At 60.4% G+C, this 56477-nt stretch carries 52 protein-coding genes and 1 tRNA gene (2 of these 53 cut by a window edge); 18 read left to right on the top strand and 35 right to left on the bottom strand.

The genetic code is table 11. The features are described from left to right. The 4 genes from ASD95_RS06740 to ASD95_RS06725 all read left to right on the top strand — a co-directional run. A protein-coding gene (locus ASD95_RS06740) for a methionine ABC transporter ATP-binding protein (protein ID WP_056726940.1) crosses the window boundary here: on the top strand, positions 1-868 show its 3' portion. Its footprint begins 254 nt before the window's first position; only the last 868 of its 1122 coding nucleotides appear in the window; the start codon falls outside the window, past its left edge; it ends in the stop codon at positions 866-868. Then, positions 858-1502: a methionine ABC transporter permease gene (locus tag ASD95_RS06735; protein WP_056726941.1), complete on the top strand. Its 645-nt coding sequence runs from the start codon at positions 858-860 to the stop codon at positions 1500-1502. The genes ASD95_RS06740 and ASD95_RS06735 overlap by 11 nt, the downstream gene beginning before the upstream one ends. 360 nt (positions 1503-1862) lie before the next feature. After that, entirely contained in the window at positions 1863-2219 is a 357-nt protein-coding gene (locus ASD95_RS06730; RefSeq protein ID WP_056726942.1) for a DUF6124 family protein, read from the top strand. 139 nt (positions 2220-2358) lie between these two features. Continuing rightward, positions 2359-2988 (top strand): class I SAM-dependent methyltransferase, encoded by a 630-nt coding sequence (locus ASD95_RS06725; protein ID WP_056726943.1) that lies wholly within the window; start codon positions 2359-2361, stop codon positions 2986-2988. A 98-nt stretch (positions 2989-3086) separates the two neighbouring features. On the opposite strand, the gene ASD95_RS06720 is transcribed toward ASD95_RS06725, so the two are convergent. Genes ASD95_RS06720 through ASD95_RS06710 form a run of 3 tightly spaced genes read right to left on the bottom strand, consistent with a single transcriptional unit; the run spans position 3087 to position 8298 of the window. Continuing rightward, positions 3087-6137 (bottom strand): efflux RND transporter permease subunit, encoded by a 3051-nt coding sequence (locus ASD95_RS06720; protein WP_056726944.1) that lies wholly within the window; start codon positions 6135-6137, stop codon positions 3087-3089. Further along, positions 6134-7198: an efflux RND transporter periplasmic adaptor subunit gene (locus ASD95_RS06715; RefSeq protein ID WP_056726945.1), complete on the bottom strand. Its 1065-nt coding sequence runs from the start codon at positions 7196-7198 to the stop codon at positions 6134-6136. The genes ASD95_RS06720 and ASD95_RS06715 overlap by 4 nt, the downstream gene beginning before the upstream one ends. After that, positions 7195-8298, bottom strand: coding sequence for an efflux RND transporter periplasmic adaptor subunit (locus ASD95_RS06710; RefSeq protein ID WP_056726946.1), 1104 nt, complete (start codon positions 8296-8298; stop codon positions 7195-7197). Before ASD95_RS06710 ends, ASD95_RS06715 begins: the two co-directional genes overlap by 4 nt. A gap of 177 nt (positions 8299-8475) precedes the next feature. Between ASD95_RS06710 and ASD95_RS06705 the strand changes: the two genes are divergently transcribed. After that, positions 8476-9672 carry an AAA family ATPase gene (locus tag ASD95_RS06705; protein WP_056726947.1) on the top strand — a complete coding sequence of 399 codons (1197 nt, stop codon included), beginning with the start codon at positions 8476-8478 and terminating at the stop codon, positions 9670-9672. Positions 9673-9707: 35 nt separating this feature from the next. Here the strand turns inward: ASD95_RS06705 and ASD95_RS06700 are convergent, their stop codons facing one another. The 9 genes from ASD95_RS06700 to ASD95_RS06660 form a co-directional block, all read right to left on the bottom strand. Then, on the bottom strand, positions 9708-10868 hold the full coding sequence (locus tag ASD95_RS06700; protein WP_056726948.1) for an RHS repeat-associated core domain-containing protein: 1161 nt from the start codon (positions 10866-10868) through the stop codon (positions 9708-9710). Positions 10869-11334: 466 nt separating this feature from the next. Further along, entirely contained in the window at positions 11335-12117 is a 783-nt protein-coding gene (locus ASD95_RS06695) for a MetQ/NlpA family ABC transporter substrate-binding protein (protein WP_056726949.1), read from the bottom strand. A gap of 239 nt (positions 12118-12356) precedes the next feature. After that, complete coding sequence (locus tag ASD95_RS06690) at positions 12357-13286, bottom strand: sigma 54-interacting transcriptional regulator (RefSeq protein WP_056726950.1); 930 nt, start codon at positions 13284-13286, stop codon at positions 12357-12359. Between the two features lie 55 nt (positions 13287-13341). After that, positions 13342-13923: an alpha/beta hydrolase gene (locus ASD95_RS06685; RefSeq protein ID WP_056726951.1), complete on the bottom strand. Its 582-nt coding sequence runs from the start codon at positions 13921-13923 to the stop codon at positions 13342-13344. Between the two features lie 288 nt (positions 13924-14211). Continuing rightward, positions 14212-14613 carry an ExbD/TolR family protein gene (locus ASD95_RS06680; RefSeq protein ID WP_007972930.1) on the bottom strand — a complete coding sequence of 134 codons (402 nt, stop codon included), beginning with the start codon at positions 14611-14613 and terminating at the stop codon, positions 14212-14214. 1 nt (position 14614) lies between these two features. Then, positions 14615-15340: a MotA/TolQ/ExbB proton channel family protein gene (locus ASD95_RS06675; protein ID WP_056726952.1), complete on the bottom strand. Its 726-nt coding sequence runs from the start codon at positions 15338-15340 to the stop codon at positions 14615-14617. A gap of 44 nt (positions 15341-15384) precedes the next feature. Beyond that, positions 15385-16194, bottom strand: a complete 810-nt coding sequence (locus ASD95_RS06670) for an energy transducer TonB (RefSeq protein WP_056726953.1) — start codon at positions 16192-16194, stop codon at positions 15385-15387. A 258-nt stretch (positions 16195-16452) separates the two neighbouring features. Then, on the bottom strand, positions 16453-18813 hold the full coding sequence (locus ASD95_RS06665; RefSeq protein ID WP_056726954.1) for a TonB-dependent receptor: 2361 nt from the start codon (positions 18811-18813) through the stop codon (positions 16453-16455). 134 nt (positions 18814-18947) lie between these two features. After that, positions 18948-19868 (bottom strand): TauD/TfdA dioxygenase family protein, encoded by a 921-nt coding sequence (locus ASD95_RS06660; RefSeq protein WP_056726955.1) that lies wholly within the window; start codon positions 19866-19868, stop codon positions 18948-18950. A gap of 183 nt (positions 19869-20051) precedes the next feature. Here ASD95_RS06660 and ASD95_RS06655 point away from each other — a divergent pair, with 183 nt between their 5' ends. After that, on the top strand, positions 20052-20972 hold the full coding sequence (locus ASD95_RS06655) for a LysR family transcriptional regulator (protein WP_056726956.1): 921 nt from the start codon (positions 20052-20054) through the stop codon (positions 20970-20972). A gap of 78 nt (positions 20973-21050) precedes the next feature. On the opposite strand, the gene ASD95_RS06650 is transcribed toward ASD95_RS06655, so the two are convergent. Then, entirely contained in the window at positions 21051-22064 is a 1014-nt protein-coding gene (locus tag ASD95_RS06650; RefSeq protein WP_056726957.1) for an ABC transporter substrate-binding protein, read from the bottom strand. A 279-nt stretch (positions 22065-22343) separates the two neighbouring features. Between ASD95_RS06650 and ASD95_RS06645 the strand changes: the two genes are divergently transcribed. Genes ASD95_RS06645 through ASD95_RS06635 form a run of 3 tightly spaced genes read left to right on the top strand, consistent with a single transcriptional unit; the run spans position 22344 to position 26380 of the window. Then, positions 22344-23942 carry an ABC transporter permease gene (locus ASD95_RS06645; RefSeq protein ID WP_056726958.1) on the top strand — a complete coding sequence of 533 codons (1599 nt, stop codon included), beginning with the start codon at positions 22344-22346 and terminating at the stop codon, positions 23940-23942. After that, complete coding sequence (locus ASD95_RS06640; protein ID WP_056726959.1) at positions 23939-24754, top strand: ABC transporter ATP-binding protein; 816 nt, start codon at positions 23939-23941, stop codon at positions 24752-24754. The genes ASD95_RS06645 and ASD95_RS06640 overlap by 4 nt, the downstream gene beginning before the upstream one ends. 15 nt (positions 24755-24769) lie before the next feature. Further along, on the top strand, positions 24770-26380 hold the full coding sequence (locus tag ASD95_RS06635; protein ID WP_056726960.1) for an arylsulfatase: 1611 nt from the start codon (positions 24770-24772) through the stop codon (positions 26378-26380). A 131-nt stretch (positions 26381-26511) separates the two neighbouring features. Here the strand turns inward: ASD95_RS06635 and ASD95_RS06630 are convergent, their stop codons facing one another. After that, the gene (locus tag ASD95_RS06630; protein ID WP_056726961.1) at positions 26512-27585 is read right to left on the bottom strand and encodes a fatty acid desaturase; all 1074 of its coding nucleotides are present in this window, start codon (positions 27583-27585) and stop codon (positions 26512-26514) included. 100 nt (positions 27586-27685) lie between these two features. Here ASD95_RS06630 and ASD95_RS06625 point away from each other — a divergent pair, with 100 nt between their 5' ends. Continuing rightward, on the top strand, positions 27686-28690 hold the full coding sequence (locus tag ASD95_RS06625; RefSeq protein ID WP_056726962.1) for an AraC family transcriptional regulator: 1005 nt from the start codon (positions 27686-27688) through the stop codon (positions 28688-28690). Positions 28691-28898: 208 nt separating this feature from the next. Here the strand turns inward: ASD95_RS06625 and ASD95_RS06620 are convergent, their stop codons facing one another. Then, positions 28899-29585 (bottom strand): Crp/Fnr family transcriptional regulator, encoded by a 687-nt coding sequence (locus ASD95_RS06620; protein ID WP_056726963.1) that lies wholly within the window; start codon positions 29583-29585, stop codon positions 28899-28901. 83 nt (positions 29586-29668) lie between these two features. On the opposite strand from ASD95_RS06620, the gene ASD95_RS06615 reads away from it, so the two are divergent. Then, positions 29669-30193, top strand: a complete 525-nt coding sequence (locus tag ASD95_RS06615) for an Mpo1 family 2-hydroxy fatty acid dioxygenase (protein WP_056726964.1) — start codon at positions 29669-29671, stop codon at positions 30191-30193. Positions 30194-30282: 89 nt separating this feature from the next. Here ASD95_RS06615 and ASD95_RS06610 read toward each other — a convergent pair whose 3' ends face one another. The 6 genes from ASD95_RS06610 to dibA form a co-directional block, all read right to left on the bottom strand. After that, positions 30283-31272 carry a sulfate/molybdate ABC transporter ATP-binding protein gene (locus tag ASD95_RS06610; RefSeq protein WP_056726965.1) on the bottom strand — a complete coding sequence of 330 codons (990 nt, stop codon included), beginning with the start codon at positions 31270-31272 and terminating at the stop codon, positions 30283-30285. A 3-nt stretch (positions 31273-31275) separates the two neighbouring features. Next, entirely contained in the window at positions 31276-32145 is an 870-nt protein-coding gene (gene cysW / locus ASD95_RS06605) for a sulfate ABC transporter permease subunit CysW (RefSeq protein ID WP_007972954.1), read from the bottom strand. A gap of 12 nt (positions 32146-32157) precedes the next feature. Continuing rightward, positions 32158-32976: a sulfate ABC transporter permease subunit CysT gene (cysT, locus tag ASD95_RS06600; protein ID WP_007972956.1), complete on the bottom strand. Its 819-nt coding sequence runs from the start codon at positions 32974-32976 to the stop codon at positions 32158-32160. 69 nt (positions 32977-33045) lie between these two features. Further along, entirely contained in the window at positions 33046-34059 is a 1014-nt protein-coding gene (locus ASD95_RS06595; protein ID WP_056726966.1) for a sulfate ABC transporter substrate-binding protein, read from the bottom strand. Between the two features lie 143 nt (positions 34060-34202). Further along, positions 34203-34385: a sulfur starvation response protein OscA gene (gene oscA, locus ASD95_RS06590; RefSeq protein ID WP_056726967.1), complete on the bottom strand. Its 183-nt coding sequence runs from the start codon at positions 34383-34385 to the stop codon at positions 34203-34205. 203 nt (positions 34386-34588) lie between these two features. Continuing rightward, complete coding sequence (dibA, locus tag ASD95_RS06585; RefSeq protein WP_056726968.1) at positions 34589-36508, bottom strand: phosphodiesterase DibA; 1920 nt, start codon at positions 36506-36508, stop codon at positions 34589-34591. 146 nt (positions 36509-36654) lie between these two features. On the opposite strand from dibA, the gene desA reads away from it, so the two are divergent. Together desA and ASD95_RS06575 are read left to right on the top strand one after the other, a co-directional pair. Continuing rightward, positions 36655-37839 carry a delta-9 fatty acid desaturase DesA gene (gene desA / locus ASD95_RS06580; protein ID WP_056726969.1) on the top strand — a complete coding sequence of 395 codons (1185 nt, stop codon included), beginning with the start codon at positions 36655-36657 and terminating at the stop codon, positions 37837-37839. Between the two features lie 216 nt (positions 37840-38055). Further along, positions 38056-39045 (top strand): GGDEF domain-containing protein, encoded by a 990-nt coding sequence (locus ASD95_RS06575; protein WP_056726970.1) that lies wholly within the window; start codon positions 38056-38058, stop codon positions 39043-39045. Positions 39046-39186: 141 nt separating this feature from the next. On the opposite strand, the gene ASD95_RS06570 is transcribed toward ASD95_RS06575, so the two are convergent. The 3 genes from ASD95_RS06570 to gabD form a co-directional block, all read right to left on the bottom strand. Continuing rightward, complete coding sequence (locus tag ASD95_RS06570) at positions 39187-40401, bottom strand: response regulator (protein WP_056726971.1); 1215 nt, start codon at positions 40399-40401, stop codon at positions 39187-39189. 135 nt (positions 40402-40536) lie between these two features. After that, positions 40537-41814, bottom strand: a complete 1278-nt coding sequence (gene gabT / locus ASD95_RS06565; RefSeq protein WP_007994487.1) for a 4-aminobutyrate--2-oxoglutarate transaminase — start codon at positions 41812-41814, stop codon at positions 40537-40539. Positions 41815-42010: 196 nt separating this feature from the next. Beyond that, the gene (gene gabD / locus ASD95_RS06560) at positions 42011-43453 is read right to left on the bottom strand and encodes an NADP-dependent succinate-semialdehyde dehydrogenase (RefSeq protein ID WP_056726972.1); all 1443 of its coding nucleotides are present in this window, start codon (positions 43451-43453) and stop codon (positions 42011-42013) included. A 349-nt stretch (positions 43454-43802) separates the two neighbouring features. Here gabD and ASD95_RS06555 point away from each other — a divergent pair. From ASD95_RS06555 to ASD95_RS06540, 4 genes are all read left to right on the top strand, one after another. Then, positions 43803-43879: transfer RNA gene (locus ASD95_RS06555), tRNA-Arg, on the top strand. Between the two features lie 317 nt (positions 43880-44196). Next, positions 44197-44706, top strand: coding sequence for a hypothetical protein (locus ASD95_RS06550; RefSeq protein ID WP_056726973.1), 510 nt, complete (start codon positions 44197-44199; stop codon positions 44704-44706). A gap of 12 nt (positions 44707-44718) precedes the next feature. Next, positions 44719-45249: a DUF5384 family protein gene (locus tag ASD95_RS06545; RefSeq protein WP_056726974.1), complete on the top strand. Its 531-nt coding sequence runs from the start codon at positions 44719-44721 to the stop codon at positions 45247-45249. Between the two features lie 61 nt (positions 45250-45310). Continuing rightward, on the top strand, positions 45311-45640 hold the full coding sequence (locus tag ASD95_RS06540; RefSeq protein WP_056726975.1) for a hypothetical protein: 330 nt from the start codon (positions 45311-45313) through the stop codon (positions 45638-45640). A 76-nt stretch (positions 45641-45716) separates the two neighbouring features. Here the strand turns inward: ASD95_RS06540 and ASD95_RS29330 are convergent, their stop codons facing one another. Beyond that, positions 45717-45986: a hypothetical protein gene (locus tag ASD95_RS29330; RefSeq protein WP_223541561.1), complete on the bottom strand. Its 270-nt coding sequence runs from the start codon at positions 45984-45986 to the stop codon at positions 45717-45719. 56 nt (positions 45987-46042) lie between these two features. Beyond that, entirely contained in the window at positions 46043-46603 is a 561-nt protein-coding gene (locus tag ASD95_RS06530) for a YbhB/YbcL family Raf kinase inhibitor-like protein (protein WP_056726977.1), read from the bottom strand. Between the two features lie 139 nt (positions 46604-46742). On the opposite strand from ASD95_RS06530, the gene ASD95_RS06525 reads away from it, so the two are divergent. Continuing rightward, complete coding sequence (locus ASD95_RS06525) at positions 46743-48272, top strand: FAD-dependent oxidoreductase (protein WP_056726978.1); 1530 nt, start codon at positions 46743-46745, stop codon at positions 48270-48272. Positions 48273-48339: 67 nt separating this feature from the next. Here the strand turns inward: ASD95_RS06525 and ASD95_RS06520 are convergent, their stop codons facing one another. From ASD95_RS06520 to ASD95_RS28410, 9 genes are all read right to left on the bottom strand, one after another. Further along, complete coding sequence (locus tag ASD95_RS06520) at positions 48340-49845, bottom strand: YdgA family protein (protein WP_056726979.1); 1506 nt, start codon at positions 49843-49845, stop codon at positions 48340-48342. Positions 49846-50125: 280 nt separating this feature from the next. Next, positions 50126-50761, bottom strand: a complete 636-nt coding sequence (locus ASD95_RS06515; protein WP_056726980.1) for a hypothetical protein — start codon at positions 50759-50761, stop codon at positions 50126-50128. A gap of 93 nt (positions 50762-50854) precedes the next feature. Further along, positions 50855-52303 (bottom strand): efflux transporter outer membrane subunit, encoded by a 1449-nt coding sequence (locus tag ASD95_RS06510; protein ID WP_056726981.1) that lies wholly within the window; start codon positions 52301-52303, stop codon positions 50855-50857. Then, the gene (locus tag ASD95_RS06505; RefSeq protein ID WP_056726982.1) at positions 52300-53145 is read right to left on the bottom strand and encodes an efflux RND transporter periplasmic adaptor subunit; all 846 of its coding nucleotides are present in this window, start codon (positions 53143-53145) and stop codon (positions 52300-52302) included. The genes ASD95_RS06510 and ASD95_RS06505 overlap by 4 nt, the downstream gene beginning before the upstream one ends. Next, positions 53142-53351: a DUF1656 domain-containing protein gene (locus ASD95_RS06500; RefSeq protein WP_056726983.1), complete on the bottom strand. Its 210-nt coding sequence runs from the start codon at positions 53349-53351 to the stop codon at positions 53142-53144. Before ASD95_RS06500 ends, ASD95_RS06505 begins: the two co-directional genes overlap by 4 nt. Beyond that, positions 53348-55420 carry an FUSC family protein gene (locus ASD95_RS06495; RefSeq protein ID WP_056726984.1) on the bottom strand — a complete coding sequence of 691 codons (2073 nt, stop codon included), beginning with the start codon at positions 55418-55420 and terminating at the stop codon, positions 53348-53350. The genes ASD95_RS06500 and ASD95_RS06495 overlap by 4 nt, the downstream gene beginning before the upstream one ends. Beyond that, on the bottom strand, positions 55417-55845 hold the full coding sequence (locus ASD95_RS06490) for a MarR family winged helix-turn-helix transcriptional regulator (RefSeq protein ID WP_056726985.1): 429 nt from the start codon (positions 55843-55845) through the stop codon (positions 55417-55419). The genes ASD95_RS06495 and ASD95_RS06490 overlap by 4 nt, the downstream gene beginning before the upstream one ends. Before the next feature lie 132 nt (positions 55846-55977). After that, a complete protein-coding gene (locus tag ASD95_RS06485) occupies positions 55978-56268 on the bottom strand; it encodes a type II toxin-antitoxin system RelE family toxin (RefSeq protein WP_056726986.1) in 291 nt (96 codons plus the stop codon). Further along, a protein-coding gene (locus ASD95_RS28410) for a type II toxin-antitoxin system prevent-host-death family antitoxin (RefSeq protein ID WP_046040690.1) crosses the window boundary here: on the bottom strand, positions 56258-56477 show its 3' portion. 26 nt of this gene lie beyond the right edge of the window; the window shows 220 of its 246 coding nt (coding positions 27-246); its start codon lies beyond the right edge, outside the window; the stop codon is at positions 56258-56260. The genes ASD95_RS06485 and ASD95_RS28410 overlap by 11 nt, the downstream gene beginning before the upstream one ends.

Here is a 56477-nt window from a genome sequence, read left to right as displayed (position 1 = left end):
ACCGAGCAGCGGTCGGGTGCTGATCGATCAAGTGGACATCGGCGAATTCGACGAAGACCGCCTGGTGGCGCTGCGTCGGCGCATCGGCATGATCTTCCAGCACTTCAATCTGATGTCGGCCAAGACCGTTTGGCAGAACGTCGAACTGCCGCTGAAAGTCGCCGGCGTGCCCAAGGAACAACGCGAGCAGAAGGTCCGTGAACTATTGGAGCTGGTGGGCTTGCAGGCCAAGCACAAGGCTTACCCGGCGCAGTTGTCCGGCGGGCAGAAACAGCGCGTGGGCATTGCCCGGGCGCTGGTACATGACCCGGAAATTCTGCTGTGCGACGAAGCCACCTCGGCGCTCGACCCGGAGACCACGCAGTCGATCCTCGGCCTGCTGCGCGAGATCAATCAGCGCCTGGGCCTGACCATTGTGCTGATCACCCACGAGATGGCGGTGATCCGTGAGATCTGTGATCGCGTGGTTGTCCTGGAGCATGGGTGCATCGTCGAGCAAGGCCCGGTGTGGGAAGTGTTCGGCAATCCGCAGCATGAGGTCAGCAAGACAATGCTGGCGCCGTTGCAACATGCATTGCCCAAAGAGCTGCAAAGCCGTTTGCAGGCGCAGCCAAAGTCCAGCGACGCAGCCGTGGTCCTGCGCTTGCAGTTCACCGGCAGCCAACGCGACGAACCGGACCTGGCGGCACTGTTCAGCGCCCTCGGAGGCCGTGTGCGATTGCTGCAAGGCGGCGTGGAACGGATTCAGGGCCATGCCCTCGGGCAACTGCTGCTGGCAGTGACCGGCTCGACTCTCGGTGCCGAGCAATTGCGTCAACGCGCCGGCCAATGGGCGCAACAAGTGGAGGTACTGGGCTATGTGGTTTGACCGCTTGCTGCAAGGTTTCATCGACACGTTCTTGATGGTCGGCGTGTCGTCATTGATCGCGCTGTTGGCGGGCATTCCGCTGGCGGTGATCCTGGTCACCAGTTCCAGGGGCGGCATCTACGAAGCCCCGGCACTGAACCGCGCACTGGGTGCATTCGTGAACCTGTTTCGCTCGATTCCGTTCCTGATTTTGATGGTGGCGCTGATTCCGTTCACCCGATTGATCGTAGGCACCACCTACGGCGTATGGGCGGCCGTGGTGCCGTTGACCATCGCCGCTACGCCATTCTTTGCGCGCATTGCCGAAGTCAGCCTGCGCGAGGTCGATCATGGGTTGATCGAAGCGGCGCAAGCCATGGGCTGTCGGCGTTGGCACATCGTTTGGCATGTGTTGTTGCCGGAGGCGCTGCCGGGGATTGTCGGCGGGTTCACCATCACCCTGGTGACGATGATCAATTCGTCGGCCATGGCCGGGGCGATTGGCGCGGGTGGGCTGGGGGACATTGCCTATCGGTATGGGTATCAGCGCTTTGATAGCCAGATCATGCTGACGGTGATTGTGTTGCTGGTGGCGGTGGTGGCGGTGATTCAATTGGGTGGGGATCGGTTGGCGCGGGGGTTGAATAAGCGGTAAGTGAAGATCCTAGCGATATTTCGCACAGGAAAATCAGCGATTCCGAAGGCCCGTTCCCTTTCTTTTGCAGGACGTTTCCTAGATCATTTCGCTCGCTTGCGCCTGCCATTTTCCGTGGCTAGTCTCGGTCCGTCACTGCTCATCAGTGATCGGGTTTAGTCGCCCGGATCTTACCAGGCGTACAGCGCCACCTCATGTCAGGTATTTTTTATTATCTGAAATTTATGGTGGCTGTGCGCAGGGCACCCTTGGGTGCGCCGGGTTTCCTGGTGACCGGTCGACTAACCTGCGTGCAGCCGCCACCCCTGTTCGTTTAGTCGCGATATCGGTTGGCTCCAATAGATACCAGGAGTTTTACCAATGAAGAAATCCGTTCCCGATCCACCTCCCGAAAACCCTACCACCGAAACCGTCACCGACGATTTGCTCAGGGATCGTTCCGCGCTTTACCGCGCCATCGATTTCCACCTCACCGGCAAGCAACCCACACCCCCCGATGAAATGCGCTTCTACAACGTCAGCAAGGACGTGAGTTTTGAAGACACCCAGCTCTATGTCGCCGATCTGCTGCGTTGTGCTTCGGTCACGGCGTATCAGTGTGGCGATCAACTCAAGGGTGCCGACCGGGCGATGGTGTACTCGATCTGGCATTTGCTGGAGATTGCCAAGGCGATGGTGGATCACTCCATTGAGTGTTTGGGGATGAAGCAGGGCTGAGCCAAGGCCAAAAGATCGCAGCCTTCGGCAGCTCCTACAGAGTTTGGCGTTCACACGTAGGAGCTGCCGCAGGCTGCGATCTTTCAAAGCGCGAAAGCGCTTATAGTCAACACATCTCCTTTTTCCTGCGCAGCCGACCATGAAGCAAACACCCGACGACCTCGAACAGATCACCTCCACGACCCTGGGCCACTACAACTCGACGGCCGAAAGTTTCCGAGAAGGCACGCGCGATCACGACGTCAGCCAGAACATCGATGCCCTGCTGCGGCACATTCAGGGCGAAGCGCCTTTCGACATTCTCGATTTTGGTTGTGGGCCGGGTCGGGATTTGCAGACGTTCACTCATATGGGCCACAAGGCGGTCGGCCTCGACGGTTCGGAAAAATTCGCGCAGATGGCCCGTGAGGACAGCGGGTGCGAGGTGTGGCAGCAGGACTTCCTGAAGCTTGATCTGCCGGCCGAGCGTTTCGACGGAATCTTTGCCAATGCGGTGCTGTTTCATGTTCCGCGTCAGGAATTACCGCGGGTGTTGAAGCAGTTGTGGGGAGCGTTGAAACCGGGTGGGGTGTTGTTCAGTTCCAATCCCCGTGGCGAAAATCAGGAAGGCTGGAACGGGACACGTTATGGGTCGTATCACGACCTTGCGGCCTGGCAGCAATTGTTGATCGAGGCGGGGTTTGTGGAGCTTGAGCATTACTACCGGCCAACGGGGCTGCCGCGGGAGCAGCAGCCTTGGTTGGCGAGTGTCTGGCGTAAGGCTGTGTAGTCAATTCGGACGCCATCGCGAGCAAGCTCGCTCCCACAATTGAACGCGGTCAACCTGTGGGAGCGAGCCTGCTCGCGATGAGCGCGAAGCGCTCGCCTTTACTGCGCCTCTTTCTTCGGCTCGCGAATTTTGTACCAGGCCACATACAGCGCCGGCAAAAACAGCAGCGTCAGCAAGGTGGCGATGACGATCCCGCCGATCATTGCGTAGGCCATCGGGCCCCAGAACACTTCCCGGGCAATCGGGATCATCCCCATGCTCGCCGCCGCAGCGGTCAGCAGGATCGGCCGACGTCGATGCTCGGTGGCCTGCACCACCGCATCCCACGGCGCGTAGCCCTTCTGCTCGTACTCTTCGATCTGGGTCACCAGGATCACCGAGTTACGGATGATGATACCGATCAGCGCCAGGATCCCGAGGATCGCCACGAAGCCCATCGGCGTACCGGTAGGCACCAGCGCGATCACCACGCCAATCAGCCCCAGCGGCGCGACACTGGCCACCAGGAACAGCTTCTGCACGCTGTGCAGCTGGATCATCAGGAAGGTCGCCATCATGAACAGCATCAGCGGCACCACCTTGGCAATCGGCCCCTGGGCCTTGCCGCTTTCCTCCACCGTACCACCGGTGGCGACCTTGTAGCCCGCCGGCAGTTTGGCTGCGAAAGCGTCGATGGATGGCTTGAGGATTTTCACCAGGTCCGTCGGCTGGATCTCGTCACGAATCGCCGCCTTGATGGTGATGGTCGGCAGGCGATCCCTACGCCATACCAACGGCTGCTCCAGTTCGTAGCGCACCGTGGCAAACGCCAGCAGCGGAATCGACGTGCCACTAGGCGTGACGATTTGCAGGTTCTGCAGGGTTTCCGGCGTTCCGCGCTCGGAATCCACCGCGCGCCCGACCACGTTGATCAGGTAAATGTCGTCATCGACCTGAGTCACCGTCTGGCCGCTGACAATGCCGTTCATCAGGTTGGCCACATCCTCGGAAGACAGCCCCAATTGCCGCGCCTTGTCCTGGGCGATGTCGATGCGCAGGACTTTGCCCGGCTCGTTCCAGTCGTAGATGATCTCGCCAACGTGCGGGTTCTTGTCCAGCTCAGTGGCCAGGTCGATGGCATGTCGGCGTACCTGGTCGATGTCCTTGCCGCTGACCCGGTACTGGATCGGACGCCCTACCGGCGGGCCCATTTCCAGTGCCTGGACATAACCACCGATGCCGACGAAGTCGTTGCGCAAGCGCTCGCGAAGCTTCTGCATCATGGCTTCACGGGTATGGCCTTTGCTGACGATCACCAACTGCGCGTAGAACGGGTTTTGCAGTTGCTGGTCCAGTGGCAGGTAGAAACGGATCGCGCCCTGACCGACGTAGGTGCTCCAGCGCACGATGTCCGGATCGTCCTTGAGCGTGGCTTCAAGGCGATCGACAGCCCGGCGGGTTTCGTCGAGCGAGGCGTTTTGCGGCAGGTTCAGATCAACCAGGATTTCCGGACGATCCGAAGACGGGAAGAACTGGTTCTGCACGTAACGCATGCTGAACAGCGCCAACACAAAACACAGCACCGTAATGCCGATGGCCCACCAGCGATTGCGCATGCACCACAGCAGCCCACCGTTGAACGCCTTGCCGATGCGCCCGGGTTCACCTTCATGGGGCTTCACGTTGGCACTGAGAATGTGCACGCCGATCACCGGCGCAAACAGCACCGCCACTACCCACGACACCAGCATCGCGCAGGCAATTACCGCAAACAGGGTGTAGGTGTACTCACCGGCGGAGCTGGCGTTCAAGCCGATCGGCACGAAGCCCGCCACTGTCACCAGCGTACCGGTGAGCATCGGGAACGCCGTGGAGGTGTAGGCAAAGGTCGCCGCCTGCTCCTTGGTCTCGCCCATCTCCAGGCGCGTGACCATCATTTCCACGGTGATCATCGCATCGTCCACCAGCAGGCCGAGGGCGATGATCAGTGCACCGAGGGAAATCCGCTGCATGGTGATGCCACTGTATTCCATGAACACAAACACCATCGCCAGCACCAACGGGATCGAGCACGCCACCACCAGCCCGGCGCGCACGCCGAGGCTGACGAAGCTGACCAGCAACACGATCACCACCGCCTCGAACAAGGCACTGGTAAAACCACCGACGGCCTCTTCCACCACCACGGCCTGGTCGGAGACGTTGTAAATGCCGACACCCACCGGCAGGTCGGCGGTCAACTGGTCCATCCGGGCGTGCAAGGCCTTGCCGAACGCCTGGACGTTGCCCCCCGTCTGCATGGCAATCGCCAGGCCGATGGCCTGTTTGCCGTTGTAGCGGAATTCCGGCGAGGCCGGATCGACATAGCCGCGACGAATTTCGGCAATGTCGGCCAGACGATAGTAACGGTCGTTGAGCTTGAGGTTGACCTCGGCCAGGTCTTTCTCCGAAGCGAACTTCCCTGAAGTGCGCACCGAAATCCGCTCCGGCCCGGCCTCGATGACACCCGCCGGGGTCACGGCGTTCTGGGTTTGCAGGCTCTGCACCACCTGACGCTCATCGATACCCAGCGCTGCGAGTTTGCGTGTGGAGAAGTTCAGGTACAGCACTTCATCCTGCTGGCCGACCATTTCGATTTTGCCCAACCCCGGCACGCCGCGAATTTCCATGCGTGCCTGTTCCACGTAGTCGCGCAACTGACGCAGGGTCAGGCCGTCGGCGGTGAAGGCGTAGATCGAGCCGAAGACGTCACCGAACTCGTCGTTGAACGACGGCCCTTGTATGCCTTGCGGGAACTGGTACTTGATGTCGTTGATCTTCTTGCGTACCTGATACCAGATCTCCGGAATGTCCTTGGCACTGGTGGTGTCGCGCAGGTACACATACACCGTGGACTCACCGGGGCGCGTGTAGCTTTTCACATAGTCGAGGGAGTCGAGTTCTTCGAGCTTCTTCTCGATCCGGTCAGTGATCTGCTTGAGGGTTTCCTCCTGGGTCGCCCCCGGCCATTTGCTCTGGATCACCATGGTCTTGATGGTGAACGAAGGGTCTTCTTCGCGCCCCAGGTTGAAGTACGAGAACACACCCATCAGCAATGCGACGAACATCAGATACCAGATGAACGACTGATGCTTGAGGGCCCATTCCGAGAGGTTGAAAGGCCCTTTCATTGACTGTCCTCGTCGATTTTCACTTGCTGCCCCGGTTTGAGGCTGTTCACACCGGCACTGACCACCCGCTCGCCGTTCTTCACGCCGCCAGCCAGCACCACGGTGCTGTCGGTACGGCTGATCACCTGGATGTCACGGGGAGAGACGGTTTTACTCTGTGCATCAATCACCCAGATACGTGGTTTGCCATCGACCTCCTGCAGTGCGGTGACCGGCAATTCGATACGCGGCTTGATCGCCGAGCTCAGGGTGACGCTGATGGCCGTACCCAGGCGAAAGCCCGGTGGCGTTTCGGCCAGGGTCAGGCGGGCGCGACGGGTGCGTGTGGCGCTTTGAGCCTTGGGTTCGATTTCGCGGATGATGGCGGTGGTGTTGATGCTCGGGTCCAGCTGCGCAGCGACCAGGAACACCACATCGCTGGGCAGTTGATCGACCAGGGTATCGGGCAGGTCGATCACCGCTTCCTTGATGTCCGGTTGCGCCAGGGTCACCACTTGCTGACCGGCCGACACCACTTGCCCGGCCTCGGCACTCCACTGGGTGACCACGGCTTTATGGTCGGCGCGCAGTTCGGTGTAGCCCAGTTGGTCCTTGCTCTGGTTGACGGCCGCCCGGGCCTGATCGAGTGAAGCCTGGGTGGTTTTCAGGTCGGTATTGGCCTCGTCGAGTTGCGCTTGCGCGCCAACCCCACGGTCAAACAAGGCTTGCTGGCGCTGGGCCGTGGCCTTGGCGTTGATCAGTTGCGCCTGGATTTTCGACAGATCGCCCTGGGCCGAGCGCAATTGGTTCTGCTGGTCGGAAGGATCGAGGGTGGCAAGCAGCGTACCCTTCTCCACCTCGGTGCCGACATCAACGTTACGGCTGGCGATTCGCCCACCCACACGGAAACCGGTATCGGTTTCATAGCGCGCCTGGATGCTGCCGGCGAAGCGGCCCAGGTCCTCTTCATTCAAGGTCTGGACCTTGATCGACAGCACCGGCCGTACCGGCGCCGGCGGCGGTTCGCTTTTGGAACAGGCGCTCAGCACCAGCCCGATGGACAACGCCCATAAAGGCTTCATGGCTTGGCTCCCCACGTCAGATCCTTGTAAGTGTTTTCGGCAATTTCGACTTCCATGTCCGGGTGCAAGAGTTGTCCGCCCGCGATGATGACTTTGTCGCCGTCCTTCAACCCGTCGCTGATGATGATCTTGCCAGTCAGGTAGCGGCTGACGGTGACCGAATGCAATTGGGCCTTGCCCTTGTCGTCGACAATCCAGACAGCAGGCTCACTGATGTTTTTGGTCAGTGCCGACCACGGCAACTCGATGACCGACTTGCCCGATCCCCTGGCCGTGGCACTCACCACCGAGCCCAACTGCATGCCGTCGGGCAGTTTGTCGAGACCGACCTTGACCTGCACGGTGCCGGATTGCGCCGACACCGAGGGGGTGACTTCGCGCACGGTGCCGGTGGTCTTGATCGCCGGGTTGTCGAGCAGGCTGAGGACGATGGTTTGATCTTTCGGCTTCTCGGCCAGCAGTGATTCATAGACGTTGAACACCGCATCCCGGTCGCCGTCACGGGCCAGGCTGAAGACCGGCATGGTTGCCTGCACCACCTGGCCAACCTCTGCCTGGCGCTCGGTAATGATCCCCGGCGCATCGGCGATCAGTGCCGTATAGCTCAGTTGATCCTTGGCATTGGCCAACTGCGCCTTGGCGGCGCTCAAGGCACTCTGACTACTGTGCAAGGCTGCCTGGGCCGAGTCGTATTCGCTCTGGCTGGTGTAACCCTTGGGCAGCAGTTTTTGCTGGCGCACGAACGCCGCCGCACTCTGGGTCACCCGCGCCTGTTCGGCGACGACTTGCGCCTGGGCCGAATCGACACTGGTCTGTAGATCCTTCGGGTCGAGCCGAGCCAGCACTTGTTTGGCTGTCACTCGATCACCGACGTCAACCGAGCGCTGGATGATCTTGCCCCCTACACGAAAAGACAGCTCCGTCTGTATCCGTGCCTGGATATCACCGGTGAGGGTAATCGAGGCCGCGTAATCCGCCGGCTTGACGACTTGCACGAACACCCGTGGCAGGTATTCCTGCACGGGCTTTTTTTCGTCGCAAGCCGTCAGCAGGGTGACGACACTCAAGGCCATTACTACTTTCAATCCGGGAACCACCATGCAAACTCCTTGGCCTTTTTCACGTACAACACGACAGAGAGCTTAGAACAGGATGGGAACCTTGCACGAGCGTCTTATGAAGAAAAAGTTCACACTTTTTTAGCCCTGAAACACTTGCCATAGACTCCTGTGCATGCCTGACAATGAGCCCCGGTCGATCCCGCCTCAGGAACCCACATGCTCAAGACTCTCGCCGTGGCCAATTACCGCTCGATCAACAAACTGGTGATCCCGCTGGGCCGCCTGAATCTGATCACCGGTCCCAACGGCAGCGGCAAATCCAACCTGTACCGCGCGCTGCGCCTGCTGGCGGAAACCGCCCACGGCGGCGTGGTCAATGCCCTGGCCCGTGAAGGAGGCCTGGATTCGACTTTTTGGGCCGGGCCGGAAAACATCTCCCGGCGCATGCGCACCGGCGAAGTCGCTATCGAGCCCACCGTGCGTCAGGGCGTCAAACGCCTTCGACTGGGGTTTGCGGGAGAGGACTTCGGCTACTCGATCAGCCTCGGCCTGCCCGATTCCAATGGCCATTTCATGCTCCCCGGGCGCAACTCGCCAATACCGTCTTATTTCAGCCTCGACCCGCAGATCAAACGCGAATGCCTGTGGGCCGGGGCGTTCTATCGCCCGGCCAGTCTGCTGGTCGATCGTGACGGCCCGATGATCCGCGCCCGCGCCGATCGCAAGTGGGATGTATTGGCGCAGCACACACCGACTTTCGACAGCCTGTTCGATCAGGTCGGCAGCCTGCGCGGCTCACCGGAAGTGCTGGAAATGCGCGAGTTCATCCGCCGCTGGCGCTTCTACGATCACTTTCGCAGCGATGCCGACGCCCCGGCACGACAACCTCAACTGGGCACCCGCACGCCGGTGCTGCACCACGACGGACGCGACCTGGCGGCGGCCTTGCAGACGATCATCGAAATCGGTGATCCCGAGGCTTTACGGACGGCGATCAGCGACGCCTTCCCCGGCGCCAGACTGAACATCGAACCACTGCCTGGCGGGCGCTTCGCCATCGAGTTCTTTCAGGAAGGTTTGTTGCGGCCGCTGTCGGCCGCCGAGCTGTCGGACGGAACATTGCGTTACCTGCTGCTGGTCGCGGCGCTGCTGACGCCACGACCGCCGACGTTGATGGTGCTGAACGAACCGGAAACCAGCCTGCACCCGGACCTGCTGCCGGCGCTGGCACGCTTGATTATCCGTGCTTCAGAGCAGTGTCAGGTGTGGGTGGTTTCCCACGCCAGGCGCTTGATTTCGGCATTGCAGGAAGACCCGGAGTGCAATTGCATCGTGCTGGAGAAGAATCTCGGGCAAACCGGGATTGTCGGGCAGCGGATGCTGGATGAGCCGGCGTGGTATTGGCCGGATTGAAGTCAAGTAAACCTCCAGAAGTAGGATTTACAGAGCTAAGTACTGCGAATACTGCTTATGGAACTACGCCGCGACGAACCGAAGTCGAACAATGGTGCTTTACCACCAAGCTTGTTCAGCACAGCATCGATTTCTGGTGTCATCCAGTCAAAAGGTCGTACATCAAACTGTCTAGGTGACGGTGCGGAAGGCACTGGAGTGAACTGTGATAAATCGGGTGCAGAAGGCCCATGATTTCGCTGTAACGAAATGCTCGAGGGCCTCGGGTTCCTGGATACCGCGATACCTTTCACACCTGATTGTTTTTCACCCAGTGCCTTCAACCCAGCGATGGCTTTTGGATCGCGCCCAACCCAGGCCGAACCCACCCTGCCCAGAACAGCACCGGTCGCCAGTGCTGCGGATACAAAAGCCAACGGTGTGATCAACGGAGATTCAGGGTCAATCGCAGCAATAATGGTGCTCGCCAAACCTGTCGCAGCCACTCCAACCCCCATGATTCCGGCGGTAACGGAGGCCGTTGCACCAGCGAATTGCTTAGGACTTGCTCGAAATGCGGCTCCATTCGCCAAAGCCTGGTTAGCAACTTTAAAAGGTACAGAGGGCTTCAGCGTGATGAGCGAACTGAACAGGCCTGCGCCGCTGGTGAATATCTTGAGCACATTGACGAACCGCCCAGTCGGATCACTGAAATTCACCGGATCGCCTAAACAATACGCATACGGATTCAACCCACCCCGCCCAAACGGACTCAGGCCATCCGGGCTGTTGAAGCGCATCAGCACCGGGTTGAACGCCCGATGCCCGTTGCCCAGCAGATAATGACCGGTGGCCGGATCGAGCGCTTCGCCGGTGAATCCGAGCAAACTGCCGGGACCACTTTCGAGCCGCCGATGACCGTAGGGCGCGTAGACCTGGCGCACAACTCCGTCAGGTCCGGCCAACTGCAATACCGAACGTTGCTGATCGGTGACCAGCAACTGGCTGTTGCGCTCGACGCCGTCAAACGATTGCACTGCCAGCAGTTGCCTGTCGTGTTGAAGCACACAGCGCCCACCCTGACCTTTCAGTTGCGTCACCAGATGTTCGCCGCAGTAGAAACGGGTCAGTTTTTCCAGCTCCGACGGCTCCAGTTCGACCAACCGGTCCAGGGCATCATAGCGGTAGCGATTGAGGGGGTGAGTCAATGCGCTCATGAGGGTCAACTCCCGGCGAGGGAAGCAGTTTGCACCCGTTTGAATACGCCGGCACCTAGCAGAACTGTTAGTGCAGGGAGAAAACTGACGCCCGGGTTTGCCCAGACAAGAGAGGACAGCTACTTTCCCTTACACCGTAGGAAGGATCTTTTTTTCGAAACGCTGCTCCAAGGACGAACCACTTTTGGCCAGACTCCCGGCCAAAACCTCACAAGGACGAGAACATGGCAGACGTACAACCGCCGCAACGGCTGGATCCGCAGGACATTGTGAAACTCTTGATGGCGTTGCGCAGGGCCTTGAAGACCAAGCCGGCTTGAAGGTTACAGCAGCCCCCGGAGTTGTTTTTTGTGGCGAGGGAGCTTGCTCCCGCTGGGTTGCGGAGCATAAAACCAGCACACATAAAAAACGCCGACGCTAAATCAGCCGTCGGCGTTTGAAACCTTAAAGGGGTTTGCTTCGCGAATCAGAACGCCGGCAATACCGCGCCGCTGTATTTCTTCTCGATGAATGCTTTTACTTCCGGGCTGGTCAGGGCCTTGGCCAGTTTCTGGATGGCGACGCTGTCCTTGTTGTCCGGACGGGCCACCAGGTAGTTCACGTAAGGCGAATCGGCACCTTCAATGATCAGCGCGTCTTTCGCCGGATTCAGGCCCGCTTCCAGTGCGTAGTTGGTGTTGATCATGTCCAGGTCGACCTGATCCAGCACACGCGGCAACATGGCCGATTCGAGCTCCTTGAACTTGAAGTTGTGCGGGTTCTTGGCAATGTCTTTCGGGGTCGACACGGCGTTTTTCGGGTCTTTCAACTCGATCAGGCCAGCCTTCTGCAGCAGGATCAGGGCACGGCCGCTGTTGCTGCCTTCGTTCGGGATGGCAATGGTCGCGCCGTCTTTCAGTTCAGCCAGGGTTTTGATTTTCTTCGAGTAGCCGCCGAAGGGTTCAACGTGAACACCGATCACGGTTTCCAGGTGAGTGCCTTTGCCTTCGTTGAAGCTCTTCAGGTACGGGAGGGTCTGGAAGTAGTTGGCGTCCAGACGCTTCTGGTCGACCTGCACGTTCGGCTGAACGTAGTCGGTGAAAACCTTGATTTCCAGGTCCACGCCTTCTTTGGCCAGGGTTGGCTTGATCAGCTCAAGGATCTCGGCGTGTGGCACCGGAGTCGCGGCAACCACCAGCTTCTCGCCAGCCTGGGCCAGACCCGTGGTCAGGGCAGCCGCCAGTGCGGTGAACAACAGAACCTTTTTCATGCAGTGTCCTTATCGAAAATCACAGTCGCTTGTGGCGACGGCTTGAATATGAGAGTGCCAGTGAAGTGCTATCGCTGGCGTGAAGCGGACAATACCGGGATTTTTTATTCCCGAACAATAACGTTTATTCAGCTTCATATTCCATTTTGTTCACGTAGGAGCTGCCGCAGGCTGCGATCTTTTGACTTTGATGGCATTGAGGCCGCCGGAAATCAAAAGATCGCAGCCTGCGGCAGCTCCTACAAAAGCCCGGTCGTAAGCAGCAATTGCTTCAGTGCCTGACGCTCCTCAGGCGTACCGTTGGAAAAGACATACTTTATTTGCTGCTCAATTTGCCCCAAAGAAACCAACGCCTCCGACAGGTTCAAATGCTCCGGCAAAATCTCGTCGCCCGTACTCACCAGCAGTGCAAAGTGAATAATGTTTTCCAGCTCCCGGGTATTACCCGGCCAACTGTGGCGTTCCAGCACCAGCTGCGCCGCTTCGCTGATCAGCGGCACTGGCAAGTCGAGACGCTGGCTGTAGATCCCGAGGAAGTATTCGGCCAGCGACAGGATGTCACCCGTGCGCTCGCGCAGCGCCGGCAGTTCGAGCTGGCCTTCGCTGAGGTAGTGATAGAGCCGTTCATGGAATTTTCCGGCGGCAACCGCCTGGGCCAGATCGATGCTGGTGGCCGCCACCAGTCGCACGTCCACCGGGCTCGGTTGCTGGGCACCGACGCGGGTGACTTCGTGGTTTTCCAGCGCGGCGAGCAATTTGATCTGGATCGGCAACGGCAAATCGCCGATTTCGTCCAGGTACAACGTGCCGCCGTTGGCCGAACCGAACCACCCGGCGCGGCTGCTCGCCGAGCCGCTGTAGCTGCCCGCCGCATAGCCAAACAACTCGGCGTCGGCGTAGGTCGGGCTGATGGCCCCGCAGTTGACCGAGACGAACAACCCGCCGCGATCACTGGCGCGGTGGATATGGCGGGCCAGCAACTCCTTGCCGGTGCCGGTTTCGCCACGGATAAGCACTGACACTGAACGCGTGGCCAGTTGTTCAAGGTCTTCACGTAATTGCCGTGACCGTGGATCGACAAACACCAGCGCCTTGGCACGGATGCTCAGGGGACTTTTTTCAGCATCGGGAAAGGTCAGCAGTGGCTGGCCGAAGGTTTCGAAGCTCATGGCAGACTCCCGCCCAAAACCGCCGGGAGACGGGGGCGTTAAATAAGGAAAGTGTTCAAGCGCGGCGCAGGGCGTGGTGTTCCATGCGGTTTTGCAGTCGATAGAGGTAGGCAAAACCCTGCTCCCAACGCTGGTGACCGGACTTCACGTTGATATGCCCCGCCCCCGCCAGAATCCCCGCCTCGGCGCCCCAGTTACGCGCCAGCTCCAAGGCCCGTGGTGCACTGACGGCGCTGTCGTTGTCGGAGCTGACAACCTGGCTGGGGAACGGCAGCAGATCCGTCGGGATCGGCGCGAAATTGCGCAAGGCCGGCGCGCAGGCCGGGCGTTCGACATCGGCCGGCGCGACGAGCAAGGCGCCGCGCACTTGACGCAAAAACTGCACGGGGGCACTCGCGGCCCAATGGGCGACGGTGATGCAGCCCAGGCTGTGGGCAATGAGAATCACCGGCGTGCTGTCGACGGCAATCGCCTCGGCCAGCGCCGCGACCCAGTCTTCACGGCGCGGCGTCAGCCAGTCGGCCTGTTCCACCCGTGCGCTGTTCGGCAGGCTGTTCTGCCAGTGGCTTTGCCAATGATCTTCTGGCGATCCTTGCCAGCCCGGCACAATCAGGTAGCGAATTGATTCGTTGCGCATGGGGGAGCTCTCCTGCTGCGTGTCTGTTCCCGGTCGAGTATAGGGAGAGGATTTATATTCGTTAAGGAATAAGAAGCTATTTGTTAAGATCTATATCGAATATAAACACCATCGACTGTGGGAGCGGGCTTGCTCGCGAAAGCGTCCGGTCAGGCAATATTTATGTCGACTGATACGCCGCATTCGCGAGCAAGCTCGCTCCCACAGGGGATTAGTGGTGCTGCTGAAATCGAGGAAAAAAAAGGGCCGCACCCTGCCAAGGAGACGGCCCCGGAAAACGAAAATCTGTTAACGCGCAGTAATCACCGACAACTTGGTAATCCCTGCCCGTTCAATCGACGCCATGGCCCGCGCCACCTCGCCGTAATTCACCCCATCGTCCGCCTGCAACTGCACGCGCACCTCGGGGTCCTTGGCCTTCGCCGACTTGAGGTTGAACTCCAGCAAGTCCGGTTGTATCTCGTCCTTGTTGATAAACAGTTTGCCGGCACCGTCGATGCTCACCACCAAGGGGTCTTTCTGCTCCACCGGCGCCACCGCTTCGGTCTTGGGCAGGTTGATCGGTATCGCGTTGGTCAGCAGCGGTGCGGTGACGATGAACACCACCAGCAACACCAGCATCACATCCACCAACGGTGTCACGTTGATCTCGCTGAGCACCTCGTCAGTGTCTTGCGTGGAGAAGGCCATGTCAGGACGCCTCCTTCACTTTCTGCGCATTGCCCTGGGCTACCGCCTTGTGCGCCGTCGGGTGGATCAGCACACGGAACGAACTCTTCTGCGCCAGGCTGTAGAAGTCGTGGGCGAAGTCATCCAGGTCCGCCGCCGTCAGTTTCAAACGACGCAAAAAATAGTTGTAAACCAACACCGCCGGCACCGCGACGGCGATCCCGACGCCGGTGGCGACCAGTGCCGCGCCAATCGGCCCGGCGACCGTTTCAAGACTTGCCGAGCCCGCCGCGCTGATGCCTTTCAACGCTTCCATGATTCCCCACACCGTGCCGAACAAACCAATGAACGGCGAGGTGCTGCCAATGCTCGCGACCACCGCCAACCCGGTTTCCAGCGACCGACGCTCACGCACGATCTGCTGACGCAAGGCACGCTCCAGACGATCCTGATGATTGATCGCCTGACTCAAGTCCGCCGCCTGCGGCGTCTCGCCCACCTGGATGGCCGCATAACCGGCCTGTGCAACCCGGGCTGCCGCCCCTGGCCTGGTTTCGCTCAGCTCCGCCGCCGAGTCGAGGCTCGAAGCCGCCCAGAACTGTTGATGAAACTTTCGATCCTGTGACTTGAGTCGAGCGAACTGCACGCCCTTGAGCAATGCCAGACCCCATGTCGCGACGGAAAAAACCACCAGCAGCCAGATCACCGCGCTTTCGATGGATTCAAGTGGAGATGCCAGTAACGTCATGGTGTATTCCTCGTGTAAACGTTTCGCGCGAATTTGGTTTCGGTTTAATGAATCTTAAAATCGATAGGCACGCTGACCCAGCCGTCCCGGGCGACATCACCTTGCTTGGCCGGCACGAAACTCCAGCGTTTCACCGCGTTCAGCGCCGCTTCGTCGAGTGCATCGCGACCGCTGCTTTTCTGCAGCTGGATCTCGCCGGGCTTGCCGCTGGCCAGCACATGCACGCGCAACAACACCGTGCCTTCCCAGCCTTTACGCTGGGCCAGCGACGGGTATTCCGGCGCCGGGTTTTTCAAGTAACCGGCGGTGGCCGAGGCCGGTGTCACAGGTGCGGGCGCTGGAGGTGCAGGTGGCGCCGGGGCCGCGACAGGCGCTACCGGTTGTGGCGGCACAGGTGGTTGTTCAACGGCTTTTGGCGCCGGTTTCACTAACGGTTTGGCCACCGGTTTGGGCTTGGGAACCGGCTTCGGTGGAGGTGGTTTCACCGCCAGTTCGTCTTCCACGGGAGGAGGCGGCTCCACCACAGGCTGGACAGGTTGCGGTGGCGGCGGCTCGACCACCGGTGGCGCCGGACGCGAGAACTCGATGGTCATCGGCGGAATCTCCGGTGGCACGATGGGCAGCACGGTGGTCGGTTGCTGATTGACCCAATAGATCACCGCGCCATGCACCAGCAACGCCAGCACGCCCAGCACGATCGCTTCTCGTCGGCGAAGGACGTCTTTGGGCGCACGCTGCAAACGCAACTGGCCCAAGGGCACCCGGTGCGGTCGGCCGAGGTCGACCAACTCACCACCGGGTGCCTGGCGCCACAGCACTTCATGGGCGCTGGCGGCGGTCTGGACATTGCCCATTGTTTAACTCCCTGCGGTCTCTTTGCGGACTACCGGAACGTCGTACTGAACATCCCCCGACGACGTCCCGGTAGAGCAATCATTGGCTTGAACGCTTAGTTCTGAAAGTAATGTTTAAACTTATGTTTAGACCTTAAGCGAATATATAAACCATCAATCCACCGCCAGAGCCCGCCGTTCAAGGGCTCCGGCGTAGCGTGGAAAAACCGATGCCTTGCCCGCATTGAAAGTATTCATCCAAGGCATGGTTTTTCGCCGTCAGAAGTCATATCGGCCGGTCACGCCCAGCGTCCGCGGGGTGCCGAGCAGGCCTTCATAACCGCCATTGGCGGCCGTCCACAGCGTCGTGTAATAGGTTTTGTCGAAGGCGTTTTTCAGCCACAGCGAAACGTCCCACTGCCCCTGGTTGAAGTCGCCGCGAAGGCCGGTGGACAGGTTGACCACCGCATAACTCGGGATCTGTCCGAAGTCCGAATCTTCCACCGTGCCCACCGCTTTGGAGCGGAACGCATAGCTGGCGGTGACGTACTCTTCGAAGCCGTTGCTCAGGTTCCATTTGTATTCGCCGTTGGCGTTGCCGATCCATTTCGAAGCACCCACCACTTGATGGCCGCTGAGGTCGCAGGACGCTGGAGCGCCCGGCGCCAGGCTGACTTCCGGCGGGCACGGCGCATCCTTGTAGGAGAGGTAGCTGACGTCGTTGTACGAGCCGTTGATGTTCAGCGTCAGGCCACGCAGCGGGATCAGGGTGCTTTCGAACTCCACGCCACGGGAGCGCACGGAACCGGCGTTGGTCAGGTATTGCACGCGATTGACGTCGTCGTAGGCGTTGGTCTGGTAGCCATTGACCTGGGTCCAGAACAGGTTGGCGTTGAGTTGCAGGCGACGGTCCCACAGGGTGCTCTTGAAACCGAGCTCGGCGTTGTTGGCGCGCTCGGTACCGATCAGCAGCGAGTCGGCACCGGCAACCGGTGCCGTGCCCACCGCCAGATTGACCCCGCCGGACTTTTCGCCATGGGACAAGGTGGCGTAAGTGAGCAGGTCGTCGGTGAGGCGGTAACTGAGGTTCAACAAACCCGAGGGGCTGGAGCTGTACTGATTCAGATCGCCGGAATCGTATGCGCCGGCACGACCGCGTCTGGCCGCGGCCGCCGCACCGGTTACCGCAACGCCACCGACCGGTGCATCGCGCGTGACATTGGCGTTTTTCTCTTCATAGGTGCCACGCAGCCCGGCGGTGAAGTCCAGGCGTTCGCTCAGGTGCCAGGTGCCCTGGGCGAACAGCGCAAAGCTGTTGGTTTCGATATGCCCGTTGCCAACACTGTCGATGTTGTTCAGCGCACCGTTGGGTGTGCCGCTCCAGATGTCCGCTTGCGGGCCGTAATAGGTGAAGGATTTGTTGTCCAGGTCGGAACCGAAGTAGTAGGCGCCGAGCACGTAATCGAAGAATCCACCGGTAGGCGACGCCAGGCGGAACTCCTGTGAGTACTGCTTATCCTCCACCGAAACACCAGCGTTGTAGAAGGCGGTAACGTTCAGGCCGTCATCGTTGCGCGGGGTGAAATTCCACCAGCGATAGGAGCTGATAGAGGTCAGGGTGAAGTCGCTTGGCAATGTCCAGTTGGCCTCGACCGAGGTACCGCCCTGATGCACAGTGACGTGTTGTTCGTTGTTCAGGTTGACCTTGCGGTGCGTGCCGTCAACCAGTGTCGCGCCCGCCGCGTTGGCCCGGGTCTGATACAGGTTGGTGCCATTGATGGTCGGGCCGGTGCTGTACAGCACACGTGTGCCGGCGCTGGAATCTTCCTCGTTGTAGTCGCCGATCCAGCGCAGGTTGAATGACTCGTTGGGCTTGAACAGCAACTGCCCACGGAAGCCTTCGCGGGAGCCACCATTTAAATCGTGGCCGTCGAATTCGTTCTTGATGTCGCCATCGCTGCGGGTGCGATACGCGGAAAAACGTCCGGCCAGTTCGTCATTCAACGGGCCGGAAATCGTACCTTTGGTCTGGAAGTATCCGTCCTCGCCCACCGAAGATTCGATGCTGCGTTCAGGGGTGAAGGTCGGCGCGCGGGTGCTGATGTTGATCACCCCGGCGGTGGTGTTCTTGCCGAACAAGGTGCCCTGCGGACCGCGAAGCACTTCGAGCTGCTCGATGTCCATCAGGTCGAATACGGCCATACCGGGACGGCCCAGGTAAACGTTGTCGATGTACAGGCCGACACTGCCTTCCAGGCCATCGCTGGCCGGGTTATTGCCCAGGCCTCGGATCGACACGCTGGACTGGCGCGCATGCATGTAGGCGACGTTGACGCTAGGCACCAGCTGCTGCAGATCCTGGATGCGATAGACCCGTTGGGTTTCCAGGGTCTGGCCGCTGACCACGCTCATGGGCGTTGGTACATCCTGCGAGCTTTCTTCGCGGCGGCGAGTGGTGACCGTCACGGTTTCCAGTTGCGCGCTGTCGGCCGTGGCGGTTTTAACGGGGGTGGTTTCCGGGGTAGCGCTTTCGGCCGCATAGCCCTGGGTCCAACTGGCGCTGCCGGCCAGCAATAGCGCGAGGGGCAGGCGTTTGAGCCGTTGGGGTGAAGAGGTTGAAGCGACGTGCAACGGACTCATAAGGCAGGGTTCCCGATCAAAGTAAATTCTTTGTTGCTTGCCAGGCCGCCATCGCGAGCAAGCTCGCTCCCACAGGGGATCTCCAGTGTTCACACGGTCAGTGTGGGAGCGAGCCCGCTGGCGATAGCGTCAGCTCAGACGCCGTCGATATCCGGCCCTTTCACCGTCTGGCTGACCTGCCCGTTCACACCCACCGCCACCTCGCCCTTGAGCGTCACCCGGCGCACGATGCGGTCCTGGGTCCCGTAGTCATCCACTGCGTAATGCTGGGTGGAGCGGTTGTCCCAGATCGCCACATCACCGGCCTTCCAGCGCCAGCGCACGATGTTTTCCTGGCGGATCACATGGCTTTGCAGCAAGCCGAACAGGTGCGCCGAATCGGCCTGGGAATAGCCCTTGATGCGCTTGACGAAATGCCCCAGCAACAGGCTCTTCTCACCGCTGATCGGGTGTACGCGGACCACCGGGTGTTCGGTCTCGTAGACGGTCGAGGTGAAGATCTTGCGATAGCGCTCCAGCTTCTCGGCCGAGACATCGGGCCGGCTGCCGGCGTAGTCGTATTCATTGCTGTGCACGGCGACCAGCTTGTCGGCCAGTTCACGCAGTTCCACCGACAACCCGTCATAGGCAGTGGCGGTGTTGGCCCACAGGGTGTCGCCGCCGAAAGCCGGGGCCACCACCGAGCGCAGGATCGAAGCTTTGGGGTAGGCCTCGACAAAGGTCACGTCGGTGTGCCACGAGCTGGCTCGCTGGCCTTCGGCACCGTCCAGTTCCAGCAGAAAACGCGTGCCTTCGCGCACCGGTACGGTGGGGTGCGCCACCGGCTCGCCGAGCAGGTGGGCGAACGCCTCCTGGCGTTGATCGTCGAGCTGGGTCTGCTCGCGGAAGAAGATCACTTTGTATTGCAGCAGTGCCTGTTGAATGGCTTCAACAGTGGCGGCATCCAGCTCGCCCGAAAGCTGTACACCACGGATTTCGGCACCGATGCGACCGGCCACCGGATGGATTTCAAGCGCGTGAACAGCAGGTTGTACTGCGAAAGCGGCATTGCTCATGGGTAAACCCTCATCGGACTGCTTGCGGTTGAACCGGCCGCGAAACACTGCTCTATCTATATTCTGTTTAGATCTAATAGATATCTACATGCTTCGTTGACGGAATAAGAGGTTGCATTTAAAACCTCAGTCAACCCTCGTCGCAAATGCCTTCGAACTATTTTTAGGATGCCGGAAAAGCATATGGATCTTCGCCAGTTGCGTTACTTCATCGCCCTCGACGAACACCGCAGTTTCGTGCGCGCGGCCGAGGCCATGGGCATTACCCAGCCTGCCTTCAGCCGCAGCATCCAGGGGCTCGAACATGAGTTCGGCTGTGTTCTGGTGGACCGTGGCAACAAGGATTTGCGCCCCACCCCCGAAGGCCTGGTGGTGCTGCAACATGCCCGCAGCCTGGTGCAGGGAGCGGCCCTCTTGAACGCTGAAGTGACGCAGATGACCAAGCTCGATGCCGGTGAACTGCGCTTCGGTTGTGGCCCGGCACCGGCGGTGAAACTGGTGCCGGATGCGGTGGCGCAATTCATCAACGCGCATCCGAAAGTGCGCACCTGCTTTGAGGTGGATAACTGGGAAAAACTCAGCCGTGCGCTGAGCCGTGAGGAGATCGAATTCTTCATCGCCGACATCCGCCATTTCGAGTCCGACCCGAATTTCCAGACCCAGGCCCTGACGCCCAAGCGCGGTGTGTTTTTCTGCCGACCGGGGCATCCACTGCTGGCCAAGGAAAGCCTGTCGACCAATGACATGTTCGATTACCCGCTGGCGACCACGATGATCCCGCCAGGCATTCGAAAACTGCTGGCGAACCTCAGTGGGCGGGTGGATTTTTCACCGAGCATCGAGACCGAACATTTCCCGGCGCTGGTGAAAGTGGTGCTGCAATCGAATGCGATTGGCGTGGGGACTGAAGAAGCGTTTGTTGAAGACATCGCCCAGGGTTCACTGGTGCTGCTGCACTGGCGCAACCTGCCGCAGAACATCGAGAGCATGAATGCACGGTGCGGGATCGTCAGTCGCACCGGATTCCGTTTGTCGCCGGCGGCGCGGGCGATGATCGAGACGTTGGTGGCGGTGGACAGGCAGCAGACGGCCGTTGCTGTTTGAAGATCAAGAGATCGCAGCCTTCGGCAGCTCCTACACTGATCAATGTAGGAGCTGCCGAAGGCTGCGATCTTTTGAGATTTAAAGCCTGGCCGCAGCCAACTCCGGCGCCACCCAATCACTCACCTTGAATGGCTTGCGAATCAGCTTCTGCTGCGAAGCCAGATCCACGGCATCCTGCAATTTGCCAAGGAACACCGGATCGAGCGTCGACGGGAACACCTCGCTCAGTTTCTGATCCTTCAAATCCTGAGAAAGAATTACCGGTGGATAACTCGCCAGCCCGGACACCAGTTGAATGTAGGCGTCCTTGTTGCTGTCCTGGGTCAGCCACTCTACGGCCTGCTGTTGGGCCTTGAGCAGTTTCGCCACCGCCTCCGGATGCGCCTCGACAAACTTTCCGGTCCCTATCAATACCGCCTGCACACTGCCGGCACCGCCCAGATCCTTGGTATTGAGCGGCAACTCGGCCAGCCCCTTGGCTTGCAGCGCCGTCAGCCCGGAACCGCCCCACGAGGCATCGATCTGCTTCGCCGCCAGCGCCGCGACTGCCGCGTTGAAGTCGAGGTTGATGACTTTCACGTCCTTCTCGCTCAACCCCTGGCTGGCCAGCGCTGCATCGAAGGACAACTGGCTGGCGGTGCCACGGAAGATGGCCACCCGTTTGCCCTTGAGGTCGTGCAGGGTCTTGATCCCCGACCCCGGCACCACGCCCAGGTAATGCTTCACCCCGCGCGCCGAGGCACTGAGCAGTCGCGTATCCAGGCCATTGGACTTGCCGATGATGGCCGCCAGATCGCCGAGGTAGGCCAGGTCCACCTGACCGTTGGCGAACGCTTCGTTGATCACCGGGCCTGCGCCCTTGAAGAAGCTCCACTGAATCTTGATGCCTTGATCGGCGAAAGCCTTTTCGAAGATCTGTTGATCACGCAGCACATCCACGACCCCGCCACCACTGTGCTGGGTCCCGGCACTCAGGTCCGGCACGGCGATGCGGATTTCCTTGAGCTCATCGGCGTTGGCCGTAAAAGCCAGCAGCCCCGCCAGGGCCGGTGCGGCGAACAGACTGATGACACGTTTGAAGGGAAGGTTCATGGGTGCGGCTCCTTGGGGCAACGGGCGTTGAGGAGCCGAAAGTAGGCCGAAGTGGAACCAACACTTAAATACTATAAATTCACATTTTTAGACCATTTAGATCTAAATCAACGCATCCGGGGCTCTTGGACAGGTATGCAGTAACGGCATCGAAAATATTCTTCGAATGCATTGGATGCAGCTGAACTGGAGGCCTTAAATGGCTTTGCTTATTTCTCAATAGCATTGATTTTGTTTTTTATAGATCGTTTTTGCATACGCCGACAACGGAGGTCATCCATGGCCCGTGTTTCTCTTCTCAGCCTGCCGCTGGCCGCGCCACCACTGGAAAACCAGCGCCTCTGGCCCAGCCTGAATCGTCGCCTGTTGCCTTGGTTGCTGCCGATCACCCTGTTCACGCTCTGGTGGCTCGCCAGCCGCAATCACTGGATGAGCGAGCAGATCCTGCCGGCGCCGAGCCTGGTCTGGAACAGCGCGGTGGAACTGTCCCAAGGCGAGTTGTGGAGCCATTTGTGGATCAGCCTGCAACGCTTGTTCTGGGGACTGCTGGCCGGGATCAGCGCCGGTGCTGTTTTGGGTGCGGCACTGGGTTTCAGTCGTCGACTGGAGCGCCTGGTATTTCCAACCTTCGCCGGGTTGGCCCAAGTCCCGACCTTGGCCTGGATTCCGTTGTTCATGGTGTTTTTCGGCATAGGGGAAGTGCTGAAGCTGGTGGTGCTGATCAAGGCCATTGTGGTGCCGGTAACCCTGCATACGCTGGTCGGTGTACGCGATGCACAACCCAAGCTGCGCGAAGCCGCCGCCGTGTTGCGCCTGCCCAGGCACCTGTTGATCCGCCGCCTGGTGCTGCCTGCCGCGCTGCCGGCCTTCATGGCCGGTGTGCGCCTCGCGCTGGCCGCCGGCTGGACTTCATTGCTCGCTGTCGAACTGCTCGCTTCCAGTGAAGGCATCGGCTACCTGATGGTCTGGGCGCGGCAGCTGTTCATGCTCGACATCGTGTTCGTGTGCATCGTGGTGATCGGCCTGATCGGCGTGGTGATGGATCGCGGCATCGGTCTGCTGGACAGGAAACTGGTGCACTGGCCGCACCCGGCCACCGCCGAAATCCGTCGCGGGCCGCGTTATCAAGGCTGGCAGCGATTGCAGCCGTGGCTGCTGCCACTGGCGCTTCTGGCATTGTGGCAACTGACCTCGGATCAGCAATGGATTGACGCGAACATTCTGGTCACCCCGCTGGCCGTCCTGCAGACCACAAAGGACGGTTTGCTCGACGGCACACTGCTTGGCGGCATGGCCCTGAGCCTGGGCCGAACACTTGGCGGATTGCTGCTCGGTGGCGGGCTCGGTTTTGCCTTGGGGCTGTTGCTGGGGTTGTCGCGCACCAGTGACCGGGTGCTCGGCCCCACCCTCGCCGCCATCCGCCAGATCGCCATTTTCGCCTGGGTGCCGCTGCTCACCGCGTGGTTCGGTCTGGGGGAATTGGCCAAGTGGGTGTTCGTTGCCCTCGCCGCCTTTTTCCCACTGTTCATCGCCACCCAACGCAGCGTCGCCAACCTCTCACCACAACTCAACGAAGCCGCGCAGGTGTTGCGCCTGAACCTGCGCCAGCGCCTCGGTCGACTGGTGCTACCAGGCGCGGCCCCGGGAATTTTTGCAGGGCTAAGGCTGAGCCTGATCTACGCCTGGCTCGGCACCATCGGCGCCGAGTACTTCATGCCGTCCAACGGCGGCATCGGCAGCCAGATGATCGGCGCCCAGCAACTGCTGCGCATGGACCTGATCATGGCCGGCATGCTGCTGGTGGGTCTGACCGGTGCCCTGCTCAACCTCATTGGCCAACGCCTGGAAATCCGCGCCACTCGCTGGAGACACGCATGAACGCACCGATTGTCAGCTTCAATCACGTGGGTAAAACCTTCGACGTCGACGGCTTCACACTTGAGGCCATTCGCGAATTCAACCTGGACATCGCCGAGGGCGAGTTCGTCGCCATCGTCGGCTCCAGCGGTTGCGGCAAATCCACTTTGCTGCGTTTGCTGGTGGGCCTCGATACGCAGTTTCGCGGGCAGATCAGCGTCGACGGAAAAGCCGTCACCGGCATCGGCGGCGAGCGTGGCATCGTCTTTCAGGAACACCGCTTGTTCCCGTGGCTGAGCGTGGCTGACAACATCGGCCTGGGCCTGGTCAACGAGCCCTTGAGCGCTGCGCAAAAGCACAAGCGCATCCATGACTTCATCGAACTGGTGGGCCTGGGCGACTTCGCCCGCGCCTATCCGCACCAACTCTCCGGCGGCATGGCGCAGCGCGTGGCCATCGCTCGCGGCCTGGTGGCCAGCCCACGGATTCTGCTGCTGGACGAACCTTTCGGCGCCCTCGATGCGCTGACTCGCCAGCAGATGCAGGACGAACTGCTGGCGATCCGCGCCCGGGCAAAAATCACCACAGTGCTGGTCACCCACGATGTCGAGGAAGCGATCTTCCTCGCCGACCGCGTAGTGGTGATGGAGCCGCGTCCGGGGCGGATCAAGCAAGTGGTCGACATTGCCCTGCCCCATCCGCGCCAGCGCAGCAGTTTCGACTTCCACCATCTGCGCGAAGAGCTGCTTCACGAACTCACCAGCGACGATCACTACCAGCCCCCGGTGCCGGTGCAGGTCCGCGATCTGCCGCTGTCCTTCATTGCCTACTGAAAAAGGAAATTCTTGATGCCGCAACGTCCCAACTTTCTAGTGATCCTGGCCGACGACCTGGGCTTTTCCGACATCGGCGCCTTCGGTGGCGAAATCAACACACCGAACCTCGATGCATTGGCCAACAATGGCCTGCGCCTGACCGATTTCCACACCGCGCCAACCTGCTCGCCGACCCGTTCAATGCTGCTCACCGGCACCGATCACCACATCGCCGGCATCGGCACCATGGCCGAAGCATTGACCCCGGACCTGATCGGCAAACCGGGTTACGAAGGACACCTGAATGATCGCGTGGTCGCCCTGCCCGAGCTGCTGCGCGAGGCCGGTTACCAGACCTTGATGAGCGGCAAATGGCACCTGGGCCTGACCGCAGAACTTGCGCCCCACGCCCGGGGTTTCGAGCGTTCGTTTTCGCTGTTGCCCGGCGCGGCCAACCATTACGGCTTCGAGCCGACCTACGATGAAACGACGCCACGGCTGCTGAAATCCACCCCGGCGCTGTACATCGAAGACGACCAATTCATCGATGAGCTGCCCAAGGATTTCTATTCCTCCGATGCCTTTGGCGACAAGCTGCTGCAATACCTCAAGGAGCGTGATCAGACTCGACCGTTCTTCGCCTACCTGCCGTTTTCCGCACCTCACTGGCCGCTGCAGGCGCCGGCCGAGGTGGTGGAAAAGTACCGCGGGCGCTATGACGCCGGCCCTGAAGTACTGCGACTTGAGCGCTTGGAAAAGCTCAAGAACCTGGGGTTGATCGAAGCCGATGTCGAGCCCCATCCGTTGATCCAGTTGACTGCACAATGGGATGCCCTGAGCGACGAGCAACGGCAGATTTCGGCGCGGGCCATGGAGGTCTACGCGGCGATGGTCGAACGCATGGACTGGAACATTGGGCGCGTCGTCGATTACTTGCGCCAGCAGGGGCAACTGGACAACACCTTCATCCTGTTCATGTCCGATAACGGCGCCGAAGGGGCGTTGCTGGAGGCCTTTCCGAAATTCGGCCCGCAGTTGCTGACCTATCTCAACCAGCATTACGACAACAGCCTGGACAACATCGGCCGCGCCAACTCCTACGTCTGGTACGGGCCGAACTGGGCGCAAGTGGCGACCGCGCCGTCGCGGCTGTTCAAAGCCTTCACCACCGAAGGCGGGATCCGTGTTCCGGCGCTGGTGCACTATCCGCAGCTGCCGCTCAAGGGACAGATCAGCCACGGGTTTGGCACGGTGATGGACATCACGCCGACCATTCTCGACCTCGCCGGCGTGCGCCATCCGGGCAAGCAATGGCACGGCAAACCCGTGGCAGAAGTTCGCGGCAAGTCGTGGCTTGGGTTCCTGTCGGGCGAGACGGCGCAAGTGCATGACGAGCACACCGTCACCGGGTGGGAATTGTTCGGACGACGGGCGATTCGGCAAGGGCAATGGAAGGCAGTGTACATCCCGGGACCGGTGGGGCCGGCAACCTGGCAGCTGTACGATCTGGGCAATGATCCGGGGGAGATTCACGACTTGGCGTCGAGTCAGCCGGAAAAGCTCAGTGCCTTGATCGAGCATTGGCAGCGGTATGTGGATGAGACTGGGGTGATCCTGAGTGAGTCGCCGTTTCAGCCGGATTGATATTGCCTGATATACCGCTATCGCGAGCAAGCTCGCTCCCACAGTGGCCGATGTGATGCAAAGATCGCATTCACACCGACAAACCCTGTGGGAGCGAGCTTGCTCGCGATGGGGCCATCAAACACACCCAATCAAGCCCCGACTGTACGCACCTTTTGCACAGCCACTTCTTCCCTGCCCTCAAACCGGTTAGCCCGCGCAAACGTGCCGAAATCATTGAACCGCACACCCATCTCGCGCATCACCTTGTGTCCCACCGGCACAGTCAACTGACGGATGTAGAACGGTTCCTTCACCACAAAGTGATGGATCCCGTGGCTGCTGCCGAAGTTGAAGCAGAACGCCTGCAACGGCCACAGCCACCACGCGTTTAGCACCTGGCACTGCTGCATCACGTTGCCCGGTTCCACGTCACCGTAGTAGTGCATGTTCGAGCTGATGAAGTGCAGGCAGAACGTGCGCAATACATTGGGGCCGATGATCACCACCGCCGCGATGTCGATCACCTGCATCACCGACAACGTGGTCGCCGACCACTCGATCGGTGCGCCCACCAGATGCGCAACGCCGTTCGCTGCGTGGAAACCGAGAAACACGTACCACGCGCCCCAATGCATCAGCGCCAGCGGTGCGTAGACCTTCAGGGTGCGCTGGACGATGCTGATCTTTTGCGCCCAGGTCCTGGCCCGCAGCATACGGATGAACGACGACATCATGTTGTCGCCAATCATCAATAATCGCGCGATGCCCCATGGCTCGCCGTTGGTGATGGCGCGTTCTTCCATGTCGGTTTCAGAGCCCGATACCTTGTGGTGATTGAGGTGCAGATGGCGGCGAATCCACGGATTGATAGTGCTCGGCCGCGCCAGCCACACCAACCCCATCATCAGGTTGTGCGGCACCTTCTGCTTGCGAAAATACATGCTGTGGATCAGGTCGTGTTCCAGCTCATGGGTCAACGAGGCGAAAAAAGCGTTGAGCAACAGGCACGCCCACCACGCCATGTGCCCGGTCATGTAGAGCGTCGCCGAACCAACCATGCCGGCCACGGCGAAGGCCAGAATGCCCGCGCCGAGGGCGTCCTGGTGCTTGAGAATCGGGTATTGCTCGCGCAATGCGACGCCTCTGGCCAGCACCACTTGGCGAATATGTGCTGATCGTTGGGCTGCATTCAGTCGCTGGGGACTTGCAGAAGTACCGTCCATGCTTCCATCCTCTGGTTATTGATGGTTGCATCCTGCCTTGCGAAGCCTCGCAACGCGGTAGCCGAGAACGCCAACCTGTTGACTGGAAGCGCCAATCAGCATGACTGAACCGACCTCCCTCGCCAGCTGGACCCGTGCCCTGCGCAAGCAACTCGATGCCCTGGGCATCGACAGCACCGCCCTGTGCCAGCAAGCGGGGCTCGACCCACAATTGATGGACGACCCGAACGCGCGCTACCCACTGTCGGGCACTACGTACCTGTGGAATCTGGCGGTGCAGGCCAGCGGCGACCCGGCGATCGGTTTGCGGGTGTCGCGTTTCGTCAGCCCGACCACTTTCCATGCGCTGGGTTATGCGCTGGTGGCCAGCGGCAGCCTGCGGGAAGTGTTCGAGCGCATCGTGCGCTATTACCAGGTGGTCAGCGACGCCCTGGAACTGGAACTGACCCGCGCCGAGGATCGCTACTGTTTCAGTCTGAAAATTCCGCTGGGCAACCCGGCCCCGGCCTTTGAAGCCATCGATGCGTTCATGGCGATTTACGTGCGCACCTGCCGCAATCGCCTGGGTCGTGATTACGCGCCGTTGGCGACCTACCTGCGCCGTCCGGAGCCGGCAGACGCGCATCAATGGCATAAAGTCTTTCGCTCGCCCGTGCACTTCGGTGCCGACGAAGACCGACTGGAGTTCGCCCTCATCGACTTCGACAGCCACCTGGACGACGCCAACCCGGAGTTGGCCGAACACAACGAAACCGTGCTCAAGCGCACCCTGGCGCAACTCAAGCCGCTGACGTGGGAGCGCAAGGTCCGCGACGCCATCGAAGAACAACTGCCCGAAGGCGAACCCAGCGCCGAGCACATCGCCAAGGCCCTGCACCTGAGCCTGCGCAGCCTGCAACGGCACCTGGCCGATGAAGGCTGCCGGTTCGACACGCTGCTCAATGAAAGCCGCGAAAACCTCGCCCTGCTGCACCTGCGCGACCCGCAGGTGTCGCTGAGTGAGATCAGTTATCTGCTCGGGTTTGCCGACACCAGCAGTTTCAGCCGTGCGTTCAAGCGCTGGACGGGGATGACGCCTGGGCAGTTTCGGGATGGGTTGCAGTGATTGATCCGGACAGTGAGTTGGCTGATCTGCCCCCATCGCGAGCAAGCTCGCTCCCACAGTTTTTTCGGTGACCACAAATCTCTGATTCACCCAGATCCCCTGTGGGAGCGAGCTTGCTCGCGATAGCGGACTGTCAGTCGACATACCTGGAGACTGACACACTGTCATCGCGAGCAAGCTCGCTCCCACAAGGGATATGCGTCGAGTTTCAGATTGTGGCCAGTTCCCGCAATCGGGCAGCATCAAGGATTTCAATTTCGCCGTAACTCAGCCCGATGATCCCCTGCCCCTGCAACTCCTTGAGGATCTGGTTGGTGGTCTGGCGCGACAGCGACAACATGGCGGCAAGCTGCTCCTGTGGCAGTTGCAGGACGCGGCGCGGTGGGGCGGTCTCGCCATAGCCTTCGGCGATCATCAGCAAGCGGTGCGCCAGCCGGGCCGGGGCCGGCAACAGGCTCAGTTGTTCGAGGTTGATGAAGGTCATGCGTAATTTCTGACTCATCAGCAATGCCAGTTGCCGCCAGTGCCGCGGATGCTCGTCGAGCAGCGCCAGCAAGGTGTTCTGGGGGATGTGCAGCAGCGTGCACTGGCCCACGCCGCAGGCATCGTGGGTGCGCGGCTGACCGTCGAACAGGCAGATTTCACCGAACCAGTGCGGCGGCTCCACCAGGCTCAGCAATGCTTCCTTGCCCTGCTCGCTCACGGCACCGACGCGCACCGCGCCCTCAAGCACTGCGTACAGACCACAGGGCGGATCGCCACGCTTGAACAGCCGCTGGCCCGGCGACAGGCGCCGCAGCCTGGCCGCCGACAGCAGGCTATCCTGTAGGGAAACAGGCAAATGGCTGAACCACTGACCGCTCATCAGGCGTGGACGCCAGACCTGCATATCCATGAAAACTCCTAGAGATTGTCGCCTGGCTGACAGAGCGGGAAGTAACCCCGGGGCATGATCAATCACCCCACAGGAGAACAACAATGAAAAGCCTCGTCGACCACCTCAGTCAATACGCCGCCTACCACCGTGACCCGCGCAACATCGCCTCGCACTTTATCGGCATTCCGCTGATCGTGGTGGCCGTCGCGGTGTTGCTGTCTCGGCCGGAATGGTCCATGGGCGGCGCGTGGCTGTCTCCGGCGGTGCTCGTTTCGCTGGCATCGGCATGGTTTTACCTGCGCCTGGAGTTGCGCCTGGGCGTGTTGATGACGGTATTGCTCGGGCTGTCGGTGTGGGCAGGCCATGCGCTGGCGCAGCAAAGCACGCTGGTCTGGCTGGGCAGCGGCGTGGCGATGTTCGTGATCGGCTGGGCGATCCAGTTTGTCGGCCATCACTACGAAGGGCGCAAACCGGCATTTGTCGATGACGTGACCGGGTTGATTGTCGGGCCGCTGTTCGTGGTGGCTGAACTGGCCTTCATGCTGGGGATGCGGCATGAGCTCAAAGAGCAGATTGAGGCGCGGGCGGGTGGGGTGCGGGTCAATCGCAAAAATGCGGCGGCTTAGGCCGCTTTAACGGATCGCAGCCTGCGGCAGCTCCTACAGAGGAAAGCTGTACCACTGTAGGAGCTGCCGCAGGCTGCGATCTTTTGACCTTAGATGTTGGCGACCTTCTGCCAGACCTTCGGCTTGAAGAACAACGTCTCGCCTTTTGCCAAACCAACCAGGCTGTCGTGATCCTTGACCACTTCGGCTTCGATCAGATCGCTCTGCCCCTCGACCTTCAACGTCACCCGTGTCGTCGCGCCCAACGGACGGATATCGCGCACTTCAGCCGCGTGGTGATCCTCCAGCTCATGGCGTGACAGCGACACCTCGTGCGGGCGGAACAGCACGTGCTTGTCTTCGCCCAGGTGCAGACGGTTGGAGTCACCGAGGAAGTGATAGACGAAATCGCTGGCCGGGTTTTCGTAGACGTCACCCGGTGAACCGATCTGCTCGATCACACCCTTGTTCATCACCACGATACGGTCGGCGACTTCCATCGCTTCTTCCTGGTCATGGGTCACGAACACCGAAGTCAGGTTGATGTCTTCGTGCAAACGCGCCAACCAGCGGCGCAGTTCTTTACGAACCTTGGCGTCGAGAGCGCCGAAGGGCTCGTCGAGCAGCAGCACTTTCGGCTCCACCGCCAGCGCTCGGGCCAGGGCAATGCGCTGGCGCTGACCGCCGGAGAGTTGCTCCGGATAGCGATCCGACAACCAGTCCAGTTGCACCATGTTCAGCAGTTCGTGAACCTTGGTTGCGATCTGGCTTTCGCTCGGGCGCTGGTTTTTCGGCTTCATGCGCAGGCCGAACGCGACGTTGTCGAACACCGTCATGTGGCGGAACAAGGCGTAGTGCTGGAACACGAAACCGACGTTGCGATCCCGCACGTCATGGCCGGAAACGTCTTCACCGTGGAACACGATGTTGCCCCGGTCCGGGGTTTCCAGGCCGGCGATGATCCGCAGCAGTGTGGTCTTGCCGCAACCCGACGGGCCGAGCAACGCGACGAGTTCACCGCTCTGGATGTCCAGGCTGATGTTGTCCAGCGCCTTGAACGCGTTGAAATTCTTGCTGACGTTACGCACTTCGATCGACATGAATTATTCCTCCGCGGCGCTGGCGCGCAGGCGGTTAATACGGTTTTCGCTCCACTGCTTGAGCAGCAGGATGAAGAGCGCCAGGATCAGCAACAGGCTCGCCACGGCGAACGCGGCCACGTGGTTGTATTCGTTGTAGAGGATCTCGACGTGCAACGGCAGGGTGTTGGTCACCCCGCGAATGTGCCCGGAAACCACCGACACCGCACCGAATTCCCCCATGGCCCGCGCGGTACACAACACCACGCCGTAGATCAGGCCCCATTTGATGTTGGGCACGGTGACGTGCCAGAACATCTGCCAGCCGTTGGCCCCTAGCAGGCGCGCGGCCTCCTCTTCCTGGGTGCCTTGCTCCTGCATCAGCGGGATCAGCTCACGAGCCACGAACGGCACGGTAACGAAGATCGTCGCCAGCACGATGCCCGGCAGGGCGAAGACGATCTGGATGTCGTGGTCCTGCAGCCATGGGCCGAACAGGCCCTGGGCGCCGAACATCAGCACATAGACCAGACCGGCGATCACCGGCGACACCGAGAACGGCAGGTCGATCAAAGTCACCAGCATGCTCTTGCCGCGGAACGAGTACTTGCTCACGCACCAGGCGGCGCTGACACCAAACACCAGGTTCAGCGGCACGGAGATCAGTACGGCGATGACCGTGAGCTTCAGTGCCGACAGCGCGTCCGGCTCGAAGATCGCAGTGAAGAACGCCCCGAGGCCGAGCTTCAGGCCCTGGGACACCACGATGAACAGCGGCAACAACAGGAACAGCGCAAAAATCAGCCAGCCAAGGCCGATCAGGATTCGCCGCGAAGTCGCACTGCCACGACGGGCAGCGTTCGAGGAAGCGGCAGCAATAGACGATTGGGACATGGGTGCGCCTCCTTATGGGGTTTCGATGCGCCGCTGCAACAAGTTGATCAGCAGCAACAGGACGAAGGAAACCACCAGCATCAGTACACCAATGGAGGTAGCGCCGGTGTAATCGTATTGGTCGAGCTTGACCATGATCAGCAGCGGCAGAATCTCGGTTTTCATCGGCATGTTGCCGGCGATGAAAATCACCGAACCGTACTCGCCGACCCCGCGGGCAAAGGCCAAGGCGAAACCGGTGAGCCATGCCGGAAGCAGTGCCGGCAGCAGGATATGGCGAAAGACCTGCAAGGGTTTTGCACCCAGGCACGCCGCCGCTTCTTCCACTTCACGGGGAATATCCGCCAATACTGGCTGTACGGTACGTACTACGAATGGAAGTGTCACAAAAGTGAGGGCAAGGGTGATGCCCAGGGGGGTGTAGGCGATCTTGAAACCCAGATCCGCTGCAAACTGACCCACCAGACCGGTAGGGGTGTACAACGCTGTCAGTGCAATACCGGCCACCGCCGTGGGCAATGCGAACGGCAAGTCGATCATTGCATCGATCACTTTTCGTCCAGGGAAGGTATAGCGCACTAATACCCAAGCCAACAGCGTGCCGATGATGCCGTTGATGATCGCGGCACACAGGGCGGTGCCGAAGCTGAGCTTAAGCGCGGCCAGCACCCGTGGCGCCGAGATGATTGCCCAGAACTGATCCCAGGTGAGTTGAGCGGCATGCACGAACATTGCCGCCAGTGGTATGAGCACAATCAGGCTGAGGTACACCAAGGTGTAGCCCAGCGTCAGCCCGAAGCCGGGTATGACGGGGGAGATACGACGCGACATAAAAGTCCTTGGTTGAGAACGCACTGAGCCCCGGAGGTGAATCCGGGGCTCGTTGATGGCTATTTAAGATTACTGCGCCTGATAGATCTGGTCGAACACGCCTCCGTCATTGAAGAATTTCGGCTGTGCGGTTTTCCAGCCGCCGAAGTCCTTGTCGATGCTCACCAGTTCCAGTTTCGGGAACTGCTGGGCGTACTTGGCGGCCACGTCCTTGTCACGTGGACGATAGAAGTTCTTCGCCGCGATTTCCTGGCCGGCCGGGCTGTACAGGTGCTTGAGGTAAGCTTCGGCGATCTGCTCGTTGCCCTTTTTCTCGGCGTTCTTGTCGACCACCGCCACCGGTGGCTCGGCGAGAATCGACAGCGAAGGCACGACGATGTCGAACTTGTCGGCGCCGCCCTCTTCTTTCAGGGCCAGGAAGGCTTCGTTTTCCCAGGCCAGCAATACATCACCCTGACCGTTGTTGACGAAGGTAATGGTCGAGCCGCGAGCGCCGGTATCCAGCACTGGCACGTGCTTGAACAGGGTTTGTACGTATTCCTTGGCCTTGGCTTCGTCGCCGCCATTGGCTTTCAAGCCATAGGCCCAGGCCGCGAGGAAGTTCCAGCGTGCACCGCCGGAGGTTTTCGGGTTCGGCGTGATCACCGAGACGTCATTCTTGACCAGGTCGCCCCAGTCCTTGATGCCTTTAGGGTTGCCCTTGCGCACCAGGAACACGATGGTCGAGGTGTAGGGCGTGCTGGCGTCCGGCAGGCGTTTTTGCCAGTCGGCCGGCAGGGTTTTGCCGAGCTTGGCGATTTCGTCGATATCACCGGCCAGGGCCAGGGTCACGACGTCGGCACGCAGGCCATCGATCACCGCACGGCCTTGCTTGCCCGAACCGCCGTGGGATTGCTGGACCTTCACGGTGTCGCCCGCGTGATCCTTCTGCCAGAACTTGATGAACTCGGCGTTGTAGTCCTGGTACAGCTCGCGGGTCGGGTCGTACGACACGTTGAGCAACTCGTAGTCCTTGGCAACGGCGGAACCGGCAAAAAGGGCGCTGGCCAGGGCGGCCAAAGCGAAATGACGAATCGACGACATGGTGAAAGCTCCTGGAATTCTTGGTTTGTTGGCTTTTTTATGGATTTCTGGAATCGCGTTGCCGGTTCAAAGATCGCAGCCTTCGGCAGCTCCTACAGGTGATTGCGTGCTTCTGTAGGAGCTGCCGCAGGCTGCGATCCCCTTCAGCCCGACTTGTTGCCCGGCTGCTGCAAACGGAATTTTTCTTTGCGCTCGATCTGCACCACCTGGGCGTTGTGCACGGTGATTTCCACGGCACCAAAGCGCAGATCGCGCAGGGCACTCTGGATTTCACGCAGGATGGTGGCTTCGTCTTGACCGTCGACGCTACGCAGGGATGCGCTCATATTGCTGCTCCTTCAACTGAGAGGTTGCCTCGCAGTGTCGGCACTGCTTGCGGCTTGAGAGCAATACTAGAGAGGTGTAGATATTCTTAAAAAGACTATTTAAGAATGTTTATATAACCAGAAGAGATTAACTGAAGGGACAAGGGCTTGAGGTGAATCACCCCTTTTCAGACACACCAAAAAACCTCCCACAGGGTTTGCGCCTATCCGATCACCGGCGCATGCATCCAATCGAGCTGCGCCGCCGACACCGGCCGCCCGAACCAGTAACCCTGACCCAGATCACACCCCTGCTCGAGGAGGAAAGCTGCCTGTTCGACCTGCTCGATCCCCTCGGCATGCACCTGCATACCCATGCTCTGGGCCAGGGCAATGATCACCCGCGAAATCGCTGCATCATCCTCATCCCACGGCAATCCGGCGACGAAGCCCTGGTCGATTTTCAACTTTTGTACCGGCAGACGCTTGAGTCGCAGCAGCGATGAATAACCGGTGCCAAAGTCGTCGATGGCCAGGCGCACACCCAGTTCGCGCAGGCGATGCATCTGCTCCAGCGCGACCTCCGGGTCCTCCATCACCGCGCTTTCGGTAACTTCCAGCTCCAGAAACGCCGGTTCCAGCCCGGTTTCACGCAAGACCTGCGCCACCTGCCGATACAGCTCACGGCGGGCGAACAGGCGCGAAGAAACGTTGACCGCGACAAACGACAACACCACCCCGCCCTGCTGCCACTGGCACATCTGCCGGCACGCCTGCGCCATGACCCAGGCATCGATTTCAGCAATCAGACCGGTTCGTTCGGCGACCGGAATGAATTCCGCCGGCGACACCAGGCCCCGCTGCGGGTGCTGCCAACGCACCAGCGCCTCGACGCCAATCAGGCGGCTGGTCTTGAGGTCGTGAACCGGCTGGTAATGGACCCGCAGCTCTTGCCGTTCCAGGGCACGGCGCAACTCGAAGGCGATCTCCACCCGTTGCTGGGCATGGGCCGTCAGCTCTTCGGTGTACAGGGCATAATCATTGCGCCCCGTGCTCTTGGCCTTGAACAGTGCAGAGTCGGCATTGCGCAGCAGTTGCTCGACACTCAAGGCATCGCTGGGGAACAGGCTGATGCCGATGCTGGTGTTGATGGACAGTGGGTGCCCATCAATAAGAAACGGCTCTTTAAGACCATCGATGATCCGCTGGGCCAACGCAGCGGCCTGAACCAGTTGCGGACAGCTTTCGGCAAGTATGGCGAACTCATCTCCGCCCAGCCTGGCCAAGGTGATGCCCGGACCGAACATGGCGTCCAGGCGCTCGGCCACAGCCTTGAGCAACTGGTCGCCAATGCTGTGCCCGAGGCTGTCGTTGATCATCTTGAAGTGATCGAGATCGATCATCAGCAGCGCGCAGCCACGCTTGTGCACCTGTGCCGAGGCCAGGGCCTGTTCGGCGCGGTCGGTGAACAGCAGGCGGTTCGGCAGGTCGGTCAGCGGATCGTGGTGCGCCAGGCGCATCAGTTCGTGTTCGGAGTTCTTGATTGCACTGATGTCGGAAAACACCGCCACATATTCGCTCGGCCGGCCGAAATCGTCATGGATCAGGCGGATCGTTTGCCATTGCGGGTAAATTTCGCCGCTTTTACGCCGGTTCCAGATTTCCCCACTCCACTCCCCGACACTGGCGAGCGAGGCAAACATCACCTGATAGAACTCAGGGGAATGTCGCCCGGACTTGAACAGGTTGGGCCGCTGTCCCAGCACGTCCTCACACCCGTAACCGGTGATTTCCATGAACGCCCGGTTTACATGGATGATCAGGCCTTCCCGATTGGTAACCAGCACGCCTTCGCGGGTGCAGTCGAACACGGCCGCTGCCTGGCGCAAGCGCATGCGGTCGGCATCGCGCTCACGCAGTTTGGCGCCGATACCCAGACACCGCAGCAGCCGCGCCCGGGCAATGAAGATCAACCCGGCGCTGAACAGCACCCAGACATAACCGTTGATCAGTTGCCATCGCAGTCGCTCGGCAGAGCTATCGAAGAAACTGTTTAATAAATAGCCACTGATCTGCAGCCAAACCACAGAAAGCAACAGATAGAGCAGCGCTGCGCGCAAGGCATCGCGATAGGTGGCAGACATCCGGCAATCCATGTCCCTACAAAAAGTTTGGAATTATAGTTGAAAGACACATCCAGCCACTCTTATCTGAAAGGGCGACTGGTTTTCTGTGTGGGCTTAGTGATAATGCAACGGCTGTTTTTTCTTTATCGAGGGCCCTACAGCCTATGTGGTACGAAGGTTTTCTTGGCTTGTCGCCCTGGTCGCTGGTAGCAGTCACCCTGCTGATGACCCACGTCACGATCATCGCCGTCACGGTCTATCTGCATCGTTACTCCGCCCATCGCTCCCTGGAGCTGAATGGGGGGCTCAAGCATTTCTTCCGTTTCTGGCTGTGGCTGACCACGGCGCAGAACACCCGCGAGTGGACCGCCATCCACCGCAAGCATCACGCCAAATGCGAGACCGTCGATGACCCGCACAGCCCGGTCATCAAGGGTTTGTCCACGGTGCTGCGCAAAGGCGCCGAGTTGTACCGCGCCGAAGCGGAAAACCCCGAGACCCTGCGCATCTACGGCAAGAACTGCCCCGAAGACTGGATCGAGCGCAACCTCTACAGCCGATACCCGCTGCTGGGCATCGCGATCATGGGTGTTATCGACCTGCTGCTGTTCGGCACCATCGGCATCACCATCTGGGCCATCCAGATGATGTGGATTCCGGTGTGGGCCGCCGGCGTGGTCAATGGCCTGGGCCATGCCATCGGCTACCGCAACTTCGAATGCCGCGATGCGGCGACCAACCTGGTGCCTTGGGGCATCCTGATTGGCGGCGAAGAACTGCATAACAACCATCACACCTACCCTAACTCGGCAAAATTGTCGGTGAAGAAGTGGGAATTCGACCTGGGCTGGGCGTGGATTAAAGTCTTCAGCTTCCTGCGCCTGGCCAAGGTTCAGCGGGTTGCACCGATTGCCCATCGCGTCGAAGGCAAGGGCAACCTGGACATGGACACCGCCATGGCGATCCTCAACAACCGCTTCCAGATCATGGCCCAGTACCGCAAATTGGTGATCGGCCCGCTGGTCAAGCAAGAGCTGGAAAAGGTCGATCACTCGGTACGCCACCAGTTCCACCGGGCCAAGCGCCTGCTTTCGCGGGAGACCAGCCTGCTGGATGACAAACACCATGTACGCATCCAGAACATGCTCGAGCACAGTCAGGCGCTGAAGGTAATTTACGAGAAACGCCTGGCCCTGCAGCAGATCTGGGTCAAGACCAGCTCAAATGGTCACGACATGCTGGCGGCCATCAAGGACTGGGTACACGAAGCCGAAGCCAGCGGGATTCAATCCCTGCGCGACTTCGCCGATCAGTTGAAGACCTACTCCCTGCGCCCTGCCGCTGTCTGAAAAACCCAGTGGGAGCGAGCTTGCTCGCTCCCACTGGGTTATGTGGTGTGACTGCAATATCGCGCCATCAGTACCGCCCGGCGGGAGCCAGCTCTCTCGTGACAAAGGGTGGGAACTTCACCCGAAAAGCCCTATCTCAAAGACACTTCGCCATCCCCGGCGGGCTTGGTGTTGGCCGCGAACTAACACGCGGCATGCCCTTTGAGATTTGTGTCGATGGCCCAGAAAAACCTGCAAGACTCATCTCCGTCACATGGGCCCGAGGCCGCGCAGACCCTGATAGCGCTGATGCATGCCCAAGGCGAAGTCGCACGCCTGAGCGAACGCGAACAGTTGCTCAATACCTTGCTGATGAGCGTCAACGCGGTGCTGTGGGCCTTCGATTGGGAAACCCGCCAGGTGCTTTACGTCAGCCCCGCCTATGAACGGATCTTTGGCCGTTCGGCTGATCGGCTGCTGGTCGACTGCAACCAATGGCGCGACAGCATTTACCCTGACGACCTGGACTATGCCGAGCGCAGCCTGGCCGAGGTGCTGGACAAGGGCGCCGTCGAAGACCGCGAGTATCGAATCATTGCCGCCGATGGCCAGGTACGCTGGCTCAGCGACAAATGCTACGTCAACCGCCAGGCCGAACCGGGGCAACCCGTGATCATCGTCGGCATCGCCGAAGACATCACCGACAAGAAGCGGATGGAAAGCGAGCTGCATCGCCTGGCAACCACCGACGCCCTGACCCAAAGCAGCAATCGCCGGCATTTCTTCGAATGCGCCCACCAGGAATTCGCACACGCCCGGCAACGGGGCCAACCGCTGTCGTTCCTGATGCTGGACATCGATGACTTCAAAATCATCAACGACACCTACGGTCACCAGGAAGGCGACAACGTGTTGCAATGCATCGCCGATAGCGGCCGCGCGGCGTTGCGTCGTGGCGACCTGTTCGGGCGCATTGGCGGTGAGGAGTTCGCAGCGGTGTTTCCCGGCTGTACGCCGCAGATGGCCCTGCAAGTAGCGGAACGCTTGCAACAGCAGATTCAGCGAATGCGTTTCACCCATGAAGGCCAGACGTTTGGCATCACCGTCAGCCAGGGCCTGACCTGCCTGAGCGCCGCGGACGAAAACGTGGAGAACCTGTTTTCCCGGGCGGATGCCGCGATGTACCGGGCCAAGCGCGAGGGCAAGAACCGGATTGTCACTGCCTGACAGGTCACCACAGCCCCCATGTGGGAGCGGCGGTGCGGCGATCCGACTTGCTCGCGAAGGGGCCGTGTCAGTCACCTTTTATGTCGACTGACATTCCGCTTTCGCGAGCAAGCCCGCTCCCACAGGGAATCGCGTTCGCCCTTATTTCCTGCGCAAACGCATCAACTCCGGCAAACCGATCTTGAGCAACCGCGCCGTCCGGCTCTTCGCCAGCGCCTCAATGCCCTCATGCTCGGTCAGGCGCGCCATCTGCGCCGCCATGTTCATCACCAGCGCTTCGCGGGAGTAAACCCCGCCACCGAGCTGGTAGGCCGCCGCAATCAGCTCCCGCAACTCCAGCGGCAGGCGCCAGCGCGTGCGCAAGGCCGAACCATAGGCCGCGCCAAATTCAACCAGCGCTTCACCCACTTCCTCCTGCTCGTCCAGTTCGCCACCGGCCTGTTTCCATTCCTGCAAACAGCGCAGCAACGCCAGATCGCCGAGACGATGCAACATGCCGGCGCAATAACAGCGCTCCTGATCCAGATCGAGCAGGCGCGCCAGGGTTCGCGCGTATTCGGCGGTGTGCAGCGATAGATCCCAGTAGCGCTCGGCATAGTCGGCCAATTGCGGATCGCTGAGCCGGGCACTGCGCTTGAGCGCCAGGCCGAGAATCAGGTTCATGCTCTGCCCGGTGCCCAGGCGATGCAGCGCCTGGGACAGGGTTTGCACACCGCTGCCGTGGTGCTGGGCCGCGCTGTTGGCAGCGGCGATCAACACGGCCGTCACCTGCGGATCGGTGCGGATTTCGTCTTCCAGCACCGTCAGGTCGAGGCCGTTGGGATTGAGGCTGCGTTTGACCGCCACTTGCACGTCGGTCATCAGCGGCGCGCCGTCGGCCAATTCCCGGCGACGCTCCAGAAACACCGACAACGTCATGCCCGGTGCCAGCGCCGGCACTTCGCACGAGACTTCTTCGCCAGCGTTCAGCAGCAACCCCTGCAACCGTTGGGTCAGGCTTTGCATATTCAGGGGCTTGGTCAGGTACGCGGCCGGCACCAGCGGCAAGGCCTCGCGCACGCTGGCACTGTCGTTGCGACTGCTCATGAGGATGAAGGGCAGCGGCGGGTTGCGTTTGCGCTGACGGACATTGCGCAGGACATTCAGGCCATCGACGCCCGGCAACTCCCAGTCGGCGATCACCAGGTCATAGGGGTGGGCGGCCAATAGCTCCAGCGCTTGCTGGCCATCGGCGCACAGATCCAGCCGGGCATCGCAGCGTACGTTCAATAACACTTCCTTGAGCAGATCCCGGGACCAGGGGTCGGCCTCGGCAATCAGGACTCTTGGAACGGCGGGTAAAATGACAGTTGTCATACAGCTCTCCCTGGCAATGCAGGAACCTTATCCAATGCTGGCCATTCGATACAGCGCTAATGCGCGGGATCTGTTTCCAGGGGCATGAAAAAACCCGCCGAAGCGGGTTTTTTGTGGATCAGGTCACACCGGGGATCAGAGCTCGGAGAAGCACTCTTCGATGATCGCCAGGCCTTTGTCCAGTTGCTCGTCCGGCGAGGTCAGCGGTACCAGGACGCGCAGAACGTTGCCGTAGGTGCCGCAAGACAGCAGGATCAGACCCTTGTCGCGAGCCTTGGCCACAACCGACGCCACGGCTGCAGCGTTCGGCTTGTGGCTGTCGCCGTTTTCGAACAGCTCGACAGCGATCATCGCGCCCAGGGCACGGACTTCACCGATCACCGGGTATTTGGCCTGGATGGCCTTCAGGCCGGTTACCAGACGCTCGCCAACAGCCTTGCAACGATCCAGCAGGTGCTCTTCTTCGAACACTTCCATCACGGCCAGGGCCGCGGCGCAAGCGATCGGGCTACCGGCATAGGTGCCGCCCAAGCCGCCTGGAGCGATGGCGTCCATGTATTCGGCCTTGCCGCACACACCGGCCAGCGGGAAGCCGCCAGCGATGGATTTGGCGAAGGTGGTCAGGTCGGCAGCAACGCCCATCTGCTCCATGGCGAAGAACGTACCGGTACGGCCAGCGCCGGTCTGTACTTCGTCAGCGATCAGCAGGATGCCGTGCTGGTCGCACAGGGCACGCAGACGCTTCATGAACTCTTTAGGCGCGACGTAGAAACCGCCTTCGCCCTGAACCGGCTCGATGATGATCGCGGCGATGTCTTTCGGCTCGGCGTCGTTCTTGAAGATGCGTTCGATGGAAGCGATCGAATCGTCGATGCTCACACCGTGCAGTTCGTTCGGGTACAGCGCGCGGAAGATGCCGCCTGGCATCAGGCCCATGCCGGCCGAGTAAGGCACGACTTTACCGGTCAGGCCCAGGGTCATCATGGTGCGACCGTGGTAAGCGCCGGTGAAGGCGATCACGCCGGCACGGCCAGTGGCGGCACGGGCGATCTTGATGGAGTTTTCCACGGCTTCGGAGCCGGTGGTCACCAGCAGGGTTTTCTTGTCGAAATCACCTGGGACCTTGGCGTTGATTTTTTCGCACACTTCCACATACGGCTCGTAGGCCAGAACCTGGAAGCAGGTGTGGGTCAGCTTGTTCAGCTGCTCGGTCACGGCGGCGATGACTTTCGGGTGCACGTGGCCGGTGTTCAGCACGGCGATACCGCCGGCGAAGTCGATGAACTCACGACCTTCAACATCGGTTACGGTCGCGTTCTTCGCGGAATCGGCGAAGATCGGGTGAATCTGGCCAACACCACGTGGAACAGCGGCGGTACGGCGGGCCATCAAAGAAGCGTTAGTCTTGCTCATACATTCCTCATTCACCGCTCATCGGGCGGCGTGGTTCAAGGATAAAGCGACGGGGAGCAACGGCGGCAGCATGCGATGATCGACTGCCACAGTGTTCCCGGTCACAGAGAAAATTCCGGTTTTACGCACGCAAAGGAACAGCGCTCTCGTGCCCTTTGCGTTTCAAGCAATACCTTCTCGGCTTATACCTTCGAGCTTAGATGCCCAGGCAGAGGTATTTAATTTCCAGGTAATCTTCGATGCCGTACTTGGAGCCTTCACGGCCCAGGCCCGAGGCCTTGATGCCGCCGAACGGCGCGACTTCGTTGGAGATCAACCCGGTGTTGACGCCGACCATGCCGTATTCCAGGGCTTCAGCCACACGGAACACACGGCCCAGGTCACGAGCATAGAAGTACGAGGCCAGACCGAACTCGGTGTCGTTGGACATCGCGATCACGTCGGCTTCGTCTTTGAAACGGAACAGTGGAGCCAATGGACCGAAGGTTTCTTCCTTGGCCACGGCAGCGTTGTTCGGCACGTTGGTCAGAATGGTCGGCTCGAAGAAGTTGCCTTCCATCGGCTTGCCGCCGGACAACACGGTGGCGCCTTTGGAAATGGCGTCAGCGATGTGCTCTTGCACCTTGGCCACGGCTTTTTCGTCGATCAGCGGGCCAGTGGTGGTGCCGTCTTCCAGACCGTTACCGATCTTGAGCTTGGCCACAGCCACTTTCAGCTTCTCGGCGAACGCGTCGTAGACCGAATCCTGAATGTACAGGCGGTTGGCGCAGACGCAGGTCTGACCGTTGTTGCGATACTTGGAAATGATCGCGCCTTCGACGGCCTTATCCAGGTCCGCGTCGTCGAACACGATGAACGGCGCGTTGCCGCCCAGCTCCAGGGACACTTTCTTGATGTCCTTGGCGCATTCCGACATCAGTTGACGACCGATTTCGGTCGAACCGGTGAAGGACAGCTTGCGCACGATCGGGTTGCTGGTCAGCTCGCTGCCGATGTCACCGGCGCTGCCGGAAACAACGCTGAACACGCCAGCCGGGATGCCGGCACGCTGGGCCAGTTCGGCCAGGGCGAAGGCGGAAAACGGAGTTTGCGAAGCAGGCTTGAGCACCATGGTGCAACCGGCGGCCAGGGCCGGGCCGGCTTTACGGGTGATCATTGCAGCCGGGAAGTTCCACGGGGTGATTGCAGCGGTCACGCCGATTGGCTGCTTGATCACGATCAAGCGCTTGTCTGGCTGGTGGCCCGGAATCACGTCACCATAGATGCGCTTGGCTTCTTCGGCAAACCACTCGATGAAGGAAGCGGCGTAAACGATTTCGCCCTTGGCTTCGGCCAATGGCTTGCCTTGCTCCAGAGTCATCAGGCGAGCCAGGTCGTCCTGGTTCTCGATGATCAGCTCATACCAGCGACGCAGCTTGGTCGCACGCTCTTTGGCGGTCAGTGCACGCCAGGCCGGCAGCGCTTTGTCAGCGGCTTCGATCGCACGGCGGGTTTCGGCAGCGCCCATTTTCGGCACGGTGCCTAGAATTTCGCCCGTTGCCGGGTTGTTGACCTTGATCGTCTGACCATTGTCCGCATCGACCCACGCGCCATCGATGAAGGCTTGCTGGCGGAACAACTGGGTGTCTTTAAGCTGCATGTCGGCTTTCCTTAACAGCACCGCAACGAATGCGGAGCAAATTATGATTGTAGAAAGGCGCCTCGATAGGCTGCCGTCAGGGAAATCATTCACCGGGCTGAAGCACATAAATAGCGCACTGATTCAAATCGTGCGGTTCAGCACCCAGACAAGAGCGTTTGAAATCTCAAACGAATCCTAGGATCAAAGGGGGTAAAGGACAATAGCCTGTTCGAAAAAAAGAACGAAAACGACGCTTTTGCCTATTTTTTCTGATCAACGTAGCAAACGCGCGTTACCGCTTTGAAAAAACGCAGGCGATTCAGCAGCATGGACGCCCGCAGTGCATATGCGTATCATGGCGGCCGCTGCACCAGTAGCTCAGCTGGATAGAGTACTGCCCTCCGAAGGCAGGGGTCGTGGGTTCGAATCCCGCCTGGTGCACCATACGTTGTAACGAGAAAGCCTCAGGCCTTATGGGCCTGGGGCTTTTTTGTGGGTGTTGTTTCGTCCTGAATAAGGTTTACACCTTCTGGCTTTTTCGGCGAACGGCATCGGCAGCCTGCTGCGGGCGTTGAAACTGCCACCCGAAATTTGCGCATGACGACGCGCTATCCCACTGCTGCCTGAGGCACCTGATCCACATCCTCTCCAAAGTTTCCTTGGCCTTATCTTCTTGAGTTTGATTAAAATGATGGCACATTGCCTCAAATCACAATGGATTGTCCCGCTCGGGATTTCTTACGCTCATAGAGATATTAGAAATGATGATGTTAAAACGCTGCCTGGTGCTTTCGATTGCTGCCGTTCTTGCTGGTTGCCAAACGAGCGGTGAGGAGTATCAAGCAGATGTATTCGACGCCAGTCAGGTAAACACTCAGCAGGAAGCTAAAACCGTCAAAATCCTTACGATTTCGCCGAGCAAGATTAAAGTCAGCAACGAAAAGAACAAAAAAGCAGCCATGATGGCGGGCGGGGTACTGGGTCTGATCGGTGGTGCCGCACTGGGCAACACTAAAAACACTGACACGGCCATTGTCGGCGGTGTAGCCGGTGGCGCTGCAGGCGCCATGGCGGGCTCGATGGTCAATGACACCACCCTGGTACCGGGCGTGCTGATTGGTTATTCCGAAAGCGGCAAGATCTTCACTTCTGCCCAGGTGGGTCGCCCTTGTGAGTTCAAGGTTGGCGAAATATCCCTGATGGTGATGACGATCTCCAACGAAACACGCATTCAGCCGAATGCGACCTGTCCAGAACCCAAGAAAAGCTAAGGGGGGTCGGACATGAAACATATTGTTTTCGGCTCGGTCTTCGCACTGCTCGCCATGCCGACATTGGCGGGCCAATTCGACAATCTGTATCAAATCGAACAGCAAACCAAACAGGCTGAAGCGGCCGCCGAGGCCGAACGCATCCGCCAGGCGGCAGCCGAGCGGTCACGCGAGGAGGCCCGTAGCGCTGCTGATCGTCGGCAACGGGCAGTGGCACAGCAAGCTGCGCAGCAAAGGGCTCTTGAGCAGCGCAAAACACAAGAACTTGAACACAAGCGTGTGCAAACCCGTGAAGAAGGCTTCGAAGACGAGTTGCGCGCACTGGAGCTGGAAGAGCGCCGCCTGGCACTACAGGCCAAGCGCGCGCGCACCGCACGCGCCAACGACTACATCGATGCGGAGTTGCGTGACAGCGCGGCACGCACCGATGTGATCCAGTCTGAAGCCGACTCGGCACGCAATGTGACCTCCGGTGCCAAGTCTCTGCTGGAAGACTCCGGCAAGGCTGAAGTCAACCGCTCCAGCCGCTTGTTCGGCGAGTAATCTTCCTATCGATCTTCCCCGGACCCTGGTCCGGGGCATCCGTTATCAGAGATGAATTCATATGCTGCGTTTATGTACGCTGATTGCCGCGGGACTACTGCTGAGCGCCTGCTCCAAAGAAGACCCCAAAGTCCAGGTTCCAGCTGTCGACCTTCACGGACGCCTGGTGGTGGACCAGGAGATGACGACCAGTCGTCAAGCCCAAGGTATCAATGGTGAATATTACAAGCGCGTCCTCACCGTTAATGGCCAAGAAATGGTTTTTGCCGACTTCATCAAGCAATTTTGCTCTGACGCCAACACCCGCGACGAAACATGCCTGAAAGCCTTTCGCATCAAGAAAATCGACGATGTCAGCGGCGCAACCAAGTTTCTCCCCAATGGGCTCTGACACTATCAAGTACGCCAGATACAGCCCCTCAGGGCTTTAGCCTGGACCCACAAAAAAACCGCCGAGGCGGTTTTTTTTACTCTGTCGTCCAGTCGAACTCGTCGTACTCATCATCGTCCTCGTCGTCCTCGAAAAGCTCCTCTTCGAGGTCGTCGTCTTCAACAACGTCTTCTTCCGGCTGGTTCAGCAGAAAATCCTTGCGACTCTCGGTAATCGCTCGCCGCAGTTCCTCGCCCTTTTGTGGGCAGTTGAGCATTTGGGCGATGCGGTCGATTTTTTTTGCCACGGCATCCTCCAACGCATCGGCTATAGCCTGATAGTGCGCGCTTTCAGGGGTGGATGCCAAATCCCCGGAATGCCGCGCACTTCAGTTGTCTGCAAATCCGCTGGGGCGATCAGCCTTCAGCGGTGATAGCGCCGCACCACGCTGCTGTTTTTCAGGACATGGCCTTGGATTTTTTCCAGCAACTGCGCACGGGTCAGGCCGGCGGGCAAGGCGTCCGGTGGCAGGTCCAGGGCGTAGATCTGGATGATGTAGTGGTGCGCACTGTCGCCAACGGGCGGGCAAGGGCCGATGTAGCCGGTGGTTGCCTTGCTGTTGGTACCGCCGACGCCCTCGAGGCCGGGTTTGCTCCCGGCGCCGGCCGGGATCTGGTGGGTGCCGGCCTTGATGCCGTAGTGCACCCAGTTATCGACGCCCTGGCCTTTCTGGCCGTCTGGGTCGTGCATGACGATGGCGTAGCTTTGGGTGGCTGCCGGGCCGGCGTTCCAGTTCAAGGCCGGAGAAATATTATGTCCGCCACAACCCGCGGAGTCGCTGGCGGCGGCCGACGTGAACAGGCGGTCATCGGAGACGCCGGGAATGTTCAGGGTGAAGCGCTCCTGGGCCTGCGCCGGGAACTGCACACAAAGGGCGACTGCCAAGGCCGCGAGCCAAGGGTTCATTGAGGTCAATCGGGGCATACCGGAGCACCTTGTGCGTGTTGGGCCGTCGTCGGCGTGCAAACTATAGCCGGACCGTTCACGCCGTGGCAGGGGCAATTGGCTGAACCTCGCGATAAGTACCAGACTCATAAGTGAAACGTCTGACTGGAGAGCGATCATGACTCTGCATCGCGTTGCGCGTGTCGCCAATGTGCCCGAAGACCGGGGTCTGGAAGTGCAGGTCCTGGACAGCAAGATCCTGCTGTTGCGGGCCGGCGAACAACTGCGCGCTTATCAGGCCGAATGCCCGCACGCCGGAGCCCCGCTGGCGGACGGCGCGATATGCCACGGACGCCTGACGTGTCCATGGCACAAGGCGCAGTTCCGGATCGAGGATGGCGGGCTGTGTGAACCGCCAGCCCTGGACAGCCTCAAGCGCTATCCCCTCGAAGTCCGTGACGGCGATATCTGGGTCGGCGACCAGCCGATGTCGGGTGGCCACGCGCCACCGGCCGACGATCCACGAACTTTCATCATTGTCGGCGCTGGCGCGGCAGGCACGGCAGCGGCAGCGTGTTTGCGCGAGAAAGGTTTCGGCGGCCGGCTGTTGTTGATCGACCGCGAAGCCGATTCCGGATACGACCGCACCGCGCTGAGCAAATACGTGATCGCCGGGGAGATGCCGCTGGACGAAGTCCCGCCGCTGCGTGACGAGGATTTTTACCGCAAGCAGCGGATCGAGCGCCTGCGAGGCGAAGTGGCAAGCCTGGATGCGCCAAACCGGACGCTGCGGCTGACTGACGGCCAATCACTGACCTACGACGCCGCGCTACTGGCCACCGGCGGCGTACCCAATCCGCTGACGCTGCCGGGCGCCGACCTGCCGCAAGTGTTCGTCCTGCGCTCCAAAGCCCATGCGCAGCAGATTCTCGACAGCGCCAGCGCCGGCCAGCGGGTGGTGATCATCGGCGACAGTTTCATTGCCATGGAGTCCGCCTCGTCCCTGCGCCAGCTTGGCCTGCACGTGACCGTGCTGGCCCGTCACGAAGTGCCGTTTGCCAAACAGTTCGGTGACACGGTCGGCAAGGCCATTCGCGCACGACATGAAGCCCATGGCGTCGTGTTTCATACCCAGGGCAATGCGGTACAGATCGAAGGGACGGACAAGGTCGAGGCCGTGCGCCTGGATAATGGCGAACACTTGGCGGCTGATCTGGTGCTGGTCGGCATTGGCGTCACGCCAGCCACTGCGGCCTTTACCGGGTTGCCGACGGAGCAAGACCAGTCGCTGCGTGTCGACGGCGCAATGCGCGTGGCCGACGGCCTCTGGGCGGCTGGCGATATCGCCACGTTCCCGCTGAACAACCAATACCTGCGCATCGAACACTGGCGACTGGCCCAGCAGCAGGCACGGATCGCCGCGGCCAATATGCTGGGCGGTGACGAGCATTACCTCGACGTGCCGTTTTTCTGGACCTGGCATTTCGGTAAAACCTACGACTACCTCGGCCACGCCCAGGCTTGGGACGAAGTCGAGTTCAAGGGCGACCCTTACGATCCGCCGTTCATAGGCCTGTTCGGAAAAAACGGCGTGGTGTCGGCGGCGGTAGCCTGCGAGATGGACCGGGCCATGGCGATGCTCGCCGAGCGGATGAAACAACCGTTGCCCTGGGAAGAGGCATGGCGCCTGATCCGTGACGTCCCCTAGAGGGACAGCAAAACGCCCGGCGCCTGCGCGATGCAGAGGCCGGGCGTTGCAGGGTTAGCAGCCGCCGTTATTCGGTGGCACTGGTATCTGCGAACTTGCTCATTACAAAACTGGCGAACTCTTCAACGGTCATTTTCTGGCCGTTGAAGTCCACCTGATTGTTGGCGTAACGCAAGTTGGTGACGATGTTGTTGCCGTCCAGTTTTGCCAGTTGGCTGCCGACCGCCATGCTGCTGAACATGTCCGCGGTGGCGGTGGCCTGGTCGGCAATCAGCTTGGCGTCGGTCTGACCGTCGATTTGCGATTGCACGGTGAGCACATCGACCAGCATGGCTTTGGACACTTGCAGATTGAAGTCGAGCAGCGCAATCAGCTGTCTGACCAGTTGATCGGTCGGCAGATCAATGGTCTGTGGCTTGGTCAGGTCGAGCACCATGTTGGCGCGGCTCTCACCGTTGGCGGTGTTGAACGACAGGTTTTCCAGGGCCACTTGTGGTCCGGCCGCCAGCAGTTTTTCCAGGCTGGACTTGAGCAGCGCCTCTTCGGCTTCGGTCAGTTTCAGCTCTGGCGCCGGCAGGCCGGCCGCTGTTGCTTCGGCCGCCGCCCTTTCATACGGCTGCAGCTTGCTCTGGTAAACCTGCATCAACGACAGGGTCGCCGGAATGTCGAGGTTCTTCAGGCTCATGGCCAGCGCACCGGAACCGATGGTCTTGCCGTTGAAGGACACGTCGCTGACCTTGTAGTCGGCACGTCCGGAGACGTTGCTGCCCTTTTCTTCAGTCAGGTTCTTCATTTCGAACTTCTTGAAGTCCAGCACCGACTGCTTGACGCCGAAGGTCGATTTGCCGCTGGCCAGTTCAACGACGTTCTCGCCGGTGTAGAAACCGTAGGTACTTTTTGTCAGGTTGCTGGCCAGGGTCAGGCCGTTCAACTCAACCTGCACCGGCGCCTGGTCTTCGGAAACGGTGGTCACCTTCAGGCTGTCCATGTAGCCGTTGGCCTTGACCTTCTGCGCCTTGGCGCTGGCATCGATGTCCATGCTCAAGCCAGAGAATTTCATGCTCGACTTGTCATCCAGGGCCATTTCCAGCGGCTGCAACTCGAAGGTGCCATTGGTAGCGTTGTCATAGCCGATATTGACCACGCCGCTCAGCGGGGACTTGCCCTTGGCGGCGGCAAACCACTTCTCGGTGTACGGGGTCTTTTCCAGCTCGTAGTGACTGGTCGCCAGGACCGGCAGCCACTTGAGCGACATCAGGCGCGAGAACGGCAACGGGCCGTGTTCGATGTGATCGACAAACAGCAACTCGACCGGCGCTTCGCCGAACATTTCGCCTTCGCCCTTGAGGCGATAGTGCGCGGTGCTGCTGAATACATGACGCTCCAGCGACACCAGTTCCAGCGACGCAGTGCCGTTGGAACCGACCATCGCCGCCTGCAATTCCTTGTTGGCATCGGCAATCGAGGTGTTCAGTACACCTTCGATTTTGGTGCCGGTGAACCAGGCTCCGCCTGCGCTGATGGCACCGATCGCGACAACAATTCCCAGTAGCAAGCCTGCTGATTTATTCATGTATGACCCGTTCAATGTCCGTTGTTGAAAGTGAGGTCGTCTTCCCTGAACCCATGACGGGTTGCGGCTCGACAGCGCTGAAAGTGAGTTGCAGATTAGCACCGGGTGCGACGAACGGCCCAATGTTTAAAGGTGAAAGAGTGTCTTGGGGTGGTCACACGGCTGGAGATATTCACAGTCAATGCAATCGCCTTCGCGAGCAAGCCCGCTCCCACCGGTATGGCGTAATCCCTGTGGGAGCGGGCTTGCTCGCGAAGGCGGCATAACAGCCACCACAAAATCAGGAATACTGGACCTCGATTTCATCCAGTTGATGATCAAAACTTTTGAGCCTTGCAGTCCAGGTGTACACCAGCACTTCGAAGTCGCGGTTGATCACCGCCCCGCCGGTCACTTCCGTGCGCGTGTCGCAAACATCCAGTTGATAGCGTTCACGGGCCATGGCCGTGGCGACATCCGCCAGCTCCCGGGCATTGCTGAGCCAGTGCCGACCGTCGTCAGCCACTTGTCGGTCCAGCGCCAGGCACTGTTTTTTCAGGCTCTCAAGGCTTTTTTCCAGCGGCGTGCCGGTCAATTCGCCCATGACTTCCTGAAAGGTGCGCCCCGGTTGCCAGTAACTGCCCCAGAAATAACGGTCGAACACCGTTTCGACACGACGCAGCGCCACCTTGGTGTCCCAGATCAGGACCAGGGTCTTGCCTTGTTCGAGTTGTCTTTTCTTGGTGCGTTGATTCTGGACCGAGGCCCAGGCTACCACCGCAATGGACATCACCGCGATCAGTGCGGCGGCACTGTCGAGGAACGCCAGAGCCTTGTCGATCTGGAGGGCCAGCATGATGCCGTAGAAATAGGTGGCCGACAGCAGCACCAACGCCACGATGGCGCACCAGAAGCCGAGAGCATAAGGGTTTTTCATTATTGGTTTCCCCCTGACCTGCGCGAGCCTTGTGCGAAGAAAGGGCGCTTTGTACGGGGCGCCCCTCCAACACTTCAAAGCATAGCAACGGCCTCAGGGTTTGCCGGAGTTCGACGCTTGCGTTCGTCCGCTTTCCCAGCCGCCGCCCAAGGCGAGGAACAAATCGATCTGACTGGCGGCAACCTGGGTGTTCGCGGCAGCCAGTTGCGCCGTGACATCGATGTAGGTGCGGGTGGCCTGCAGGTCGGCCAGGAACGAGGCGCGGCCGGCCTGGAAGAAGCGGTGGGTCTGGTCAGACGCCAGTTTTGCCGATTGCTCGGCATCGGCCAGTGCGTCGCGACGTTGCAGCAATGCCGTGTACTGGGCCAGGCCGGTCTGAGTCTCGCGAATGGCGTTGAGCACTACCCCATCGAAATGTGCCAGGGTCGCCTGGGTCACCGCTTCGGCTTCGCGGATGCGCGCACGGGCGCCGTTGGTCGGCACGTTCCAGGTCAGCGACGGACCGAAGCCCCAGCGGTTGGTAGACGGGTCGCCGAGATCGTCCAGGATACCGACGGTACCGATGGTCGCGCCGATGCTGATGTTCGGGTACAGCTCGCCCGTGGCGACGCCAATACCGGCCGTCGCGGCCGCCAGCCGACGCTCGGCCTGCCGTACATCGGGACGACGCTTGAGCAATGCGGCGCCATCGCCCACCGGAATCAATTGCGCGATTTTCGGCAACTCGTCGCAGGTAGCGGTGCCGGCCGGCAGTTGGTCCACCGGCTTGGCCAGCAACATCGACAAGCGGTACAGCCCGGCCTGACGCGCCGCTTCATAACGCGGCATGTCGGCGCGCAGGGATTTGAATTGGGTCTGCGAGCGGGTGACCTGGGTTTCGTCGCCACGCCCGGCATCGCGCAGACGCTGGATCAGCGTGGTGCTCTGGGCTTGCAGGTCGAGGGAGTGCTGGGCAATTTCCCGCTCTTCATTGGCCGCGCACACCTGGGTGTAGGCCCGGACCACGTCGGCCACTACGGTGATGCGTGCGGTATCGGCGGCGGCCTGCGTCGCATCGGCATTGGCCTTGGCCGCTTCGATGCCGCGCTGCAGGGTACCGAACAGATCGAACTGGTACGACGCGCTGATACCGATATCGCCGATGTTCGCCACCGGCACTTTTTCCGGCAGCAGGAACGCCTGGCCAGACTCCTGCAAGCGCTGGGCGCCCATCTGTACGCCGGCGCTCCAGCCTCCCGCCGCTTCGGCCTCATCGACCTGAGCGCGAGACCGCGACAGGCTGGCCGCCGCCACACGCAAATCGGTGTTGGAGGCCATGGCCTGCTGCACCAGCTGGTCGAGTCGCGGATCCTTGTACAGGCGCCACCAGTCGGCCGGCACCGGTGCGGAAACCACCGTTTTACCGTCTACCGCCAGATCACCCTGGAGGTCCGAGCGATGCACAGCCACCTCTTCGGGCAAATGATAATCCGGCCCGACCATCTGACACGCCGACAGCAGCAAGCCTAATCCGGCGACCGCCAAACCCGAGGCCTTGCTCATTGCGCCGGCTCCCGTTTCTGATCGTCGATGATCGATACCGTGGCGGTGCGCCCGGCGATCATGCGGAAATCTTCCGGCACGTCATCGAAAGCGATGCGCACCGGAATCCGCTGGGCCAGCCGCACCCAGCTGAAGGCCGGGTTGACGTTGGGCAGCAGGTTGTTGCCGCTGGTGCGGTCGCGGTCTTCGATACCGGCGACGATGCTCTCCACATGCCCGCGCAGGCGCGCATTGTCGCCGATCACCCGGATGTCGACGCTTTGCCCGATATGGAACGAGTTGCTGTCGACCACCGACAACACCGGTCGCCCGGCGCTGACGAACTCTTGGGCCCGTGGCGCACGGTCGTTGACGTAGCCGTCCACCGGGCTGCGGATCACCGAGCGGTCGAGGTTGAGCTGTGCGCTGTCCACCGCCACCTGGGCTTCCATCAAGGCCACTTGGGCGCGGGCCACTTTCGACTGGCTTTCTTCCAGTTGTTCACCCGGCACCAGGTTGCCAAGCCCCTTGTTCCGCTTGGCCTCGCGCTGGGCCTGGGCCAGGGTTTCCTCGCGGTCGGCGACTGCCGCTTTCGCTTGGCGCAGGGCCAGCTTGAAGCGGTCCGGATCGATGCTGAACAGCACTTGGCCGCGCTTGACCAACTGGTTGTCGCGCACCTCCACTTGCTGGATCAGCCCGGAGACATCCGGCGCGATTTGCACGATGTCGGCACGGATGTGCCCGTCGCGGGTCCAGGGCGCGAACATGTAATACATCACCATGCGCCAGACCACGACAACGGCGAAGCTCACGATCAGCAGGGTCAACACCACGCGACCCAGGGTTAAAAACGGTTTTTTCATGTCATCAGGTATCGACTGAGTGAGTCCACCGCGCCAAGCAGCAAGGCGTAGAGGGCCACGTTGAACAATGCCCGGTGCCAGACCAGACGGTAAAAGTGCAGGCGCGCCAGCACCCCGTGCACCAACAGGTACAACACATAAGTAATGCCCATCAGCACCAGCAGCGTGGGCAGGAACACCCCGCTCAGATCCAGGTCACCGATCATAAAGGCGCTCCATCAATGCCATGGGGAAGCGGTTCTTCGGACTCGGCGGAGCCGACGAACTCGACGCCGGGCAACAGTGCCAGGCGCAGGCCGCTCAGGGCGTGCAGCAGATGCCGACGGGTCTCATCATCGCAGGCACCGCTGAGAGCGCGGCGCGTGCGGTCGAGGGTCATCAGCAACGGACTCGGTGCCTGCAAGCGCTCACCAGCCTTGAGACAGGCCTTGAAGTACTCGCCCACCTCGGCCACCACCTGGCGCAACAGCACCTGCGGCACACCAAGGACCCGCGGCGTATAGGCGAGCAGGTCCAACAGGTTCAACGCCACCCGCACTTCCCGCAGCGCCACGCCGGAGTCCTGGCCGGTCATGGCCAGGCGCGGCAGATGCTGCATCAGCCGATCGAGCATCCGTATGCCCAGAAGCCGATGCTCGGACAAAGTGGCCGGCTCGGAGAGGCTGACGATGTCACGCCAGCTGAAACGGGTCAGGCGCTTGGCCGCCAGTTCGGCACCGAACGGCCGGGCGATCAGGGTCCAGATGAACGCGAACAGCAGCCCCATGGGGCCGGCCAGGTTGGAGTTGGCGAAACTGAGGAAGTCCGCGTCGTAAGCGCCCTGAATACTGATGAAGGACGAGGTGTTGACCAGGGTCAGCAGCATGCCCAGGTAAAACTGCGGCTTGACCGTCAGGGTGCCGACGCAAATGAACGGCACGGCAAACGCCAGCACCAGCATCGGAAAGTCATGCAGGTTGGGCAGCACCAGAAACAGATAGAGGCTGGCGAACACCACCGACATCGCCGTCCAGAAAAAGAACCGGTAAATCTGCGGCGCCGGGTCGTCCATCGAGGCAAAGAAACTGCAAGCCACCGCTGCCAGGATCACCGCGCTGCCGCCATCGGTCCAGCCGAGCAGAATCCACAATACCGAGGCGACAATGATTGCCGTAACGGTCGATGCAGCGGAATAAAACATCAGGCCGCGATCCAGGAACGGCGATAGCCGCCCCAGCCGCCAGTGCCGATACACCGCGCGCCAGCTGTCCTGGCTTTCGCACTGGATGGCGTACTGCAGACTGCGACAGTCCTGCCACAAATCGATCCACTCGCCGAGACGGTAAATGGCGTTGGAGAAAAGCAGTTGCTTGCGCTCATCCAGCGCTTCGGGAGCCGGTTGCAGGGCCTCGAGTTGAGCCTTCAGGGCTTGCCAGCGGTCGAGATCGGCATCCTTGTGTTCGAGCCATTCGGTGGTGGCGGCCAGCAAGGGTGCGAACTTGTCCACAAGCTCCGGGGTGCGCCGTTCCAAGGCGTAAAGCGCGTCGTCGAGGGCATCGATCACTGGCAGCAGGTGAATCATCCGACCACGCAATTCCTTGGTATTGCGCACTGTCTGCGGTCGCGAGCCTTCGTGGGGCAACTGACCGATCATCAATTCCAGGGAGTTGAACGTGGCGACCATCGATGCGCGCAGCGCGCTGACTTCTTCAGGCTGCACGTTGCGGCTAAGGAAGCGCAGGCTGTAGGTCGACGCATCGGTAAACCATTTGCTCACCGAATCATTGAACACCGGCGCCAGGCGCCGGGGCCAGAACATCGCGCCGACCACCGCCGCCACGGCGATGCCGAGAAAGATTTCTTCGGTCCGTGCCTCGGCCACGTCCCATACCCCCAGCGGGTTGTTCACCACCGGCAGGGCAATCAACGGCAAGGTGTAGCCGGCGAGCATCAAGGCGTAGTTGTTGGCGGTGCGCAAATGCAGGGACAGAAACAGCAGCGTCCCGGTCCACAGCGCAATCACCACCACCAGCACGTAGGGGCTCTGCACGAACATCGGCACGAACAGAACCGCCGCCGCAGCGCCGACAAAGGTGCCAATCGCCCGGTATAGCGCCTTGGAACTGGTAGGGCCGAGAAACGGGCTGGAAACGATGTACACCGTGGCCATCGCCCAGTACGGACGCGGCATTTGCATGAGCAGGGCGATGTACAGCGCGATCATTGATGCGGCGAAGGTGCGGACTCCGTAGAACCAGTCCCGCGCCGGGGGCATGCCAGAGAAAAATCCGTTCAAGGGTTCGCCACCGATGGCGGCGTGGCCGCTTCAAATGCTCTCAGTACCCGCAGCGTAGCCTCCAGATCACTCTGGTCAATGCCTTCAAGGACTTCGTGGCGCAAGCGCACCAGCTCCACTTCGACCGCCTGCACCAGCTCCCGACCGGTTTCGGTCAGGCTCAGGCATTTGGCGCGGCGGTCCTGTGCATCTTCGGTGCGGCAGACGTAGCCGCCATGGCACAACTGATCGAGCAGGCGCACCAGCGACGGGCTCTCCATCCCTGCTGCCTGGGCCACCGTCACCTGACGCACACCCTCGCCCAGACGCCCGATCATCAACAGCGGAACGGCACAGGCTTCGGAGATTCCATAGTTGGCCAGCGTGGTCTGGCAGATTTTGCGCCAATGCCTGGCGGCCACCACCATGGCGCTGCTGATGTTCATCTGGAGAACGTCGAGGTTGTTCGGCACGAGGGACAATACACACTGTTAGTTTGCTAACTATCAATATTGCATTGAGAGGGATTTTCCGTCAAGTTTTGAAACAAATACGTAACAGCGACCTGCCGAGAGCCATCAGCGTTTCCTGGCACGCTCATACACTTCACTGCGTTCGCGCTTTCCTACTGCAACGACAGAAACGACAGAAACGACGATGCGCTCATCTATCACCTCGTAGACGAGTCGATACCCCGATGACTTCAACTTGATTTTGTAGCAGTCGGGCATGCCATGGAGTGAGTCGGAAGGGATTCGAGGCATTTCGAGCCGCTCTGCCAACTTCTTTTTGAATTGCTCACGTAGCGTGTGCCCCAGCTTGTCCCATTCTTTGCGTGCAGATGGCAGAAATTCGAGCTTATAAGTCATCCAGCGTTACCGGGATCGGTGTTTCATGACGACGAGAACGCACGATTTCCGCCAATTCCAAATCATCCAGGCGCTCCATCATGGCTTCGAACACATCGGCAGGGACCATATACCCCATGACGCGATTGTGATTGAGCACTGCGACGGGCCCTCCATGGGCGCCATTCAAAACGGCAGAGGGGTTTTTCTTTAGTTCAGACACGCTGACA

Source organism: Pseudomonas sp. Root71 (assembly GCF_001429045.1).
GTDB lineage: Bacteria > Pseudomonadota > Gammaproteobacteria > Pseudomonadales > Pseudomonadaceae > Aquipseudomonas > Aquipseudomonas monachiensis.
Note: the sequence above shows the minus strand (reverse complement) of the source record. Positions and strands in the feature narration are given on the sequence as shown.

Excerpts from the sequence above, each read along its gene's own strand:
- ASD95_RS06735 (WP_056726941.1), top strand. The coding sequence starts at position 858 with ATGTGGTTTGACCGCTTGCTGCAAGGTTTCATCGACACGTTCTTGATG.
- ASD95_RS06730 (WP_056726942.1), top strand. The coding sequence starts at position 1,863 with ATGAAGAAATCCGTTCCCGATCCACCTCCCGAAAACCCTACCACCGAA.
- ASD95_RS06725 (WP_056726943.1), top strand. The coding sequence starts at position 2,359 with ATGAAGCAAACACCCGACGACCTCGAACAGATCACCTCCACGACCCTG.
- ASD95_RS06720 (WP_056726944.1), bottom strand. The coding sequence starts at position 6,137 with ATGAAAGGGCCTTTCAACCTCTCGGAATGGGCCCTCAAGCATCAGTCG.
- ASD95_RS06715 (WP_056726945.1), bottom strand. The coding sequence starts at position 7,198 with ATGAAGCCTTTATGGGCGTTGTCCATCGGGCTGGTGCTGAGCGCCTGT.
- ASD95_RS06710 (WP_056726946.1), bottom strand. The coding sequence starts at position 8,298 with ATGGTGGTTCCCGGATTGAAAGTAGTAATGGCCTTGAGTGTCGTCACC.
- ASD95_RS06705 (WP_056726947.1), top strand. The coding sequence starts at position 8,476 with ATGCTCAAGACTCTCGCCGTGGCCAATTACCGCTCGATCAACAAACTG.
- ASD95_RS06700 (WP_056726948.1), bottom strand. The coding sequence starts at position 10,868 with ATGAGCGCATTGACTCACCCCCTCAATCGCTACCGCTATGATGCCCTG.
- ASD95_RS06695 (WP_056726949.1), bottom strand. The coding sequence starts at position 12,117 with ATGAAAAAGGTTCTGTTGTTCACCGCACTGGCGGCTGCCCTGACCACG.
- ASD95_RS06690 (WP_056726950.1), bottom strand. The coding sequence starts at position 13,286 with ATGAGCTTCGAAACCTTCGGCCAGCCACTGCTGACCTTTCCCGATGCT.
- ASD95_RS06685 (WP_056726951.1), bottom strand. The coding sequence starts at position 13,923 with ATGCGCAACGAATCAATTCGCTACCTGATTGTGCCGGGCTGGCAAGGA.
- ASD95_RS06680 (WP_007972930.1), bottom strand. The coding sequence starts at position 14,613 with ATGGCCTTCTCCACGCAAGACACTGACGAGGTGCTCAGCGAGATCAAC.
- ASD95_RS06675 (WP_056726952.1), bottom strand. The coding sequence starts at position 15,340 with ATGACGTTACTGGCATCTCCACTTGAATCCATCGAAAGCGCGGTGATC.
- ASD95_RS06670 (WP_056726953.1), bottom strand. The coding sequence starts at position 16,194 with ATGGGCAATGTCCAGACCGCCGCCAGCGCCCATGAAGTGCTGTGGCGC.
- ASD95_RS06665 (WP_056726954.1), bottom strand. The coding sequence starts at position 18,813 with ATGAGTCCGTTGCACGTCGCTTCAACCTCTTCACCCCAACGGCTCAAA.
- ASD95_RS06660 (WP_056726955.1), bottom strand. The coding sequence starts at position 19,868 with ATGAGCAATGCCGCTTTCGCAGTACAACCTGCTGTTCACGCGCTTGAA.
- ASD95_RS06655 (WP_056726956.1), top strand. The coding sequence starts at position 20,052 with ATGGATCTTCGCCAGTTGCGTTACTTCATCGCCCTCGACGAACACCGC.
- ASD95_RS06650 (WP_056726957.1), bottom strand. The coding sequence starts at position 22,064 with ATGAACCTTCCCTTCAAACGTGTCATCAGTCTGTTCGCCGCACCGGCC.
- ASD95_RS06645 (WP_056726958.1), top strand. The coding sequence starts at position 22,344 with ATGGCCCGTGTTTCTCTTCTCAGCCTGCCGCTGGCCGCGCCACCACTG.
- ASD95_RS06640 (WP_056726959.1), top strand. The coding sequence starts at position 23,939 with ATGAACGCACCGATTGTCAGCTTCAATCACGTGGGTAAAACCTTCGAC.
- ASD95_RS06635 (WP_056726960.1), top strand. The coding sequence starts at position 24,770 with ATGCCGCAACGTCCCAACTTTCTAGTGATCCTGGCCGACGACCTGGGC.
- ASD95_RS06630 (WP_056726961.1), bottom strand. The coding sequence starts at position 27,585 with ATGGACGGTACTTCTGCAAGTCCCCAGCGACTGAATGCAGCCCAACGA.
- ASD95_RS06625 (WP_056726962.1), top strand. The coding sequence starts at position 27,686 with ATGACTGAACCGACCTCCCTCGCCAGCTGGACCCGTGCCCTGCGCAAG.
- ASD95_RS06620 (WP_056726963.1), bottom strand. The coding sequence starts at position 29,585 with ATGGATATGCAGGTCTGGCGTCCACGCCTGATGAGCGGTCAGTGGTTC.
- ASD95_RS06615 (WP_056726964.1), top strand. The coding sequence starts at position 29,669 with ATGAAAAGCCTCGTCGACCACCTCAGTCAATACGCCGCCTACCACCGT.
- ASD95_RS06610 (WP_056726965.1), bottom strand. The coding sequence starts at position 31,272 with ATGTCGATCGAAGTGCGTAACGTCAGCAAGAATTTCAACGCGTTCAAG.
- cysW (WP_007972954.1), bottom strand. The coding sequence starts at position 32,145 with ATGTCCCAATCGTCTATTGCTGCCGCTTCCTCGAACGCTGCCCGTCGT.
- cysT (WP_007972956.1), bottom strand. The coding sequence starts at position 32,976 with ATGTCGCGTCGTATCTCCCCCGTCATACCCGGCTTCGGGCTGACGCTG.
- ASD95_RS06595 (WP_056726966.1), bottom strand. The coding sequence starts at position 34,059 with ATGTCGTCGATTCGTCATTTCGCTTTGGCCGCCCTGGCCAGCGCCCTT.
- oscA (WP_056726967.1), bottom strand. The coding sequence starts at position 34,385 with ATGAGCGCATCCCTGCGTAGCGTCGACGGTCAAGACGAAGCCACCATC.
- dibA (WP_056726968.1), bottom strand. The coding sequence starts at position 36,508 with ATGTCTGCCACCTATCGCGATGCCTTGCGCGCAGCGCTGCTCTATCTG.
- desA (WP_056726969.1), top strand. The coding sequence starts at position 36,655 with ATGTGGTACGAAGGTTTTCTTGGCTTGTCGCCCTGGTCGCTGGTAGCA.
- ASD95_RS06575 (WP_056726970.1), top strand. The coding sequence starts at position 38,056 with ATGGCCCAGAAAAACCTGCAAGACTCATCTCCGTCACATGGGCCCGAG.
- ASD95_RS06570 (WP_056726971.1), bottom strand. The coding sequence starts at position 40,401 with ATGACAACTGTCATTTTACCCGCCGTTCCAAGAGTCCTGATTGCCGAG.
- gabT (WP_007994487.1), bottom strand. The coding sequence starts at position 41,814 with ATGAGCAAGACTAACGCTTCTTTGATGGCCCGCCGTACCGCCGCTGTT.
- gabD (WP_056726972.1), bottom strand. The coding sequence starts at position 43,453 with ATGCAGCTTAAAGACACCCAGTTGTTCCGCCAGCAAGCCTTCATCGAT.
- ASD95_RS06550 (WP_056726973.1), top strand. The coding sequence starts at position 44,197 with ATGATGATGTTAAAACGCTGCCTGGTGCTTTCGATTGCTGCCGTTCTT.
- ASD95_RS06545 (WP_056726974.1), top strand. The coding sequence starts at position 44,719 with ATGAAACATATTGTTTTCGGCTCGGTCTTCGCACTGCTCGCCATGCCG.
- ASD95_RS06540 (WP_056726975.1), top strand. The coding sequence starts at position 45,311 with ATGCTGCGTTTATGTACGCTGATTGCCGCGGGACTACTGCTGAGCGCC.
- ASD95_RS06530 (WP_056726977.1), bottom strand. The coding sequence starts at position 46,603 with ATGCCCCGATTGACCTCAATGAACCCTTGGCTCGCGGCCTTGGCAGTC.
- ASD95_RS06525 (WP_056726978.1), top strand. The coding sequence starts at position 46,743 with ATGACTCTGCATCGCGTTGCGCGTGTCGCCAATGTGCCCGAAGACCGG.
- ASD95_RS06520 (WP_056726979.1), bottom strand. The coding sequence starts at position 49,845 with ATGAATAAATCAGCAGGCTTGCTACTGGGAATTGTTGTCGCGATCGGT.
- ASD95_RS06515 (WP_056726980.1), bottom strand. The coding sequence starts at position 50,761 with ATGAAAAACCCTTATGCTCTCGGCTTCTGGTGCGCCATCGTGGCGTTG.
- ASD95_RS06510 (WP_056726981.1), bottom strand. The coding sequence starts at position 52,303 with ATGAGCAAGGCCTCGGGTTTGGCGGTCGCCGGATTAGGCTTGCTGCTG.
- ASD95_RS06505 (WP_056726982.1), bottom strand. The coding sequence starts at position 53,145 with ATGAAAAAACCGTTTTTAACCCTGGGTCGCGTGGTGTTGACCCTGCTG.
- ASD95_RS06500 (WP_056726983.1), bottom strand. The coding sequence starts at position 53,351 with ATGATCGGTGACCTGGATCTGAGCGGGGTGTTCCTGCCCACGCTGCTG.
- ASD95_RS06490 (WP_056726985.1), bottom strand. The coding sequence starts at position 55,845 with ATGAACATCAGCAGCGCCATGGTGGTGGCCGCCAGGCATTGGCGCAAA.
- ASD95_RS06485 (WP_056726986.1), bottom strand. The coding sequence starts at position 56,268 with ATGACTTATAAGCTCGAATTTCTGCCATCTGCACGCAAAGAATGGGAC.